The organism is Micromonospora sp. NPDC001898, from assembly GCF_042891255.1.
Lineage (GTDB): Bacteria > Actinomycetota > Actinomycetes > Mycobacteriales > Micromonosporaceae > Micromonospora.
This window is the reverse complement of record NZ_JBIATC010000029.1, coordinates 8,117-49,680: the sequence shown is the minus strand read 5'-3', so window position 1 is coordinate 49,680 and position 41,564 is coordinate 8,117. Positions and strand designations below refer to the sequence as shown.

General features: G+C 71.2%; 23 protein-coding genes. 13 read left to right on the top strand and 10 right to left on the bottom strand.

The window, feature by feature from the left end:
• Positions 1–576 precede the first annotated feature (576 nt).
• Positions 577–16,596, bottom strand: a complete 16,020-nt coding sequence (locus tag ACFYZF_RS29070) for a type I polyketide synthase (RefSeq protein ID WP_387026121.1) — start codon at positions 16,594–16,596, stop codon at positions 577–579.
• Between the two features lie 667 nt (positions 16,597–17,263).
• On the opposite strand from ACFYZF_RS29070, the gene ACFYZF_RS29065 reads away from it, so the two are divergent.
• The 7 genes from ACFYZF_RS29065 to ACFYZF_RS29035 all read left to right on the top strand — a co-directional run bounded on the left by ACFYZF_RS29065 (position 17,264) and on the right by ACFYZF_RS29035 (position 25,966).
• Positions 17,264–17,893 (top strand): GNAT family N-acetyltransferase, encoded by a 630-nt coding sequence (locus ACFYZF_RS29065; RefSeq protein ID WP_387026119.1) that lies wholly within the window; start codon positions 17,264–17,266, stop codon positions 17,891–17,893.
• Positions 17,881–18,105, top strand: coding sequence for a translation initiation factor IF-1 (gene infA / locus ACFYZF_RS29060; protein WP_387026116.1), 225 nt, complete (start codon positions 17,881–17,883; stop codon positions 18,103–18,105). Before ACFYZF_RS29065 ends, infA begins: the two co-directional genes overlap by 13 nt.
• Positions 18,106–18,541: 436 nt before the next feature.
• Positions 18,542–19,537, top strand: coding sequence for an acetamidase/formamidase family protein (locus ACFYZF_RS29055; protein ID WP_387026127.1), 996 nt, complete (start codon positions 18,542–18,544; stop codon positions 19,535–19,537).
• Between the two features lie 164 nt (positions 19,538–19,701).
• Positions 19,702–21,270, top strand: coding sequence for a class I adenylate-forming enzyme family protein (locus tag ACFYZF_RS29050; protein WP_387026114.1), 1,569 nt, complete (start codon positions 19,702–19,704; stop codon positions 21,268–21,270).
• Between the two features lie 165 nt (positions 21,271–21,435).
• The gene (locus tag ACFYZF_RS29045; RefSeq protein WP_387026112.1) at positions 21,436–23,034 is read left to right on the top strand and encodes a class I adenylate-forming enzyme family protein; all 1,599 of its coding nucleotides are present in this window, start codon (positions 21,436–21,438) and stop codon (positions 23,032–23,034) included.
• Positions 23,035–23,077: 43 nt separating this feature from the next.
• Complete coding sequence (locus ACFYZF_RS29040) at positions 23,078–24,715, top strand: class I adenylate-forming enzyme family protein (RefSeq protein WP_387026110.1); 1,638 nt, start codon at positions 23,078–23,080, stop codon at positions 24,713–24,715.
• A gap of 30 nt (positions 24,716–24,745) precedes the next feature.
• Positions 24,746–25,966 carry a cytochrome P450 gene (locus ACFYZF_RS29035; RefSeq protein ID WP_387026108.1) on the top strand — a complete coding sequence of 407 codons (1,221 nt, stop codon included), beginning with the start codon at positions 24,746–24,748 and terminating at the stop codon, positions 25,964–25,966.
• 49 nt (positions 25,967–26,015) lie between these two features.
• Here ACFYZF_RS29035 and ACFYZF_RS29030 read toward each other — a convergent pair whose 3' ends face one another.
• The 5 genes from ACFYZF_RS29030 to ACFYZF_RS29010 form a co-directional block, all read right to left on the bottom strand.
• Positions 26,016–27,302, bottom strand: a complete 1,287-nt coding sequence (locus ACFYZF_RS29030) for a condensation domain-containing protein (RefSeq protein WP_387026106.1) — start codon at positions 27,300–27,302, stop codon at positions 26,016–26,018.
• A 22-nt stretch (positions 27,303–27,324) separates the two neighbouring features.
• Entirely contained in the window at positions 27,325–28,140 is an 816-nt protein-coding gene (locus tag ACFYZF_RS29025) for an arylamine N-acetyltransferase (protein ID WP_387026104.1), read from the bottom strand.
• 62 nt (positions 28,141–28,202) lie between these two features.
• The gene (locus ACFYZF_RS29020; RefSeq protein WP_387026102.1) at positions 28,203–29,147 is read right to left on the bottom strand and encodes a phytanoyl-CoA dioxygenase family protein; all 945 of its coding nucleotides are present in this window, start codon (positions 29,145–29,147) and stop codon (positions 28,203–28,205) included.
• Between the two features lie 366 nt (positions 29,148–29,513).
• Complete coding sequence (locus ACFYZF_RS29015; protein ID WP_387026129.1) at positions 29,514–29,828, bottom strand: hypothetical protein; 315 nt, start codon at positions 29,826–29,828, stop codon at positions 29,514–29,516.
• An 823-nt stretch (positions 29,829–30,651) separates the two neighbouring features.
• A complete protein-coding gene (locus tag ACFYZF_RS29010) occupies positions 30,652–31,008 on the bottom strand; it encodes an asparagine synthase-related protein (protein ID WP_387026125.1) in 357 nt (118 codons plus the stop codon).
• Between the two features lie 75 nt (positions 31,009–31,083).
• On the opposite strand from ACFYZF_RS29010, the gene ACFYZF_RS29005 reads away from it, so the two are divergent.
• The 5 genes from ACFYZF_RS29005 to ACFYZF_RS28985 all read left to right on the top strand — a co-directional run bounded on the left by ACFYZF_RS29005 (position 31,084) and on the right by ACFYZF_RS28985 (position 36,712).
• Positions 31,084–31,509 carry a PPOX class F420-dependent oxidoreductase gene (locus tag ACFYZF_RS29005; RefSeq protein ID WP_387026100.1) on the top strand — a complete coding sequence of 142 codons (426 nt, stop codon included), beginning with the start codon at positions 31,084–31,086 and terminating at the stop codon, positions 31,507–31,509.
• Positions 31,506–32,627, top strand: coding sequence for a DegT/DnrJ/EryC1/StrS family aminotransferase (locus ACFYZF_RS29000; RefSeq protein ID WP_387026098.1), 1,122 nt, complete (start codon positions 31,506–31,508; stop codon positions 32,625–32,627). The genes ACFYZF_RS29005 and ACFYZF_RS29000 overlap by 4 nt, the downstream gene beginning before the upstream one ends.
• A 29-nt stretch (positions 32,628–32,656) precedes the next feature.
• The gene (locus tag ACFYZF_RS28995; protein ID WP_387026096.1) at positions 32,657–33,892 is read left to right on the top strand and encodes a methyltransferase domain-containing protein; all 1,236 of its coding nucleotides are present in this window, start codon (positions 32,657–32,659) and stop codon (positions 33,890–33,892) included.
• A 15-nt stretch (positions 33,893–33,907) separates the two neighbouring features.
• Positions 33,908–35,230: an acyl-CoA dehydrogenase family protein gene (locus ACFYZF_RS28990; RefSeq protein WP_387026094.1), complete on the top strand. Its 1,323-nt coding sequence runs from the start codon at positions 33,908–33,910 to the stop codon at positions 35,228–35,230.
• A 105-nt stretch (positions 35,231–35,335) separates the two neighbouring features.
• Positions 35,336–36,712 carry an NDP-hexose 2,3-dehydratase family protein gene (locus tag ACFYZF_RS28985; protein WP_387026092.1) on the top strand — a complete coding sequence of 459 codons (1,377 nt, stop codon included), beginning with the start codon at positions 35,336–35,338 and terminating at the stop codon, positions 36,710–36,712.
• Here ACFYZF_RS28985 and ACFYZF_RS28980 read toward each other — a convergent pair.
• The 4 genes from ACFYZF_RS28980 to ACFYZF_RS28965 form a co-directional block, all read right to left on the bottom strand.
• A complete protein-coding gene (locus ACFYZF_RS28980; RefSeq protein WP_387026090.1) occupies positions 36,704–37,699 on the bottom strand; it encodes an NAD-dependent epimerase/dehydratase family protein in 996 nt (331 codons plus the stop codon). The two genes, ACFYZF_RS28985 and ACFYZF_RS28980, sit on opposite strands and share 9 nt — an antisense overlap.
• The gene (locus tag ACFYZF_RS28975; RefSeq protein ID WP_387026088.1) at positions 37,696–38,631 is read right to left on the bottom strand and encodes a putative sugar O-methyltransferase; all 936 of its coding nucleotides are present in this window, start codon (positions 38,629–38,631) and stop codon (positions 37,696–37,698) included. The genes ACFYZF_RS28980 and ACFYZF_RS28975 overlap by 4 nt, the downstream gene beginning before the upstream one ends.
• Positions 38,632–38,716: 85 nt before the next feature.
• On the bottom strand, positions 38,717–39,445 hold the full coding sequence (locus ACFYZF_RS28970; RefSeq protein ID WP_387026086.1) for a BTAD domain-containing putative transcriptional regulator: 729 nt from the start codon (positions 39,443–39,445) through the stop codon (positions 38,717–38,719).
• Between the two features lie 54 nt (positions 39,446–39,499).
• Entirely contained in the window at positions 39,500–39,637 is a 138-nt protein-coding gene (locus tag ACFYZF_RS28965) for a hypothetical protein (RefSeq protein WP_387026084.1), read from the bottom strand.
• Between the two features lie 230 nt (positions 39,638–39,867).
• Here ACFYZF_RS28965 and ACFYZF_RS28960 point away from each other — a divergent pair, with 230 nt between their 5' ends.
• Positions 39,868–41,418, top strand: a complete 1,551-nt coding sequence (locus ACFYZF_RS28960) for an FAD-dependent oxidoreductase (protein ID WP_387026082.1) — start codon at positions 39,868–39,870, stop codon at positions 41,416–41,418.
• Positions 41,419–41,564: the final 146 nt, after the last annotated feature.

The following is a 41,564-nucleotide window of genomic DNA, read 5'->3' as shown; positions in this document are numbered from 1 at the left end:
AACGGAAAGATCCACTCCGGGCGAGCCGCTGAGATCACCTGCACCACCACATGATCCACCATGGACCAGGCGCCAAGTTACGAGACATCTCTTAGCCACTCCCAGGCACAGACACCGAGAAGCAGCGCTGCCGGATGACTGTCGGCCACATGCATCGAGGGTCACGACGGCGACGCCGACACCGGTGCCGCGCCAGATAGGTCACCAGATACAGATCCGCCCTGACCGTCCTCGCCACTCACGACCCCGCGCCCGGAATCCGAACACAACCCACCGACGCGAACTCCCACCTCAGGACACTGGTCCGCAGGCCGGACTACGCGGCCGAGGGATGCCCGCCGACGGTCGCCCCTTCAGCCTGGGGTGAACCACGGCTTTCGACGAAGGAGATCCTCACGGCCAACCCGTTCCAGGTGGGGTCCGGCGACTTTCTCGTGCTCCGCAACGACGAGGGCTGACACGACGAGGGCCGCAACGACGAGGGCCGCAACGACGAGGGCCGCAACGACGAGGGGGGCTTCGTCGAGCAGACCCCGGGACCGGTTTCTGACCGGCCGTCCGACTCGGTTCCGGCGATCAGCTGCTGGAGCCGAGTGCCCGCTCGATCAGACTGTCGACGTCCATGGCGTCGATGAGCTCGTCGTCGGCCGCCTGCGCCGACTCGGGGCCCTCGTCGGAGGCGGCGGCCCCGCCCGCTTCGGCGTCGGCCAGGCCGAGCAACGCTTCGAGGACACCGGCCTCCTTGAACCGTTCGAACGGCACTGAGGCCAGGATCCGCCGTACGTCCTCCTCACGGGTGTCCACGTCGTCCTCGGCCCCGAGTAGTTCCGAGCGCAGGTACTCGACCACCGCCTGCGGGGTCGGATAGTCGAAGATCAGTGTGGCCGGCAGCCTCAGCCCGGTGGCGGTGATCAGGCTGTTGCGGAAGTTGACGGCCGCCAGGGAGTCGAAACCGGCCTCCTGGAACGCCTGGGCCGGGCCGACCCCGTCGGCGCCACTGTGACCGAGGACCGTGGATGCCTGGCTCCGCACCAGCCGGAGCAGGATCCGATCCTGTTCGGCCTCCCCGGCGGCGCGCAGCGAGGTCGTCAGCGACGACGCGCTCTCCGTGGAGTCGTCGGAGGGCTGTGCCGCCTCGATCGCCGCCGCGGCCTCCGGCAGGTCGTCGAAGAGCGGGCTGGTGCGGACCGACGTGAACGGCACGATGAAGGCGCGCCAGTCCATGTCGGCGACGACCACCGATTCCGTGGCGGCCTGGATCGCCTGGTCCAGTGCGGCCATCGCCGTGTCGGGTGTCATCGGGATGACGCCGCGCCGCCGGAGCTGCGCCAGCGTCTCCTCGTCCATCCCCGCGCCGGCTGCGGTCAGCGCACCCCAGGCGATCGCCTGCGCCGGGACGCCGTCCGCTCGAAGGCGCCGCACGAGCGCGTCGAGGACCGCGTTCGCCGCGCCGGCGGCGGCCTGACCGCCACCGCCCCAGATGCCGGCGATCGAGGAGAAGACGACGAACGCGTCGAGCGGAAGTTCCGCCGTCAGCTCGCTCAGCCGGACCGCAGTGTCCACCTTGGTCCGGAAGACCTCGGTGACCTCCACCTCACCGGTTTCATCGATCGGCAGGGTCAGGGACAGGTCGGCGGCGTGGACGACCGCGGTCACCGGGCGGCCCGGAGCGCGAACGAGACCGGCGAGCGCATCCCGGTCGGCGTCCGCGCACGACTCGACGACGGTGCCGCTGGCCAGCTTCGCCAGCTCGTCGCGCAGTGACTCGACGCTCTCGCCGGGCTCGCCCTCGCTGGTCGTGACCACCAATCGCTCCGCGCCGGCCTGCGCCAGCCACAACGAGACGTACCGGCCGAGGCCCTCCGCGCCGCCGGTGACCAGGACCGTCCCCCGTGGCCGCCAACGCCGCTCGCTCCCGGTCCCGGCCGGACCGGTGGCCCGCCGCAGGCGCCGGACGTGGACGCCGGATCGCCGGATCGCCACCTGGTCCTCACCGGACGCCCCGCTCAGCACGCCGAGCAGGTGCCGGACGGCCCGGCCGTCCGGTTCGGCGGGCAGATCGATCAAGCCGCCCCAGCGGTCCAGGCGCTCGAGGGCGGCCGCCCGGCCCAGGCCCCACACCGCCGCCTGGGCCACGTGGGCCGCCCCGGCGACGGCGTCGCGGACATCGACGCTGACCGCGCCCTGGGTCAGGCACCACAGGGGCGCGGTGGCGCCTGCTGCGGCGAGCGCCTGGATCAGGGTCAGGGTGGCGGTGGTGAGCGCGACCGGATCCTGCCGGTCGCCCTCGGTCCGGTCAGGGAGTGCCAGCAGGGACAGGATCCCGGTCACCCCGTCGTCGGCCAGGACCCCGCCGAGCCGGCGGGTGAGCTCGCCGGTGGACAGGTTGGGTTCCACCGCGCAGGGCACCACGTCGAGGCCGTTGGCCCGCAACTGGTCGAGCAGACCCTCGCGCGAGACGTCCGTGGACTCCGGCGTGATGACGAGCCAGCGACCGGCGGGCACCCCCAGGGCCTCGCGCTGGGGCGGCACCCAGCCGATCGCGTACCGGAGTTTCGCCGAGACCGACCAGGTCTCGCGTGCCCTCCGCCAGCCGGCGATGGCCGGCAGCACCGCGTCCAAGGCCTCGCTCTGGTCGGCGGACAGCTCGAGCATGGCGGCCAGAGCCGCCGGATCGGCGTCCTCGATCGCGTCCCAGAAGCCGGCGTCCGTCGCCTGGCCGCCCGGTCCGTCATCGTCCGGAGCGGCCTCGGTCAGCCAGAAGTGCTGACGGTCGAAGGCATAGGTGGGCAACTCGGCCGGGTGCCGGGGCCGGTGCGCCGGCAGTGCCGAGCCCCAGTCGACCGGCACACCGCCGACGAAGAGCCGCGCGGCCGCGGCGAGGAAGGATGCCGGACCATCGGCGTCCCGGCGCAGCGTGCCGGAGACGATCGGTCGCCCGGCGCCACGGGGCCGGGCGACCGAGTCCGCGTCGTCGATGACGTCGGTCATCGGCTGCACCAGGACCGGATGCGCGCTGACCTCCAGGAAAACTCCGAAACTCTGGGTCAGCAGGCTCGCCACGGCCGGGCCGAAGCCGACCGGCTGCCGCAGGTTCTGATACCAGTAGTCCGCGCCGAGCAGGTCGTCACCGTCGATCCAGCCACCGGTCACCGTGGAGTAGAACGGAATGCGCGGAGGCTGGGTGTCGATCCCGCTCAAGGCCGTCGCGAGGACGTCCTCGATGCGCTCGACGTGGCGGGTGTGCGAGGCGTAGTCCACCGGCACCTTGCGGGTCCGTACGCCCTCCCGCGTCAGGGACTCCAGAGCCTCGGCCAGCGACTCCTCGTCGCCGGCGATGACCACCGAGGACGGGCCGTTCACCACGGCCACCTCGAGCCGGCCGGGCCAGGCGGCCAGCCGGTCGTTCGCCTCGCCCGCGCCGAGCATCACCGACGCCATGCCGCCCTGGCCGGACAGCGTGGTCGCGATCGCCTGGCTGCGCACCGCGACGACGCGGGCCGCGTCGGCCAGCGACAGGGCGCCGGCGACGCACGCCGCCGCGATCTCCCCCTGGGAGTGGCCCACCACCGCGTCGGGCCGCACGCCCACCGACTCCCAGAGCGCGGCCAGGCCGACCATCATCGCGAAGCTCGCCGGCTGGACGACGTCCACCCGATCGAGGGTCTGTTCGTCCACCTCGCCGCGCAGGACATCGGTCAGCGACCAGTCCACCCAAGGTTCGAGCGCCCGCGCGCACTCGTCGATCCGCGCCCGGAAGACCGCGGAACTGTCCAGCAGCGCGCGCCCCATGCCGGACCATTGCGATCCCTGGCCGGGGAAGACGAGAACCAGCCGGCCGGGTGCTCCGGAGCCGAGCACGCTGCCCGTGGTCAGGTGGGGTGCCACCTCGCCGCGGGCGAGCGCGGCGAGGCCGGTCAGCGCCTCGTCTCGCGACCCGGCCAGCACGACCGCCCGCTCCGGCAACGTCGCCCGGCCGTGCACCAGGGCGTCGGCCATCGCCGGCAGCGCCGGTTCGCCGGTCTGAGCGGGGCTGTCCAAAGACGTCCGCAGCCGGGTGGCCTGCGCGGCGAGTGACCGGACGCTCTTGGCGGACACCACCAGCGGCACGACGTTCGTCGCGAGCCCCTGCAACGGGTCCGAATCCTCGGACGGGGCGGTCGCGGCCTCCTCGGACGGGGCCTGCTCGAGGATCAGGTGCGCGTTGGTTCCGCTGGCGCCGAACGCGGAGACGCCGACCCGTCGGGGCCGACCGGTCTGCGGCCACTCCCGCGGCTCGGTCAGCAGGGCAAGGGTGCCGGCCGACCAGTCCACCTGTCCGGTCGGTTCCTCGACGTTGATGGTCGGCGGCAGCACTCTGTGCCGCAGCGCCTCGACCATTTTGATCACGCCGGCCACGCCGGCGGCCGCCTGGGTGTGCCCGATGTTGGATTTCAAGGACCCGAGCCACAGCGGCTGCTGCGCATCCCGGGCTTTCCCGTACGTGGCGAGCAACGCCCCCGCCTCGATCGGGTCGCCGAGTACCGTGCCGGTCCCGTGGGCTTCCACCGCGTCGACGTCGGCCGGACCCAGCCCGGCCGAGGCGAGTGCCCGCCGGATCACCCGTTGCTGCGCCATCCCGTTCGGTGCGGTCAGCCCGTTCGAGACACCGTCGGAGTTGACCGCCGACCCGCGGACCGTGGCCAGCACACGATGGCCACGCTGCCGGGCCACCGAGAGCCGCTCCAGGAGCACGACGCCGGCACCCTCCGACCAGCCGGTGCCGTCCGCGGAGGACGAGAACGCCTTGCACCGGCCGTCGGCGGAGAGCCCGCGCTGGCTGGAGAACTCGACGAACGCCTCTGGGCTGGCCATCACCGTGGCCCCGCCGGCCAGCGCCATCGTGCATTCGCCCAGCCGGAGCGCCTGCGCGGCCTGGTGGATCGCGACCAGCGAGGACGAGCACGCGGTGTCCAGGGTCACCGCAGGCCCCTCGAAGCCGAAGACGTACGCGATCCGGCCCGAGGCGACGCTCGGCGACGTGCCGGTCATGACGTATCCCCGGACCTCCTCGGGAATCCGGTTCAGCCGGGTCGCGTAGTCGTGGTGCACGATCCCGGTGAACACACCGACCTCTTCGCCCCGGGCGGACAGCGGGTCGATGCCGGCCCGCTCCATGGCCTCCCAGGAGGCCTCCAGGAGCAGCCGTTGCTGCGGGTCCATGGCCAGCGCCTCGCGCGGGGAGATCCCGAACAGCCCGGGGTCGAACTGGGCGGCGTCGTAGAGGAAGCCACCCGACCGGGTGTAGGTGGTCCCCGGGTGCGCGGGATCCGGATGGTAGAGCCCGTCGGTGTCCCAACCCCGGTCGGCGGGGAAGCCGGAGACCGCGTCGCGTCGCTCGATGACCAGCCGCCACAGGTCGTCCGGGCTCTCCACGCCGCCGGGCAGCCGTACGGCCATGCCGATGATCGCGATGGGCTCGTCGGGGTCGGACACGGGCGCCGGAGCCCGGTCGGTCACCTCGGCGACCTCGCCGGACAGCTCGCCTGCCAGGTGCGCCGCCAGGACCCGCGGCGTCGGATGGTCGAAGACGGCCGTCACCGGCAGATCGACGCCCGTGAGGTCACGCAGCCGGTTGCGCAGCCGGACGCCGCCCAGCGAATCGAAGCCCAGGCTCTTGAACGACTGGTCGTCGTCCATCGCGTCGAGATCGGCCCGCTGGTAGCCCACCACGACCGCCACCGACTCCCGGATCACCTCGAGCGCGATCCGTTCGCGTTCGTCCCGGGATCGGTCCGCCAACCGGGCGGCGATGCTCTTCTGAGCGTCCTCCTGGCCGCCGGCGGGCCCGGCCGTGACCGCGGGGACCGCATCGCCGAGCGGTGCCTGGTCGAGCCAGTACCGCCGGCTCTGGAACGGGTAGGTCGGCAGCTCGGTGGCCAGGGCCGAGGCGGATCCGGCCGGACGGCCGACGACTGCGGGCCAGTCCAGGGCCACGCCGCGGACGTGCAGTTCGCCCAGGGCCGCCACCGCATCGGCGACTTCCGCGCCGTCCGGACGCAGCGTCGCGACGCAGGACACCGCCGACGAGTCCAGGCTCTCCGACGCCATCGTGGTCAGCACGCCCCCCGGCCCGAGCTCCAGGAAGGTCGTCACGCCCTGATCGCGCAGCGAGGTGACCGCGTCCCCGAACCGGACCGTGGCCCGCACCTGCTCGACCCAGTAGTCGGCGGTGGCGAACCGCTGTCCGGCGTCCGGCCGGCCGGTGACCGTGGACACGACGGGCACCCGGCCCGGCCGGTAGGTCAGCGACTCGGCGACCTCCCGGAACCCGGCGAGCATCGGCCGCATCAGCGGCGAGTGGAAGGCATGGCTCACCGGCAGTCGGCGGGTCTTGTGGCCGAGCTGGGCGAGATCGCTCGCCACCCACAGCACGGCCACCTCGTCTCCGGACAGCACCAGCGACCGGGCGCTGTTGACCGCCGCGACGCCGACGACGCCGGGTGCCTCCACCAGCGACGGGGTCACCTCGGCCTCGCTCGCCTGGACGGCGACCATGGCTCCGCCGGTAGGCAGCGCCTGCATCAGCCGGGCCCGCGCGGCGACCAGCTTCCCCGCGTCGGCCAGGTCGAGCACTCCGCCGACGTGCGCGGCGGTGATCTCCCCGATGGAGTGGCCAGCGATCAGGTCCGGGCGCAGTCCCCACGACTCGTAGAGCCGGTACAGGGCGGTTTCCAGGGCGAACAGGCCGGCCTGGGTGTAGATCGTCTGATCGATCAGCCGGCCGTCCTCCGCGCCTGCGGCGGCGAAGACGACATCGGACAGCGGCGCCGTGGCGTGACCGGCCCAGTGCTTCTCGACAGCCCGGCAGGCGTCGGCGAACGCCTCGGCGAAGACCGGGAAGGCGACCGCGAGGTCCCGGCCCATGCCGGGCCACTGACTGCCCTGCCCGGTGAACAGGACGGCCAGCTTGCCGTCGACCGGGGCTCCACCGATGGCCGGCGCGGAACCCTCGGCCAGACCGCGCAGATCGCCGACCAGCTCGTCGCGATGCCGGACCACCAGCACCGCCCGCCGGTCGAGCTGTGCCCGGCCGGTGGCCAGCGCGAGGGCGATGTCGGCGGGCTCCAGCTCCGGCCGCGACGCCACGAAGTCCGCCAGCCGGCCGGCTTGGGCCCGCAGCGCGGCGGGGGTGCGACCGGAGACCGGAACCGGCACGCAGAGGTCGGTCGAGGGCCGTTCCAGGGCCGGGTCCTCGGTCCACTCGCCGGCGTCGTGCCTGGCGGTCTCCTCGCCGGCCTCCTCCAGGATGACGTGAGCGTTGGTCCCGCCGATGCCGAACGACGACACACCGGCCCGGCGCGGCCGTCCGGCAAGGGGCCAGTCGCGGCGTTCGGTGAGCAGCCGGACCGCGCCCGCCGACCAGTCCACGTGCGTCGACGGCCGGTCGACGTGCAGCGTCCTCGGCAGGACGCCGTGCCGCATCGCCAGCACCATCTTGATCACGCCCGCGACGCCGGCTGCGGCCTGGGTGTGGCCGATGTTCGACTTCACCGACCCGAGCCAGAGCGGGCGGTCGTCCGGCCGGTCCCGGCCGTAGGCCTCCAGCAGCGCCTGCGCCTCGATCGGGTCGCCGAGCGTGGTCCCGGTGCCGTGCCCCTCGACGGCGTCGACCTCGTCGCCCCGCAGTCCGGCCGCGGCGAGCGCCTTGCGGATCACGCGCTGCTGCGACGGGCCGTTCGGCGCGGTGAGGCCGTTGGAGGCGCCGTCGGAGTTCACCGCCGTCCCGCGGACCAGGGCCAGCACCCGGTGGCCCCGCGCACGGGCCTGGGACAGCGGCTCGACCAGAAGCAGCCCGACCCCCTCCGACCAGCCGGTACCGTCGGCCGCGTCGGCGAACGCCTTGCAGCGGCCGTCGGGGGCGAGCCCCCGCTGCCGCGAGAACTCGACGAAGGTCTCCACGGTGCCCATCACCATCACGCCGCCCGCCAGCGCCATCGAGCACTCGCCGTTCCGGATGGCCTGCACGGCCAGGTGCAGGGTCACCAGCGAGGACGAGCAGGCGGTGTCCACGGTGATCGCCGGGCCCTCCAGGCCCAGGTGGTAGGCCACCCGTCCGGAGACGACGCTGCCCGAGCCGCCGGTCAGGCGGAAGCCCTCCACGCCGGACGCGTGGTGCGTGCGCACGGTCCAGTCGTGGCTGTTGACCCCGACGAACACGCCGACGTCCTGGGCGGCCAGGCTGTGCGGGTCGATGCCGGCCCGTTCGAGCAGCTCCCACGAGGTCTCCATGACCAGTCTCTGCTGCGGGTCCATCGCCAGTGCCTCCTGCGGCGAGATGCCGAAGAAGGCGGCGTCGAACGCGCCGGGGTCGTCGAGGAAGGCGCCGTGGCGGACGTAGGTGGTGCCGGGGTGGTCCGGGTCGGGATCGAACAGCCGGTCGGTGTCCCAGCCGCGGTCGGTGGGGAACTCGGTGACCACGTCGGTCTCCGCGGCGAGGATCCGCCACAGGTCCTCGGGGCTGCGTACGCCGCCGGGGAACCGGCAGGCCATCGCGACGATGGCGATCGGCTCCTTCGTCGTCGCCCTCGGCTCCGCGGTGGCCGGCCGGGTCTGGGCCTGCGCGTCGTCGAGAAGCTTGGCCTGCAGGTGGGCCGCCAGCGACCGGGGCCTCGGGTAGTCGAAGATCATCGCGGGGGACAGGGTCAGCCCGGTCGCGGCAGCGAGCCGGTTACGCAGTTCGAGCGCGGTGAGCGAGTCGAAGCCCGAGTCCTTGAACGTCCGGTCGAGCCGGATCGCGTCGGTGCTCGCATGGCCGAGGACGAGGGAGCACTGCCGGCGGATCAGGTCGACCAGGGCGTCGAGCTGCTCCGCCGGGGGCAGCGCGCTGATCCCGGCGGACGAGGAGGCCGACGCCGCCGGAGCCGGCCGCACGGTCGCACCGGCCGGGGTGACCGGCCGCCCGGCCGGTACCAGACCGCGCAGCACGGACGGCACCCGCGAGCCGTCGGCCGCCTGGAGCGCGGCCGGGTCGAACCCGGCCGCGACCACGGCCGCGCCGGCGTCGTCGCCGGCCCGCAGGGCCTGGTCGAACAACGCCATCCCGTCGCCGTCGGACAGGCCGATCATGCCGACGTCCCGGTTCCGCCGGTGGTCGGCGTGGCTGAGGTGGCGGGTCAGGCCGCTGGCCCGATCCCAGTAACCCCAGGCGATCGAGACCGCCGCCAGGCCGGCGTGCCGCCGTTCCCGCGCCACGGCGTCCAGCGCCGCGTTGGCCGCGGCGTAGTTGCCCTGCCCCGGGTTGCCGAGCACACCAGCGGCCGAGGAGTAGAGGACGAAGGCGGCGAGGTCGAGGTCGCGGGTGAGGTCGTCCAGGTGACGGGCCGCGTCGACCTTCGCCCCGAACACGGCGTCGACGCGGTGCGGGTCGAGCTCGGTGATCACCGCGTCGTCCAGCACCCCGGCGGTGTGCACGACCGCGGTCAGCGGGTGTTCCGCTCCGACCGTGGCCAGCAGCGCCGCCACCTGCTCGCGGTCCGCCACATCGGCGGCCACGAGCCGGACGGTCGCGCCGAGCCCGGTCAGTTCGTCGTGCAGCGCCGCGGCGCCGGCGGCCTCGGGGCCGCGACGGCCGGCCAGGATCAGCCGGCGGACACCGTGCTCGGCGACGAGGTGCCGCGCGGTCACCGCCGCGAGCGTTCCGGTACCACCGGTGATCAGCACAGTGCCGCCCGGGTCGAGCGGCCGGGACGCGGGTGAAGGCGCGACCGGCCGCAGCCGCGCCAACCGGGGCACGAGCACCCGGCTGTCCCGGAGCCTCAGCTGTGGTTCACCGCTCTGCACGGCCGCGATGACGGAGGCGGTCGCCCGGGCCGCCCGGTCGGCGGCGACCAGCACGAGCCGGCCCGGGTGCTCCGACTGGGCGGACCGGACCAGCCCCCAGACGGCGCTGGTGGCGATCCCGTCGTCGTCCTGCGTGACGATCACGAGCCGGGCGCCGTCCTCGCCCGGCCGGGCGAGGAACGCCTGGATCAGCTCGAGCACCTCGACGACCGCCGCGCGCGGGTCGCCGTCCGAGCCGTCGGCCTCGTGGATCAGCAGGGTCGCCGGCGCGGCGGCGACCGCGGCGGCATCGGTCACGTAGTGGGCGGCGAGGCCGGGCGCCGAGGTGTCCCGGGGCATCGGATGGTCGACCCAGTCCAGGCGGAAGAGGTCCGCGGTGGACGCGCGCTGCCCGGCGACCAGCTCGGCCACCGCCAGCACCGGCTGCCCGGCCGGATCGGCCAGCTCGACGCGGAAGGCCAGTCCGTCCCCGGCGGACGTGGACCGGACGCCGACAGTGTCGGCCCCGGACGCCAGGAGCCGGACGCCGCGCCAGGTCTTCGGCCGCTGGTCGGGGGAGAGGACGGTCCGGACCGCCGCGTCGAGCAGTGCCGGGTGGATGCCGTAGCGCTGCGCGTCCGGCCGCTCGGCGTCGTCGAGAGCGACCTCGGCGCCGGGGACACCGGCGACCTCGACGGTGGAACGGGCCGCCGGTGCCACGGTGCCGGTGGCGTGCGGCGTCCACTCCTCGGCGGCGCCCGCGCCGGACGGACCCGAGTAGACCGTCAGCGAGCGCCGGTGGGCGGCGTCCGGCTGCCCCACGAGGATCCGTACGTCGAGGCTGCCGTGGCGGGGCAGCACGACGGCCCAGTCGATGGTCAGCTCCTCGACGACCGGGGCGCCGGACAGGTCACCCGCCCACAGCGCCAGCTCGACGAGGGCTGCCTCGGGTACCTCGACCGCGCTCTCGTCGCCGTCCGACCAGGGCAGGAGCGACGCGGACCACCGCCCGGTCGCGATCAGGCCACCGGAATCGGGCAGCCGGACGAGCGCGCCGAGCAGCGGGTGCCCGGCGTCGTCCAGGCCCAGGCCGGACGCACCGGCGGCCGCCACCGGACGTCGCCAGAACCGCCGCCGCTCGAAGGGGTAGGTCGGCAGGTCGATCCACGCGGCCAGGCCGGCCGCCGGGAGCAGGCCGCGCCAGTCCACCGCGACGCCGCGGACGAACAGCTCGGCCATCGAGCGCACCAGGCGGCCGATCCCGCCGTCGTCCCGGCGCAGCGAACCGGCGACGACCGCTTCCGAGCCCGCCTCGTGGACGGCCTCGGCGACCGGTTGGACGAGCACCGGGTGGGGGCTGACCTCGACGAACGCGCCGAAGCCCTGCTTCAGGAGGCGGTCGACCGTCGGACCGAACCGGACCTGGTGCCGCAGGTTGCGGTACCAGTAGTCGCCGTCCAGCGCACCGTCGGCCCGGCCCCCGGTCACGGTCGAGTGGAAGGGCACCGCGGGCTCGGCGGGCGACAGGCCGGCCAGCGCCACCGCCAGGCGTTCCCGGACGGCCTCGACCTGGTCGCTGTGCGACGCGTAGTCGACTGCCACCCGCCGTACGTCGACACCGGACTCGGCCAGTTCGCGCAATGCCTCGGTCAGGGCCTGCGGGTCACCGGAGAGCACCACCGAGGACGGGCCGTTGACCGCGGCGACCTGCACCCGGCCGTCCCACTTCGCCAGCCGCGCCGCCGCGTCGGAGGCGTCGAGGCGTACCGAGGCCATGCCGCCCCGGCCGGACAGGGTCTCGGCGATCATCTGGCTCCGGACCACGACGACCCGCATGGCGTCAGGTAGCGACAGCGCCCCGGCGACGTAGGCCGCGGCGATCTCGCCTTGCGAGTGGCCCACCACCGCGTCGGGCCGCACCCCGGCCGACGCCCACAGCGCGGCCAGTCCGACCATCATCGCGAAGCTCGCCACCTGGATGACGTCGACGCGTTCCAGCAGTTCCTGGTCGGCCTCGCCGCGCAGCACGTCGATCAGCGACCAGTCTGCCCACTCGGTCAGCAGCCGAGCGCACTCCTGGACGACCTCGGCGAACGCGGGGGAGGTGTCGAGCAGCTCACGGCCCATCCCGGCCCACTGCGCGCCCTGCCCAGGGAAGATCAGCACGACGCCGGAGGACGCGTCGGAGGTGGCGCTGTCGCGCACGACGAGGGGACTGACCTCGTCACGGGCCAGTGCGCGCAGGCCCGCCAGCGCCTCGTCCCGGGAGCCGGCCAGCACGACCGCACGCTCGTCCATGGTCGTCCGCCGGGAGGCCAGCGCCACGGCGACGTCGACCCACGACGACTCGTCGGCGGTCTGGATCAGCGAGACCAGCCGGTCCGCCAGCCGGTTGAGCGCCCGCGCTCCGCGGGCGGACAGGATCAGGGGCACGATCCGGGGCGCCGGCGGCACCGGCTGCCGGACGGCCGGCTGCCGGGGTGCTTCCTCCAGGATCACGTGGGCGTTCGTTCCGCTCAGCCCGAAGCTGGAGATTCCCGCGCGACGAGGACGACCACGGTGCGGCCAGGGCCGGCTTTCCGTCAGCAGCGCGACCGCGCCGGACGACCAGTCGACGCGCGATGTCGGCTCGTCCACGTTGAGCGTCGCCGGCAGCACACCGTACCGAAGCGCCTGGACCATTTTGATCATGCCGGCGACGCCGGCTGCGGCCTGGGTGTGGCCGATGTTCGACTTGAGTGAGCCGAGCCACAGGGGCTGGTCGGCGTCCCGGTCCCGGCCGTAGGTGGCCAGCAACGCCTCGGCCTCGATCGGGTCGCCCAGAACGGTCCCGGTCCCGTGTCCCTCCACCGCGTCCACGTCCGCAGGACCCAGACCGGCCGATGTCAGTGCCTGCCGGATGACCCGTTGCTGCGCCTCACCACTCGGTGCGGTGAGGCCGTTCGACGCGCCGTCGGAGTTCACCGAGGAGCCGCGCAGCACGGCCAGGATCCGGTGCCCGTTGCGGCGAGCATCGCCGAGGCGTTCCAGGACCAGCACCCCGGCGCCCTCCGCCCACGCGGTGCCGTCGGCGGCCGAGGCGTAGGACTTGCATCGGCCGTCAGCGGCCAGCGCCCGCTGCCGCGAGAACTCAACGAACGACTGAGGGGTGGCCATCACCGTGGCCCCACCCGCCAAGGCCAGCGAGCACTCGCCCCGGCGCAGCGCGTGGGCAGCCAGGTGCAGCGCGACCAGCGACGACGAGCAGGCCGTGTCCACGGTGATTGCCGGTCCCTGCAAGCCGAGCAGGTAGGAGATCCGGCCCGACGCGACGCTGCCCGAGGTTCCGGTCGTCTGGAAGGCTTCGAGCTCTTCGGGCACCGGACCGCTGGTGCCGTAGCCCTGTTCCATCAGGCCGGCGAAGACCCCGGCGTCGGTGCCCCGCAACGACGAGACGTCGATGCCCGCATGCTCCAGCGCCTCCCACGAGGTCTCCAGCAGCACCCGCTGCTGCGGGTCCATGGCGATCGCCTCGCGCGGGGAGATGCCGAAGAAGTCGGCGTCGAACTCCGCCGCGCCGTCGAGGAACCCGCCGCGGTCGACATACGAGGTCCGGGCGCGGCCCGGGTCGGCGTCGAACAGCCGCTCGAGGTCCCAGCCACGGTCGGCCGGGAAGGGACCGGACGCCCCCCGACCCTCGCTGACCAGATCCCACACGTCGTCGGGTCCGTTGATTCCACCCGGCAGTCGGCAGGCCATCCCGATGATCGCGATCGGTTCGTCAGTCCCGGACGCCGTGCCGGCGGCGGTGTCGGTGGCCGTGTCGGTGTCGGTGGCGGTGCCGGCGGCGGTGGCCGGGTCGTCGACCAGTGCGGTGTGCAGGAACGCGGCCAGCGCACGCGGCGTCGGATGGTCGAACGCCGCTCCGGTCGGCAGCTTCAGACCGGTCCTGGCCATCAGTCGCGTACGCAGTTCGACGATCGCGGCCGAGGTGCATCCGAGATCCCGGAAGGTCTGGTCGGCCGGGACGCCGGCGGTGCCGGGCCGGTTGAGCGTCGCCGCCGTCTCGTCGCGGACCAGGGCCTGAAGCAGCGCGCGTTGCGCGTGCCGGTCCAGGCGGCTCAGTTCTGCCCGGAGGGCGGTCGTCGTGTCGTCGAGTCCGTCATGGACGAGCGGCTCCGGGAAGATGTCACGCAGCAGGGCGGGCACGCCCGCCCCCGACTCCGGCCGGCGCGGACGCAGGGCGAACAGCGGCGCCGGATCCGAGGTGGTGAGGAGCGTGTCGACCGCGAACAGCCCGTCCCGCACCGATGGCGAACCCGGAGTGTCCCCGGCCGGTTCGCACCAGGTCAGCACCGCGCCGGCCAGCCCGCGCCGGCGGCGGTCGTGGACGACGGCGTCCACCATGGCCACCGACACCGCCCGGCCGGGGTCCGCCGTCCTGGTGACCTCGTACGGGTCGGTGATCGCGATGAACGAGGTCCGATCGGAGTCCGCGGCGGTGCTCAGCTTCCGGGCCAGCTCCGAGTCGCCGTCGGCGAGGATCACCGCGGCGGCGGGGCCCGGTGCGATCGTGGACTCCCACTCGGTAGCGGCGGCGTCTCCGCTGGCGATCAGCAGCAGTCGCTCGTTCGGGTGGACGGAGGCCAGGTGGCGTGCCACCGCGGCGCCGCGTACGGTGTCCGCGCCCGTCAGCACTACGACACCGTCGGCGCCTGACCACGAATCTCGCATCGCGCGGTCCGGGACCGCCTGGCGGGTCAGCCGGGCCACCAGGAGCGCGCCGGACCGCAGCACCCAGCGCGGTTCGTCACGCAGGATCGCGTACGGCACGGCGTCGATCGGCGATTCGTCGTCCAGGTCGACCAGGATTGCTCGGCTCCCCAGGACCCGGCCCGTCGCGGCCGCCAACATGGCCTGAGCCGGATCGGCCGGCTCGTCCTCGGCCGACACCGACACCGCCTGTCGGGTCAGGAGGACCAGCTGGCCCGATCCGACCCGAGCGGCCCACGCCGCCACCTCTTCGACCAGCTGCCGGGTCTCGGCGCATCGCTCCGCCCAGGTGTCCGACGTCTCGGGCGCGAGCAGCACGGTCATCTCGGCCGCGTCGGCCGTGGCCAGATCGGCGTAACAGGAGGACGATCCCTCCGCAGTGAGGCCTGCCGCGGCCGAGCCCACGAACGCCCAGGTCGTCGGCGCAGGGCTGGCGGTGCCGGGCGACGGCGCGGGCACCCATTCCAGGCGCAGGACTCCGTCGTGCAACCCGCTTGCCGTGTACCGCAGCACGGCGGGCTGATCGGCCAGCCGGCGGCGCTGGATCTTGCCCGACGCGGTCCGCGGAACGCTGACCACCTCATAGACCTCTTCGGGAACCTTGAACGTGGACAGCTCCCGGCGGCACCGTTCGATCACGGCACTCATTTCGACGCCCGACGGATCCGTGACCACGTAGGCGACGGGCACCTCGCCCAGCACCTCGTGCGGCCGGCCGGCCACGCCGACGTCGGCAATTCCCGGAGCGGCGCGAAGGACCGCCTCGATCTCCTCCGGGTGGACGTTCTCGCCGCCCCTGATGATCAGATCGCTGATCCGGCCGCAGATGGTGAAATAGCCGGCGGTGTCCCGGCGGGCGAGGTCACCCGTGCGATACCAGCCGTCCCGGAACGCCGCTGCGGTCGCCTCCGGTTTGTTGTGGTAGCCGGACGTCACGTTCGGCCCGCGCACCCATACCTCACCCTCGACGCCGACCGGCACGTCGTGGCCGGTCTCCGGGTCGACGATCCGGACGTCCACACCGGGCACCGGAAGCCCGCACGACCCGTCGACGCGGACGCCTCCCGGCGGGTTCATGGTGATCGCGCCGCACGTCTCGGTGCTGCCGTACGCGTCGACCAGCGGCACCCCGAATTCCTCGCGGAACGACCGGCATAGCTCGGGACCGGCGACCGCGCCCCCGACCAGCCCGATCCGTAGCTCCGGCAGGGCGATCCGGCGCTGCCGCCGCGCCTCAAGAATGTAGTGATAGGTGGCCGGCACACCCGCCACAAAGGTGGCCCGGGTTTCCCGGGCGGCTTCCAGGAACTCGTCCCCGGACGGGCTGTCCATGATCCGGGCGGTCGCGCCGACCACGGTCACCGCCAGCACGCACGCGATATGGGAGAGGCTGTGGAACAAAGGCAGCGGCCACAGCACGCGATCGTCCGCCGACAGCCCCGGGATCGGAACGTAGCTCGCCGCGACCGAGTACAAGCAGTTGCGCTGGCTGGAGAGCACCCCCTTCGGCTCTTTGGTGGTACCGGAGGTGTAGAAGATCCACGCCGTCTCACCCAGGCCCAGGTCGTCTGGGGCGGCTACCGCCGGTTCGCTCGCGGCGAGCTTCTGGTAGGCGTGGACCGACGTGTGCGCGGGTGCGTCGCCGGTCACCAACAGGAGCGCGTCGGGGGCCAGGGCCGGCGAACGCAGGAAGCCAGCCACGTGCACGGGGTCGGTGATGACGACGGCCGCCGCGCTGTCGGCCAGGAAATAGTCCAGTTCGGAGTCGGTGGACGCGGGGTTGACCGGTACTCCGACCGCGCCCGCACGAAGGGTGGCGAGGTAGCTCTCGAGCGTCTCCACGCTGTTGCGTAGGCAGATCATCACCCGGTCGCCACGTCGCACACCGAGGCCCACCAGATGTCCGGCCAGCCGGCGGGTCCGCGCCTCCAGATCGCCGTACGTGACCGCCCGCTTGTCGTCCTGGAAGGCCACCTTCTCGCCGAAGCTGTCCGCGTGCTCCCGCAACACCTGGGGGAGGGCTCTGATCAGTTCGGCGCGCACGGATCACACGTCCTCTCGTAGAGCGGACCCGGTCGGGCGCCGGATGGGCGAAACCGTCGGCCCGCATTCGGAGGCTAGAAGCGGCCGTGCTGACCGGGCATCCCTCAGCCTGGTAAACGCCTCACCGGAGAAGCCATGGGCGGTGAGGCGACAGTTCCGGCTGTCACCTCACCGTCCACGTCCTGCCAGCGCTGCGGCCGTCAGGAGGTGAAGAAGGCCTGGAGCGGAGCCGTGGCATGCGCGCCGGCGCCGGCTCGCACCGCGCGGTGGGCAGCGCCTTCAGTTGAACTGTGGCGGGGTGCAGGGCGAGCGGGTCGGCACGTGTGCGTGGCAGTCGTGCCGCACCCGGCTGAGGTCGCTCGGCTGATGAACGACTCCTTACGAAGGGCCCGGAGCGCTATTCAAAAGCCCTTTCGTGAAGGGTGTGGCTTCCCTGAGGGGCTCTACACCCAGGCGGTTACGCGCGACGACGCCTGGTCTGGTAACGTTCTGCCTCGGCCGTGACAGACCCTTGAGGAGGTGAGACCCGTGAATGCTGGTTCGATGATGTGGGTGCTCCCCCTACCGGTCACGGCAGGCGATTGACGGAGACGTCGCAGGAGCGCCCCAAAGGCACTCCTGAAAGGCGACAGCTATTTACGTCACTACGCATCCCATCCCAGACCCCGTGATCACGAGGGTCGCGGCAGATCAGTGGCACGCCATCGAAGACGACGTGGTGGTCGGCTGCGGCGACACTATGCGCAGGCCCGACGGGCGAATGTTCATCAGCATCGACGCGTGGCACGACGCGGTCTTCAACCGGCTGGCCACCGCCATGCTGGCGGAACTGCCAGCGCCGCTGTACACGATGGTCGACGCCGAAGACCCGGATACGACCTCGAACTGGCGGCGGGCCGGCTTCGCCGACCAGCGACGTGAGCGGCAGTACCTGGTGGTCGGCGGAGCGCAGACCACCGCGCGGCCCCCGACCGGGGTGACTTTCACTGGCAGCGAGGGTGTGTTCCAGGCCGAAGTCGAGGGCGTCGAGGTTGGTGCGGTCCGGATCCTGCCGCTGACGCGGGAGGACGGGACGCCGCGGATAGCGCGGATCGTCTCCATCGAGGTCCGCGCCGACCAGCGGCGCCGTGGCATCGGCCGGGCGCTGCTGGTCCACGCGCTGGGCGCTCTGCACGCTCGCGGGTTCGATATTGCGTCGGCCGACGTCGACGAAACCGACATTGCAACGATTTTGCTGTTGGAAGGCGTCGGCGCCCGCCGCGCGAGCAACAGCCTGGAGTTGATATGGCAAAAGTGAACCGAGGCATCGAAGTCAACGGCATCGTCGTTGAGTGCCTGAAAGACGCCCGTTTCAGGGTGCAGCTCGACAACGGGCACAAGGTGCTTGTGCACATCAGCGGGAAGCTCCGCAAGAACTTCATCAAGATCATGCTGGAGGACAGGGTGCTGGTGGAGCTGAGCCCCTATGACCTGACCCGCGGCCGGATCACCTACCGGTACCGGATGTAGCAGCCGGCAGAACATGCCGGGACGGGAGCGGTGCGGATCCTCCCAGGGGATCCGCACCCTTCGAGGAGCAGCTACGTCAGCCAGTTCACGGTGTCGCGTCGCTGGGACCTCGTCGGCGGCGCCGTGCTGGCCGCATTCCGAGGTCCGTGCCTGGTGCACCGCCAACCAGGTCGATCTGGTGTTTGTGCCGACGTATGCGTCCTGGCTGAACTGGATCGAAGCCGAGTTCGTCGCCGTCCGCAGAGTCCCTTACCGCCGTGGTCGGACTACATTCGCATTTATGGCCGCGACAATCTGATGATTCTGTTGTCGCACTCTATGCGCCCTGGCCGGAAGTCTGCGGTGCGCCTCATCAGTCAGGTTGACAGTATTTCCGGCGACGCCCGGACTTCCTTGCCTGGCCTATCTTCGGCTGCCTAGCGTAGCAGCCGTGACGATGCATACGGTTCAGTCCACACTGGCCACGGTCCGGCCGGGAATCCTCGATTCCGGCGCTGCGCCGGCCGCCAAGATCGAACCCGGCGACGAGGTTCTCTATCCGGACACCTGGTCGAACTGGCAGAACCAGCTGCGGTACGGCATGTCGTCGGCCGACCGTGCGCGGCTGCGCAAGGAGTACCCGGGCTGCCCGTTCCAGATCATCGGCCCGGTCGAGGTGACCGGTGCCGAGCCGGGCGACGTCGTCGAGTGCCGGCTGACGGAGTTGCGGCTGAGCGACTGGGGCGGGAACGCCTTCCCGACCCGGGCCGGCGCGTTGCCGTACGACTTCGACGAGCCGTACTTCCACGACTTCCGGTTCGACCAGACCCGGACCCGAGCCGACTACGTCCACGGGATCTCGCTGCCGCTCGACCCGTTCGCCGGCATCATCGCGGTCGAACCGCCAGGCGAGGGGCAGGTGAGCGCGCTGGTCGGCGGCGCACACGGCGGCAACCTGGCACTTCCCGAGCTCACCGTGGGTTCGTCGCTGTTTCTTCCCGTGGCCAAGCCGGGGGCCCGGATCTGGGTCGGTGACGTGCACGCCTTGCAGGGCGACGGGCTGGTCGACCAGACCGGCCTGAAGTCGACGGCCGAGCGTCTGAGGATGCGGTACGACCTCCACAAGAACGTCGGCTTGACCCGGCCCCTGGCCGAGACCGACACGCACTGGGTCGGCATCGGACTGGCCGACAGCCTGGAGGCCGCGCTGGTCGACTGCCTGCGCGCAATGATCAGCTGGTTCAGCGCGGCATCCGGCGTCACCCGCGCCGAGGCCCACGCACTGTGCAGCATGGCGGCGAGCTTCCGGATCACCCAGTACGCGGACCAGAGCGAGATCCACCACGTGGATGTCCCCCTGCCGCCCAAGGGCGTGCACGCCCTGCTGCGCAAAGACGTCTTTCCGGCCGCCCTGCGTACCCGCGTCGACCGTTGGCTGCGCCCTGCGGCCTGATGCGACTCCACCTTCCGGGAAATGTCCGGCCGCCCCATTCGCGGTGACCACGTGCAGTCAGTGTGAGGGATGGTTGCGGCGGCACTCGCCGGTTAGTCTGCGATTTATCTCGCTCGGCCACTGATCATCGCATTTTTCCCCGGACAGGAAGGCGAAACCGGGTGATGAGTACGACGCATGTGCATTATGTTCAGCAGTTGCTGACCCGTTTCGATGCCGAGCCGGATCGCGTTGCGTTGGTCAGCAGGGGTGTCCTCCTCACCGCAGGGGAACTGGCCGATGCCACCCGGCGGGCTGCGGCCGTGATGGGCCACCACGGCATCACCCGCGGCGACGTCGTCTGCATTCTGACCGAGCCGAACACCGCCGCCACGCTGATCCTGCGGTGGGCGGCGAACGTGGTGGGGGCGACCGCCGCGCACGTGCGCGGGATGAACGCGGTGGTGCCCGATGACGAGTTGCGGGTGGAGTTGCAGCGCGCGGTCGTCGCGGATCTCGGCGCACGGATGCTGGCGGTCGATCCGGCCAACGAGGAACGGGCCCGGGATCTGGTGGTGAACGCGGCCGATCGGCCGGTTCTCGCCGTGCTGGGCGCCGGGCAGCCGGACATTGTGGACCTTACCGCCGGTTCCGGAGACGGTGTGGGTCCGCGTGCGGACATCGTGGACGGTGACCTCGCGTTGATCACGCAGACCAGTGGGTCGAGCGGCCTGCCGAAGGGTGTCTGCTGGACCTTCGGGGTCAAGAACGAGATGGCCACGTCGGCCGTCGGCCGCAGCGTCCGGACGAACCTCCTGATCACCGCACCGCTCACCCATTCCAGCGGATTCGGCGCGGACGACACGCTCGTCACCGGTGGCATGGTCGTGCTGCACAACGGCTTCGACGCGGGGGCCGTGCTGCGCGCGGTCGCCGAGTACCGCATCGGCCGGCTCATTCTCGGCACTCCGCAGGTGTACGCGCTCGCCGAGCATCCGGACCGGGCGGGCACCGACCTGTCCAGCTTGACCGAGCTGATCTACACCGGCAGCCACGGGGCGCCGCTCCGGCTGCGCGAGGCCCGGGAGATCTTCGGTCCGGTGCTGATCCAGGTGTACGGCACGACCGAGACCGGCGTGCTCACCATGCTCTTCCCGGACGATCACGGCGACCTGCGCGCGTGCGGCACCGTCGGCCGGCCGTTGTCCCCCGAAGCGCTGAGCATCCGGGACCCGGCGACCGGCGCGGCGCTGCCCGCCGGCGAGGTCGGCGAGGTCTGCGCGATTCCGCGCTGGCCGATAGCCGGCTACTGGCACGAGCCGAAGCTGACCGCGGCGCTCGTCCGGGACGGCTGGGCGCGCACCGGCGACCTCGGGCACCTCGACGCCGACGGTTACCTGCACCTGAGCGGCCGGATCGCGGACATGATGAAGGTCAAGGGTCTCCGCATCCACCCCGAGGCCGTCGAGAGGGTGCTCAGCCAGGCGCCCGGCGTTTCCCAGGTCGCGGTGTGTGGCGTGGAGGACCCCGACCGCGTGGAGCGGATTTACGCCGCTGTCGTGCCGAAGCCCGGTGCGGACCTGGACCTTCAGGAGTTGCGCCGTCATGTCGCCGAGGCCCTGTCCGACAACCACGTCCCCAGCTTGATCGAAATCCGCCAGGAACTGCCGGTGACCGGCCCGGGCAAACCCGATCGGGTCCAACTGCGGACCGATGCCCGCGCGGCACTGACCCGGCCCGGCTCCCGGGTCTAGGGGCGATTCGGCCTTCCCAGGAAACGTCGGGCCGCCTCATTCGCGGTGACCACGTGCAGTCAATGTGAGGGATGGTTACCGCTGCACTCGCCGGTTAGTCTGCGATTTATCTCGCTCGGCCACCGGTCATCGCATTTTTCCCGGACAGGAAGGCAAAACCGGGTGATGAGTACGACGCATGTGCATTATGTTCAGCAGTTGCTGACCCGTTTCGATGCCGAGCCGGATCGCGTTGCGTTGGTCAGTGATGGTGTCCTCCTCACTGCGGGGGAACTGGCCGATGCCACCCGCCGGGCCGCAGCAGTGATGGGCCGTCACGGCATCACCCGCGGCGACGTCGTCTGCATTCTGACCGAGCCGAACACGGCCGCCACGCTGATTCTGCAGTGGGCGGCCAACCTGGTGGGGGCAACCGCCGCGCATATGCGGTGGGTGAACCCGGGCGGGCCCGACGACGAGTTGCGGTTGGAGTTGCGGCGCGCCCTCGGCGCGGATGTCGGTGTGCGGATGCTGGCGGTCGATCCGGCCAACGCGGAACGGGCGCGGGACCTGGTGGTGAACGCGGCCGGTCGGCTGATTCTCGGGGTGCTGGGCGCCGGGCAGCCGGACACCGTGGACTTGACCTCGGGTTCCGGTGACGGTGTGGATCCGTGTGCGGACATCGTCGACGGCGACATCGCGGTGATCACCCAGATCAGGCTGTCGAGCGGCCGGAACGGCGTCTGTTGGACCTTCGGGGTCAGGAACGCCATGGTCTCGGCGGCACTGGGCCCGCCACCCGTGGCCGGCGCGAGCGCCGCCGACCGCAGCGGCCGGACAAATCTCCTGATCACCACACCGCTCATCCATTCCGACGTGTTCGCCGCGGACGACACGCTCGTCAGCGGTGGCATGGTCGTGCTGCACAACGGCTTCGACGCGGGGGCCGTGCTGCGTGCGATCGCCCAGTACCGGATCAGCCGGCTCGCGGTCGGCACTCCTCAGGTGTACGCCCTTGCCGAGCACCCGGACCGGGCGGCCACCGATCTGTCCAGCCTGACCGAGCTGTTCCACACGGGAAGTCCGGCGGCGCCGCAGCGGCTGCGTGCGGCCCGGGAGACTCTCGGTCCGGTGCTGATCCAGGTGTACGGCACGACCGAGACCGGGGTGCTCACCAGGCTCACCCCCGACGATCTCGGCGACCTGGACGCCTGTGGGTCGGTCGGTCGGCCGGTGAATCCCGAGGGGCTGAGCATCCGGGATCCGGAGACCGGCGCGGCGCTGCCCGTCGGCGAGGTCGGCGAGGTCTGCGCGAAGCCGCGCTGGCCGATAGCCGGCTACTGGCATGAGCCGAAGCTGACTGCGGCGCTCGTCCGTGATGGCTGGGTGCGTACCGGCGACCTCGGGCACCTCGACGCCGACGGTTACCTGCACGTGGGTGGCCGGAGCGCGGACGTGATGAAGGTCAAGGGTCTCCGCATCTACCCCGAGGCGGTGGAGACGGTGCTCATCCGGGCCCGGGGCGTGTCCCAGGCCGCGGTGTGTGGGGTCGAAGACGCCAATCGGGTGGAGCACATCTACGCCGCCGTCGTGCCGGAGCCCGGCGTCGTCGTGGACCTTCAGGAGTTGCGTCGTCATGTCGCCGAGGCCCTGTCCGACGACCACGTCCCCAGCTTGATCGAGATTCGCCGGGGACTCTCGAAGACCGGCTGGGGCAAAACCGATCGGGTCCAGCTGCAGGCCGCTGCCCGCGCGGCCCTGACCCGCCCCGTCTCCCCGGTCTAGGGGACCGGATGGATCTCCGTCAGGCACAGAAGGGGAGGGTCTCGTGAACCGCACCTCTACCCGGTACACCGACCACGTGTCCGCCGACCAGCGCCGGGCCTGGGCCGCCGCGGGCCACTACCCGGGCCAGGACTTGTACTCCCTGTTCCGTGGCCACGTCCAGCGCACGCCTCAGGCGCCGGCCGTGCTGGACGCCGAGGGGACGGTCAGCTACGGCGAACTGGACCGGACAGCCCGACGCCTGGCCTCGGGGCTGGCACAGCTCGGCATCGGCCCCGGCGACGTCGTGGCGGTCCAGTTGCCCAACGCCCGTCTCGCGTGTGCCGTCGACCTCGCCGTCGCGGCGGTGGGCGCCATCGTGCTGCCGTTTCCGCTCGGCCGGGGCGACCGCGACGCGGTGAGCCTGTTGCGCCGCTCCGAGGCGGTCGCGGTGATCACCGTCGCCGATCATCACGGCTATCCCTGCGCCGAGCGCATCCGGAAACACGCCGACGCCCTGCCGATGCTGCGTGCCGTCATCGTCGCCGGGGACGGCGCCGCCGAGACGCCGGGCTGCGTGCCGATCGAGTCCCTGTTCGCCGCCACCGCGGACGAGTTCGTGCCGCGGGAATTCGACCCCGACGGGCCGGCGCGGATCCTGGTCACCTCCGGGTCCGAGGCGGAACCGAAGATGGTCCTGTACTCGCACAACGCGCTGACCGGTGGGCGGGGTGCCATGATGGCCGGCCTGCACCGAGGGTCTCCGGCCACGATGCGCAACTTGTTCCTCGTCCCGTTGGCGTCGGCCTTCGGCTCCAGCGGGACGCCGGTCACCCTCGCGACCCTGGGCGGGACCCTCGTGCTGAGGCCGACCTTCGACGCTGCCGCGACGCTGCGGACCATCGCCGACACCCGGCCCACCCACCTGCTGGGCGTGCCGACGATGCTGCGCATGCTGCTGGACTGCCCGGAGATCCAGGACACCGACCTCAGCCCTCTGCAAGCCGCCGTACTCGGTGGGTCCGCGCTCGACCCGGACACCGCGCGGCGCGCCGAGGAGCTCCTGGGCTGCACGGTCGTCTCGCTGTACGGCTCGGCCGACGGGGTCTCGTGCAACAGCGGTCTCGGCCGTTACGACGGTACGGTCGGCCGTCCCGACCCCGCCGTCGCGGACATTCGCATCGTCGGCCCGGACGGGCTCGAGCCGCCGGCCGGAGCGACCGGCGAGGTCGTCGCGCGCGGCCCGATGTCGCCGATGTGCTACATCAATTCCCCCGAGCTGGACCGCACGCTGCGCACCCCGGACGGGTGGACCCGTACCGGAGACCTCGGGTCGATCGACGACCAGGGCCGCCTCCGGATCGTCGGACGCCGCAAGGACGTGGTCATCCGCGGCGGCCTCAACATCAGCCCGGCGGAGGTCGAGTCGGTGCTGATCACGCATCCCGCGATCCGCGACGTCGCCTGCGTGGCGGTGCCGGACCCGCTGTACGGCGAACGCGTCTGCGCCTGCGTCGCCACCTCGGCCGACCTGAGTCTGGCCGAGGTCACCGCCCACCTCGCCACGGCCGGGATGGAGCCACGGAAGTTCCCGGAACGTCTGTTGCTCCTGGCCGCCCTGCCGCTGAGCCCCGCGGGAAAGGTGGACCGGCAAGCGCTACGGGTGCAGGCCGCAAACCAGGGATCCGACGCGACCCGGTGAAACCCGGTCCAGAACAGAGGATGTCACCGCATGACTGAGGGAATCTCGGAACCGATCTCGTACCTCCAGCACTGGGATCGCACCGAACCGTTCGATCCGCCAGCGGTGCTCGGTGAGCTGGTCCGGACGCGGCCACTGACCCGGATGGTGTATCCCGACGGTCACATCGGCTGGCTGGCCACCAGCCACGACCTCGCCCGTGAGGTGCTCAGCAACCAGGCGTTCAGTCACCGGTTCCACACCACCCACGCCCCCGTGACGAAGAAGGGCGAGATCTTCCCGTCCGTGCCCATCGTGCCGGGCGGGTTCATCCACATGGATCCACCGGAGCACACCCGCTACCGGAACCTGCTCAGCAGCGAGTTCAGTGCCCGCGCCACGAGCGCGTACGCCCCGCGGGTGGCCGAGCTGGCCACCGCGCAGCTCGCACAGGTGCGGGAGCACGGCTCGCCGGTCGACCTCCTGCCGACCTACGTCCGGCCGCTCTCGCTTCGGGTGTTGTGTGAGGTGCTGGGGGTCCCGTTCGCCGGCAGCCCGGTCCTGTCCGCCCTGAGCGACAGCGCCACCGATGACGGGGTCAGCCTCGAGGCGGAACGGGAGGCCGGGACACGGGCGTACCACCACCTTCTCGACCTCGTGGGCAAGGCACGGGTCGAGCCGGGCGCGAACGTCATCGGGCGGCTGGCCGCCGAGCCCGGGCTGACCGACCGCGAGATCACCAACATGCTGCTGATCGTCTTCGCGGCGGGCCTCGCCAGCTGCGAGGGCGCGCTCGCCTCGTCGCTGCTGGCGCTGCTGCATCATGGCGACCAACTCGACACGCTGCGTTCGGCCGCCCGGGTCGGCGGCGCGAGCGGCATCGAGGGAATGGTCGAGGAGCTACTGCGGTACACGTCGGTCAACCAGTTCCAGATCTTCCGGACCGCGCTGTCCGATGTGAAGCTCGGCGGGGAGCTGATCCGCGAGGGGGAGACGGTGACGGTCGCCTTGCCGGCGGCCAACCGTGATCCGGCCAAGTTCGGTTGTCCCGACCGGTTCGACCTGGGCCAGGACGCGTCCGCTCACCTGGCCTTCGGGTACGGCGTGCACGCCTGCGTCGGGCAGCGGCTGGCCCGGCTCGTCCTGGCCGAGGCGCTGACCTCGCTGGTGCTCGGCCTGCCCGGACTCGCCTTGGACGTGCCGCTGGAGCAGGTTCCGGTGCGTCTGAAGACCCCGGTGCTGGGCGTGCTGCGCCTGCCCGTTCGCTTTTGATCTCGACCTGTTCGCGGGCGGCCGGACGCCATCCGGCCGCCCGCATGCTTCATCGCCGCGAACGCGGCGCCCGGTCGGCGCACGCCAGCAGCGAGTCGCGGATGTGGTCGTGGATCGAGTCCATCTGTTCGGTCGTGAAGCACTGCGTGCTGTACGGCATTTCGATGCTGAACCGGCCGTAGATCGTCGCCGGCGACGCGAGCAACGGGCCCGCACCGCGCGCTGGGTCCCACCGGCTGGACAGCGGAAACTTGGTCATGTCGACGATCTCCAGTCCCTTCGGGGATGGCGGCCCGTCGATCCGTCCGACGTTGGTGAGCACCAGGCTGGTCGGCCAGAGCTGAGGGTGGGGGAGCAGCCGGTCCAGTGCCTGCATCTCCAGCGCCGCGTCACCCCGCTCGATGCCGGCGCGCAACTCGGTGGTGAAACGGTGGCCGAGCTTGACCAGATCAACGCCGGCGGGCACCTCGAGCAGATCGCGGTACCAGGAGACCATCGGCACCATCGCCTCGTGGCTGAGGCCCGGCGCAAACTGGTCACGCAGGTCGACCGTGCAGAAACTGGACAGCCGATGACCGTCCAGCTCCGCGGGCAGGCCGGCGCGTACGGCCGCCAGCAATGCCGCGGCGACCAGCCCGTTCACCGACACCCCGGCGTCCTTGGCGAAGGCCAGCAGACCGGTGGTCTCCGATTCGGTCAGCCGGAGCCGGCGCGAGGTCATCAGACTCTCCGCCGGCACCGCCGGGGCGGACCCGGCCGCCCGGAACGGCAGAGACGCCACCGGCGCGCCCTCGGCCCGCTTGAGCCGCTCCTGGACGTAGGCGTCCAGCTCGGCCTCGCTGCGCGAGGGCAGCCAGTCGTCGAGCGGCGCCGGCCACTCCTGCGGCTGCGGCTCCAGCGCCGAGTAGCTGCCGGATTGGATGTCGATGTAGCGCTGCCAGATCCGGCGGCAGAACGCGGTCGCGCTGCGGCCGTCGCAGATCGCATGGTCGACGCCGAACATCACGACGTCCTCGTCGGCGCCGGTCAGCAGGACGGCACGCGCGAGCGGGCCACCGAGGTACAACGGCTTGTTGTACTCCTGAAGCTGCGCACCGGGCTCGTTGCGCCGGACGTGCAGGCGCGGCAGCTCGCCCGGCTCGAGCAGGCGGAGGTAGTAGTCGTCGCCGTCCTTCTCCAGACGGCTGCGCAGACCCGGCGCCTCCGCGAGGACAGCGGTGAACGCCGCGTCCAGGAGCTGCGCGTCGACGCCGCCGCGCACCACGCAGATCTGTAGCGCCTGCGTCCTGATCTCGCTGACGTACATCCGTTCCGACCGGGCAATTCGTCGGCGCATGCCTTCCTCCTCGTTGTCGGGGTCAGCCGACGTCGCCGGCCAGGATCGCGCTGCGGTGCGCATGCCAGTCACCGTCGTCGGTGACGGTGCGGGTCTTCTCGATGCCGGCCCGGACGGTCAGATAACGACGGCCCTTCAACACCACCTGGCCGTCGGAGACCGCTCGGCTGTAGAGCTCGGCCCCGTCGCCGCCGGTCGCGAGCGCGGCGTTGATCGCCTCTTCCGCCGGCGCCCAGTCCGACCGGTCGCGGACCGTCGCGGTGAACACGTAGACCGTGCTCCACTGGCCGAGCCGGGGGCGGCGCTGCAGCGACACACCGTCTCCGCCATGGGTGAGCCGGTACCGGCAGCCGTACTGCCGCTGGTCGCCGGCGGCGTCGAGGCGCAGGGGCTCGACGAACGACGGTCCGGCGTACCCGATGTCGACCAGCCAGGACCCGCCGTCCACGCGGGCCAGGATGAGCATGTGCTCGACCTCGACGCCGTAGGACCGGCGGCCCTCCGCCGTCGTGCCGGCGATCAGGTCGGCATCGAACCCGAGGTCGCGCAGCAGCCGCAGGAACAGCCGGGTCATCTGGACGCAGCCGCCGCCGTGGCCCGCCGCGACCACCGAGTCGAACGTCGCGTCCTCGTCGAAGTCGACCAGATCGACCAGCCGTCCGCTCGACGCCGGCACGGCCAGCGAGCCCGCACTGTTGAACGGGATGCTCTCCATGTGCCGCTTGTGCAGTGCGACGAGGGTCGCCAGATCCGCGGCCGGCTGGCTGGTGGCGGAGTCGTACCCCAACCGCCGCAGGTACGTGTCGATGTCGTACATCGTCTGTCTCTCTCCGGGCATCCCTCACGCCGACAGCCGGCAGGCCGGAAAGGCTGCCGGCTGTCGAATCCGACCGTGGACCGCTATTTGTCGTTGTCGTCGAACGAGGACACCAGCGGTCGCAGCGGAGTGAAGTCGTGCCAGGGGTTCTGGAGGATCTGACGCCACGTCGCGTCGTGCCCGCGGACCTTGAGCCGGAAGTAGACCGTGCGCCGGACGGAGTCGGACGTGTTGCTGCCGACGTTGTGGCCGACCATGTAGTGCTTCAGCAGCATGTCTCCCGCACGGGCGCGCACCTGCTCCCGTTCGGGCAGCTTGATGTCCGGGTAGGAGGTGAAGGCGTCGGGCCCGTGCTCACGGAAGTACCGTGCGTGGGTGCGGTGCGTTCCCGGCCAGACGTAGAGGTTCCCGGTATCGTCGCCGTCCTGGTCGGTGAGGAAGAAGCCGGCGAGCATGGTGAAGGTCCGCGGGGGCTCATCGGCCTTCCGGCGCATGCCGCCGTCGATGTGCGGCATTCCCCGGTCGTCGACGTAGGGCGGGAAGGTCATCGCGATCTGCGTCTGCCACGGATATTCCATGGCGCCGTCGCCGGTGAGTTCCTCGGCGAGCTCGAAGGCCTGGGTGTCACGCAGAAGCGCCGCGAGGTCCGGCTCCTCCTCCCACTTCGGGAACATGAAGTGCGGTCCGGCGTGCCCTTCCTCGGGCGAATGCGCGCGCAGCTGCTTGTCCACCGCCGCGTTGGCCGCGGCCAGGATGTCCGGAGGCACGACGTCCGGGATCACGATGAAGCCGCGTTCGGCGAACTCCAGCAGCTGTTCAGGAGTCAGATTCCGCCGCACACTCAACGTCCGCGAGTCGATGCTGCTCGGCATGGCCTCGGTGGGTGCGGCGGGGGCGGCGCGCCTGGCTGCTTCCAGGATCGCCCGTTCGATCGCCGTCGTGGCGGACGCGCCACCGCGGGTCAGGGCGGCAAGTGCCTGCTCGATCCGGTCGTCAACCCGAATGGTGATCGTGTCGTCTTCAGCCACGAACTCTCCACCCTTCCTGTCGCATTCGATGTTCAGGACGTGCTGCCGATGCTAGGTCGGATGTGGAGGGATCCCTATCCCTCGGTCTGACAGCACCTGGCCGGGGGACTCCCGTCAGCCGGAAATCACCGCTCCCGCAGATATGACACGGCGTCGTTCTTTTCGGAGCCGGGGGCGTGGAAGTGGGAGAAGGAGTAGTCGAAGGGGTGAAGGCGCTCATTGTCTCGGCCTGCGGGGCTCAGGTGCGGGTGATCGTGACGAGCCGGGCGGGTACCCGTCGGCATATTTGTCGTCCTCCGGCGTTGCGGGTTCGATCGAGTCGACCCGCCACCCGGTGGCGGAGGTGGCCCGGAATTTCGTCCTGGCTCAATCGTCGTGGTCCGTTGTCGGGTGCTCGCCGGTGCCGGTGCCGCAGCCGAATCCGAGGACCCGGCCGCGGAGGGCGCCTGCCCCGGCGAGGTGGCGCATGGCCGGTTGCGGGCGGCTGGTGTCCCAGGGCGGCGTCTCTGCGGTGTACCAGTCGAAGAGTTCCGGCGATAGTGTCCCGGCCAGCCGGCGTGCCAGTTTCTCCAGCGTCCCGACCAGTTCCCTGGCCTGGTGGGGGTCCTGGATCCCGGCCGCTGCGACGAGCCGCTCGTCGATGCGCGCGGCGGCGTTGTGCTGGAGGATCGGCCGGACCACGGTCCGTTCGGGGGCGTTCGGTCGGCGGCGGTGGTCACGGCGTCGAGGTTGCTCAGGGTGGTGACGGACGACTCCACGTGGCATGCCGGGAAGCCGGTGCGCTTGGCGATCTCGGCGATCGAGGTGTCCGGGTGTTCGAACACGTCGGTCATGACGTGGCGCACGCCGGGGGATAGCCGCTGCAGGCCGGTGGGGTCCGGGATGGCGTCCTCGCCGATCTGCATCAGCTTGCGCGCGAGGTCGTACAGCTCGAAGCCGTCCATGCCGGAAGCGTGATCGACGCGGGGCGAGGCACGCCATCCCACAGGTTGACAGTGCGTTCGGCGGTTCACCCGCGCCGACTGGGACGGCCGGTGTCGCGTGTCTGAGGTCTTTTGCCGGGTGGCTCTGGTCAGGATCTGATCGGCGGTCTGGGACCAGCCGAACGACTCGTAGCGTTCGTTGTCGGCGTCGATGAACGTGCGGAGCGCGTGGACGAGTCCGGGACGCCGGTCGCCGACGCACCCGACGACGGCGTTGGCGGGCGGGTCGAGATACAGGCCGACGACGTCGCGGATCTTCGCCTCGAGCCGCGGGTCGGGGGAGAACGTTGCGCCTGCCCCGCCGGAGCCGACGACGACCTCGTCAGCTCCCGAAGTCGAGCACCATCCCCGGACGAAGAACCAACGCGGCAGCAACAGACACGAGAAGCGGTCTCCCGCACCGTCAAATCAATTTCAGACAGGCAAGCACTAGCAGCGTGAGGGATGCCAGGGCCCTGCGGTCTGGATCTACCGTGTCCGGTGAGCATCGCGCTAGCGGGCCGTATGAAAGAAGTGAGCTTTCATGGGTGTGACCAGTCCGAACGGACACTGTCCATTTTTTTCGCAAGTCTCGACGGGTTGTGAGCGCGGGTAGAGGCGCATTTTGACGAGAAGATCCAGGCGTGGCACATCTTATCCACGTATTCCGCGCGAGGCATACGCCGTTTATCAGGAATGCAGGGCGCATATTCCGGTCCACCCTGGCGAATGCGGCACGAACTTCCGGCACGGACCGTGGCAACAGGTCGTCCACAGCGGCCTGCGGCAGGATCTTCGGCCGGCCGTCGAAAAGTCTTCATCGACCACGGCACGTTGAACACACACGACACCAACCGGTGGTCGCAGAACGGTACGCGTACCTCGATGCCGACGGCCATGCTCATCCGGTCGATCGATTTCGATCGACGGCCCCAAGGATCGCCAGCATCACAGCTCGCGTAGAAGGGATCGCAATGCCGTTCACGGCAGGGAAAGTCGCCTACCTGCGGTCGCAGTCCCTGGGACGGCCGGCCACCATCGGTGGTGCCGGCTTTCCGCATTGCGCCCCGGTGAAGTTCACCTACAACGCCGGCCTGGGCACGATCGACATCACCGGTCGCGAGCCGACCGGCAGCAGCAAGTATCGCGACACTCAAGCGAACGGCCGGGTGACACTCATCGTCGACGACATCCCGCCCTGCTCCCCGTTCGCGTTGCGGGGGCTGGAGATCCGGGCCGAGGCCGACGCGCTGTCGCCTGCCGACGGCCCCGGCGGCGCCGAGCTGATCCGGATCCACCCGGTCAGGATCGTCGCCCGGGGCATCGACGCGGGATGGGGAGCGAGGGCGGTTGGCCGCACAGTCGGCGCAACGCTCGCCCACGAGGGAGGGCAACGGTGACGATCCGGGTTTGGGACTACCTGTCGGAGTACCACGACGAACGCGAGGAGGTGCTCGCCGCGGTGGCGAAGGTGTTCGAGTCCGGCCAGCTGATCCTGGGTCCGAGCGTGGCCGGGTTCGAGGCGGAGTTCGCGGCGTACCACGGCGTCGCCCACTGCGCCGGCGTGGACAACGGCACCAACGCGATCAAGCTGGGGTTGCAGGCGCTCGGCGTGGGCCCGGGCGACGAGGTGATCACGGTCGCCAACACCGCCGCGCCGACCGTGGTGGCCATCGACGGGACGGGCGCCAAGCCGGTCTTCGTGGATGTGCGCGAGGACGACTTCCTCATGGACACCGACCAGGTTGCGGCCGCGATCGGCCCGCGTACCCGGGCGCTGGTCCCCGTGCACCTCTACGGCCAGTGCGTCGACATGGCCCCGCTACGCCGGTTGGCCGCCCGGCACGGCCTGGCCGTCCTGGAAGACTGCGCCCAAGCGCACGGCGCGCGCCACCACGGCCAGCTGGCCGGTGCGATGGGCGACGCCGCCGCCTTCTCGTTCTATCCCACGAAGGTTCTCGGCGCATACGGCGACGGCGGCGCCGTGATCACCGGCGACGAGCACACCGACGAGAGCATCCGGCGCCTGCGCTACTACGGCATGGAGGACCGCTACTACGTGGAGCGGACCCCCGGGCACAACAGCCGCCTCGACGAGGTGCAGGCCGAGATCCTGCGGGGCAAGCTGCGCCGGCTCGACGCGTACATCGCGGGGCGCCGCGCAGTCGCGCGGCGCTACGCCGAGGCGCTGGGCGACCTCGCCGAGCCGGGCGGGCTCGTGCTGCCGACGGTGTCGCCCGGGAATGAGCACGTGTACTACCTGTACGCGGTTCGGCACCCCAGGCGGGACGACATCATCGAGCGGCTGCGCGCGTACGACATCACGCTGAACATCAGCTACCCCTGGCCGGTGCACACGATGGCCGGATTCGCGCACCTCGGATACGCCAAGGGCTCGTTGCCGGTCACCGAGAAACTGGCCGGCGAGGTGTTCTCGCTGCCGATGTACCCGTCGCTGCCGCTCGACCGGCAGCAGGCGGTGATCCGGGCCCTTCGCGAGGTGCTGGCCGGTTTCTGAGACAACCCATCTGGTACGGAGGGAACACCATGCCGGGAGAACTGGCGACCGCCACCTGCAGAGTGTGCGACGGGAATGTCCATGAGTTCCTCGACCTCGGCCGTCAGCCGCTGTCCGACGCGTTCCGGGAGCCGGACAGCGACGCCGCGGAATTCTTCTTCCGGCTCGCCGTCGGGCAATGCGAGTCGTGCACGATGGTGCAGCTCACCGAGTCGGTACCGCGGGAGAAGATGTTCCACGAGGATTACCCGTACCACTCGTCCGGGTCGACGGTGATGCGTGAGCACTTCGCGAGCGTCGCACGACGCTTCCTCGCCACCGAGCTGGCCGTGCCGGACCCGTTCATCGTCGAGATGGGCTGCAACGACGGCGTCATGCTGAGCACGATCCAACAGGCCGGCGTACGCCATCTGGGCTTCGAACCCTCCGGGCGGGTGGCCGAGGTGGCCCGCGCCGCGGGCGTCCGGGTACGCACCGCGTTCTTCGAGGACTCGACGGCGGCGCAGGTCCGTGCGGCGGAAGGGCCGGCCCAGGTCATCTTCGCTGCGAACACCATGTGTCACATCCCGTACCCGGACTCGATCTTCCGGGGCGTCGACGCGCTGCTGGCGCCGGACGGCGTGTTCGTGTTCGAGGACCCGTACCTCGGTGACCTGGTGGCGAAGACGTCCTTCGACCAGATCTACGACGAGCATTTCTTCCTGTTCAGCGCGCACTCGGTGCGGGCCATGGCCGAGCACTACGGATTCGAGTTGGTCGACGTGGAACGGCTGCCGGTGCACGGCGGCGAGATCCGGTACACGCTCGCCCGGGCCGGGAGGCGCACGCCCAGCGCCGCCGTCGCCGGCCTGCTCGCCGAGGAGGACGCCCGCGGGCTGTCCGGCATGGAGACCCTGCGTGGCTTCGCCGCCGACGTGATGCGCGTGCGCGACGACCTGGTGGAACTGCTGCGGCGGCTGCGCAAGGACGGATCCCGCGTGGTCGCCTACGGCGCCACGGCGAAAAGCGCCACAGTCACCAACTTCTGCGACATCGGGCCCGAGCTCGTCTCCTACGTGTGTGACAGTACGCCCGCCAAGCAGCACCGGCTGACGCCCGGCAAGCACATCCCGGTACGCCCGCCGAGCGCCTTCCGCGATCCGTACCCGGACTACGCGCTGTTGTTCGCGTGGAACCACGCCGACGAAATCATGGCGAACGAGCAGGAATTCCGGCGCTCCGGCGGGCGATGGATCAGCTATGTGCCGAACGTCCGGGTGCTCTGAGGGATCGAGGGGGCTATGCAGGAACAGGACACCGCGTCACCGTCCCACGTCGGTGCCGCGTTGATGGAGACGGAACGGGACACGCCGCAGCCGGCGGTGCCACCCGGCGACCTGGCTACCGCGATCACCGCGCCAGGTCGGGAGTTGCTGACCGTCCTGGCTCGGCACCTGCCCCGGATACGGGCCGCGGCGGGGCCGAACGACCGGGACGGCACGTTCCCCGCCGAGACGTTCCGCAGCTTCGCGCGTGACGGCGTGCTGGGCGCGACCGTGCCCGCCGAGCTGGGCGGGATGGGTGTCAGCCGGCTCCACGACGTGGCGGTCGCGCTTCTGCGGGTCGCCGAGGCGGACGCCTCGACCGCGCTGGCCCTGCACGCCCAGTTCAGCCGGGGGATCACCCTGACGTACGAGTGGCGGTACGGCCCGCCGCCGACGCAGGAACTGGCCGAGCGGCTGCTGCGCGCGATGGCCCGCGGCGAGGCGGTGGTATGCGGCGCGGTGAAGGACCACGGGCGAGAGGTCACCCGGCTGAGCCCCGACGGCGCCGGTGGTTGGCTGCTGTCCGGCCGCAAGACTCTGGTGACGATGGCGCCGATCGCGACGCACTTCGTCGTCTCCGCCCAGGCGCCGGTCGCCGGGGGAACAACGCTGCTGCACGCCCCTATCGTGGCCCGGGACACCCCGGGACTCTCCATCGTCGACGGATGGAGCGGCCTGGGCATGCGCGCGTCCGGCACCCTCGACGTGGCGTTCGACAACTGCCCGGTGCCCGCGGGCGACGTGCTGGCGCGGGGCAGCGTCGGCGCGCACAGCGACGCGGTCCTCGCCGGGCAGACGGTCAGCTCCGTCGCCATGCTCGGCATCTACGTCGGCGTCGCCCAGGCCGCCCGCGACCTCGCGGTGGACACGGTCGCCCGGCGGTCGGCCACACCGCCCGCGGCGTCGCGCACCCTGGTCGCCGAGATCGAGGCGCGGCTGTACGCGCTGCGGGCCACCGCGTCGGCCGCGCTTGTCAACGCCGACGAACTGTCCACACGTCACGACATGGATCCGGATGAGCGCGGCCGGCGGCTGATGACCCCGTTCCAGTGCGCGAAGCTCATGGTCAACCAACTGGCCGCCGCCGTGGTCGACGACTGCCTCACCGTGGTGGGCGGTGCCACGTACGTGGCGGAGCACCCGCTGGCCCGGCTGTATCGGGACGTGCGCGCCGGCCGGTTCATGCAGCCGTACACGTACGCCGACGGGGTCGACTACCTGAGCGCGCAGGTGCTGGGCCTGGAAAGGGACAACAACTACGTGAGCGTACGGGCCACCCGGCCGGTGGACGACCGGTGACGGGCCGACGTATCGACTCGGCCGTGGCCCGGCTCACCGGTTGACGGCCGGCGTCACCGTGCTTTGCCCAGTCGGGTGCCCGACCCCGTCTCGAAGGGATCCAGGATGGTGATCGCGACGCGGCTGGCGGAGCGGGACGACAGCCGGCTGCCCGCACGGCTCGCGCGTTCCCGGCGGGCCGTCGGGACCGGCACGGGCATGCGGACCGAGGACTTCGACGCCTGGCTCGCCGGGCGCCGTCAGGCGCACCGCTTCACCGTCAAGCGGGTGCCGCTCGCGAAGATCAAGGGCTGGTCGTTCGCACCGGACAGCGGCAACCTCGTGCACCGCAGCGGGCGGTTCTTCAGCGTGGAGGGGCTGCACGTCGTGATCGACGGTCGCGAGTGGCAGCAGCCGATCATCGTGCAGCCCGAGGTGGGGATCCTCGGCATCCTGGCCAAGGAGTTCGACGGCGTACTGCACTTCCTGATGCAGGCCAAGATGGAGCCGGGCAATCCTGGCCTGTTGCAGCTCTCACCGACCGTGCAGGCCACGCACAGCAACTACACCGGCGTGCATCGGGGTGCCGACGTCCGGTACGTCGAGTACTTCACCCGGCCCGGCCGGGGCCGGGTGCTCGCCGACGTGCTCCAGTCCGAGCACGGCTCCTGGTTCCTGCGCAAGTCCAACCGCAACATGATCATCGAGACCTTTGACGACGTGCCGCCGGACGACGACTTCTGCTGGCTCACGCTGGGGCAGATCGGCAAGCTGCTGCACCGCGACAACGTCGTGAACATGGACGCACGCAGCGTCCTTGCCTGCGCCCCGACGGCGCCCGCGGAGGCGGGCGCGGTGCGCTCCGACACGGATGTGCTGTCGTGGTTCACCAGCGAGCGGGCCCGGCACGACGTGCGGGCCCGGCGCATCCCGCTCGCCGAGGTGAGCGACTGGGTGCGCACCGACGACAACATCCAGCACGTCGGGAACCGGTACTTCCGGGTCGGCGGGGTGTCCGTCGAGGCCGGGAACCGCGAGGTGACCTCGTGGATGCAGCCGCTGTTCGAGCCGGTCGGTGTGGGTCTCTGCGCGTTCCTGGTCCGCCACTTCGGCGGGGTGCCGCACCTGCTGGTCCATGCCCGGGCCGAGGGTGGTCTCCTCGACACCGTCGAACTCGGGCCGACGGTGCAGTGCACCCCGGAGAACTACGCCCACCTGCCGGAGCGGGAGCGGCCGCCGTTCCTCGACCTGGTGCGCCGTGCCGGAGCGGACCGGATCCGATACGCCGCGGTGCACTCCGACGAGGGTGGCCGTTTCCTCAACGCCGTCAGCCGCTACCTGCTCGTGGAGGCCGGCGAGGCCGAGGCGGGCGCCGAGCCCCCGCCCGGGTTCGCCTGGGTGACCCCCGGCCAGCTGAATTCGCTGGCCCGGCATGGGCACTACCTCAACATACAGGCGCGTACGCTGCTCGCGGCCATCGGCTTGCTGAACGGGCTACTGTAGGTCGGCGTTCTCGGCGAACGCGTCGACGCAACGCCGCAGCGCGGTGTGCAACGGCACCCGGGGGCGCCAGTCGGTAGCCGCTCGGAACCTCGACGAGTCGATCACGACGCTGTGCATGTCGGTGGCCGTGGCGAGATCGGGCGGCGGTACGCAGACGACGGGCACCGGTGACCGCCCCAGGCGGGCGCCGACCAGGTCGGCGATCGTCCGCAGCACGTCGCCCAGGGGCACGCCGCACCCGGTGCCGAGCAGCCAGTGCCGGCCCGCGAGCACGTCCGCGTGGTCGATCCCGGCGAGGAAGGCGTCCGCGGCGTCGTGCACATACAGCAGGTCGCGCTCGACTGTGCCGTCGTTCCACAGGGTGAGTTCCTCGCCGGCGAAGGCCTTGCGCACCATGGTGGTCACCACGCCGTGGCCGTTCAGCCGCCCCCGGGGGCTGTCCCCGTACACGGTGGGCAGCCGCAAGGACACGCCGCGGACCAGCCTGGCGGCGGTGGCCGCCTTGAGTACCTGCTCCGCCGTGTGTTTCTGCTGGTCGTAGGTGGTCGTGGGCCGGTCGGGTTCGCTGCCGTCGAGGGGCATCCGCTCCGGCAGCCCGGCCTGCGAGGTGGAGCCCGCGAACACGACCGTGGGCGGCCGCCGGATCTCCCCGAGCAGCTCGACGAGATCGCGCATCACGCCGACGTTCACCCGTTCGGCGGCCGGGTTGCCGGCGGCCTCACGCCAGCCGGCGGTGTGCATCAGCAGATGGACCACCGTGTCCGCGCCGGCCACCGCGGCTTCGAGCCCCGCGCGAGCCGTGAGGTCGGCGCACAGCACCTCGACCTCGGCCACGGCGCCGGCCGGCACCGGCTGCGGCCGGCGGCCGACTGTGCGTAGCCGGATCGGCCGCCGGGCGAGGGCTTCGACGACCGCGGCGCCGACGAAGCCCGAACCACCCAGCACCGCGATCAGCGGACGGTCTCCGCCGGCGCCGGCGGCGTTCACCGCGGCACCGGGTCGGCGCGGTACAGGGCCTGCCAGTAGTAGCTCCACGACACCGCGCGTTCCCGCGCCACGCACTGCCACCGCTCGCCGGGCCGGTACGCGGACACGAAGGCGGGCACCTTCTCCAGTACCGCCTCGCTGTCGTGGATGTCGATGACGTCGCGCAGCAGCCCGCTGTTCAGCGCCAGCTCCACAACCCCGGTGCCCTGCGAGTGGCCGTCCAGCATCTTGTCGAGGTACTTGCCGACCGGGTTGTTGACGTAGAAGTGCGCGCAGGTCGCGTCGATGAGCGCGAGGTAGTCGCGCACGGTGTCGGGGTCCATCTCGGCGAACGAGTCGACGTTCACGCACAGATCGAAGCGGGCACCGCGCACCTGCTCGTCCACCTCGTCGATGCTCACGAAACGGATCTTCGCGAACTGCTCCGGCTCCAGCACGGTCCGCAGGTACCGGTGCGACAGCGCCAGCGTGTTCGGCAGGTCGACGATCGTGTACCCGGCGACCTCGTGGTTGGACAGCAGGGTGTGGCAGGTCCGGCCGTAGCCGGCGCCGATCTCCACAATCCGGGCGCCGTCGAGGGGCAGGTTCGCCGCCATGAACTCGACCTCGTGCACCGCCTGCAAGTAGTCGAGGCATACCGGCTCGCCGTTGCAACGCACTGAATAGGGGTCGCCGACCTCGCGGTTGCGTGTGCGGCGCAGCCTCTCCCTGTTCGCGGGGCTGAGCTGCATGCCCAGGGCGAAGGTGAGCGCCTTCAGGTACCGCACGCCGTTGGGCTGCGGGTTCCACAGCGCCAGCTTGAAGTTGACCCCGTTCGACTTGAACCCGGCGAGGTCGGCCACGGCCTCCTCGGTGATGTGTGCCTCGTTGATGTGCAACCACTGCGCGCTCGGGCCGTATCGCCGGTGTACCGGCTGCACCTGCTCAGTCATGACTGCGCCTCCTTCAGCATGCCCTTCGGGCCCGCTCCTGCCGTGTCGTTGTCCGGCGCAACCGTGTGCCGCTCGGTGCAGTCGGTCATGCCACTTCCTCCGCCCGCTCCGGGCGGCGCACGGCGCCCACGAGCACGTCGTGCTGGAGTTGCCGGAGCGTATGCGACGGTTCGATGCCCAGGTTCTGGTCCAACGTGCGCTGCAGCTCGCGGTAGGCGTCCAGGGCTTCCGCACGCCGGCCCGCCTCGCTCAGGGCGATCATCAGCTGCTCGTGGAGCCACTCGTCGAACGGATTCTCCAGCGCGGCGAACCGCAGCTCGGGGATGAGCTCGTGGTGCCGGCCGAGTCGCAGGTCGGCCAGGATGCGGGTGCGGATCGTCCGGGTGCGCACCTCCTCGAGCCGCCGGATGCGCGGGGTCAGTACCGGGCCCGTGGTGATGTCGGCGAGCACCGGGCCGCGCCACAGTGCGAGCGCCTGCCTCAGGCGGCGGGCCGCCCGCTCCGCGTCGCCCGCGGCGAAGGCGGCGGTGCCTTCCGCGCTCAGTCGCTCGAAGGCGAACGCGTCGATCTCCGACTCGTCGCACCGCAACAGGTAACCCGGCGGGCGGGTCTCGATGAACTCGCCCTCGGAGAACCGCTGGTATTTCTTGCGCAGATGATAGATGTAGGTCTGCGTCGTGGTGACAGCGCTGCGCGGTGGGTTCTCCCCCCACAGCTCCTGGATGATGCAGCCCCGATCGACCACCTGGTTGGCCCGCAGCAACAGCAGGGCAAGCGTCCAGCGCACCCGGGTCGCGCTGGGTGTGCTCGGCATGCCCTGCATCGAACCCTCGAACGGACCGAGTACTCGGAATTTCATGGCTATTTCCTACACCCGCCGCGGCGGGGCCGGCAGCCGGTCGAGTGAGTAGTTGTACGTCTTCTGTTTGGCGGTCAGGTCCACGCCGGGTGGCTTCTTGTACGAGGTGAGCGGGCCGGTGCCCTGGTAGCCGCCGTCGCCGATCATGCCGGGGCGCGCTGGCCCGCCTCGAAACCCTGCCAGCACCCCATGATGAACGGCTCAAACCCGCCCACCACGAAACGATGCCGGGGCCAGGGCGCCGGCGGTGCTCGCGCGTCGCTGATGTCCGCCTGGGAAGCCGGTCGAGGGCGGTGAGTACGGCACACCGGAAGATGCGCGCCCCGTTGCGATCGATGAGAATCGCAGCAACGTCTTATTCGTACGGGGGAATCGCTGTGACAGGAAACTTCACTCGTCGTGCTGTCCTGGGCCTCACCGCCGCCTCGGCGGTCGGTGCGGTGACGGGCGTTTCCGGGCTGACCGGATCCGCCGCCGGCAGCACCGTCCGGCGCGGCGGCCGCACGATCAACTGGAACTCGCTGAGCTGTCACCTTGACGGTGACCTCATCCTGCCGTCGGATTCGCGCTACGGGCAGGCCCACGAGCAGTCGCTCGGCCAGTTCGACAACATCAATCCGATGGCCGTCGCCTACTGCGAGAGCACGAGGGACGTCCAGACCGTCATAGCGTTCGCCCAGGACAACGCGGTGCACACCGTTCCCCGCAGCGGGGGGCACAGCTTCGGTGGCTATTCGACGACAACCGGCATGATCCTGGACGTCTCCCGGCTGAACCAAGTCACCACCAACGGAACGTACGCCACGATCGGCGCGGGCACCCAGCAGGTCGATGCGCTGGCCGCCCTGACCCCGCACGGGCTGGCCCTGGCCAGTGGCCTCTGCCCCACGGTGGGTGCCGGCGGTTTCATCCAGGGCGGTGGTATCGGTCACCAGACTCGCAAGTACGGCATGGCCTGCGACCGGCTGGTCTCGGCCGAGGTGGTGCTGGCGGACCGGCGCATCGTGCGGGCTTCGGCCCAGGAGAATCCGGATCTGTACTGGGCGCTGCGCGGAAACGGCGGCGGCAACTATGGCGTCGTCACCAGCTACACGCTTGAACCGGTGCGGCGCAACACCCTGGCTGGTTACAGGCTGATGTGGTCGGCGAGTGACGTGGCAGCGCTGATCGAGAACTGGCAGCAGTGGGTGCTAGCGGCACCCAACGATCTTTCCTCGGTCCTGCTGGCCCGCACCACGAATCTGCCCTCACCCGGCACGATGGTGGTCGTCTCGGGCGCCTGGTACGGCACCATGGAGGAGCTCAACCGCCGCGTCGACGAACTGGTCGGATTGACCGGCGTGGCACCGCTCAGCCGGTCCGTCCTGGAGAAGTCGGTTCACGACCTCACGATGCAGATCTATGGCTGCGCGGATCTCACCACCGCGCAGTGCCACCGTGTCGGCACCAATCCCGAGGCGCTGAAACCTCGCTACAACTACTACCGCACCCGGTGCCGGATGTTTGGCTCAGCGGTGCCTCGCGCCGACGTCGAGGACCTCTTGGCGGTCCTGGCCGATCCGGCGCATTTCCGGAACGGGCAGGACCGCATGCTGTACTTCGAGGCCCTCGGGGGCGCCGCGAACGAGCGGGCCCGCACGGACACCGCCTATGTGCACCGGACCACCAAGATGCTGGCCGGCCTCACCGCGCAAATACTCGACCTCACCTACACCGGCGAGGACACGGCGGCGTGTGAGAGTTGGCTCGCGGACGGCTTCGCGGTGCTCGACCGGCATTCCCTGCGCGAGAGCTACCAGAACTACATGGACCCGGCGCTGGAGGACTGGCGGACCGCCTATTACGCCGAGAACTACCCCCGGCTGGTGCGCGTCAAGCGGGCCTACGATCCGCACAGGTTCTTCCGCTTCGCCCGCGGCATCGGCTGACCCCGGGGGCGAGCGGCAGGCCGGCCGGCGGGGGCCCCCCCGCCCGCCCCCCCCCGCCCCCCCCCCGCGCGGGGGGCGGGGGGGGGGGGCCCCGGGGCGCGCCGGGGCGGGGGGGGGGCGCCAGGGTGGGCACCCCATACCCGGGG

Excerpts from the sequence above, each read along its gene's own strand:
- infA (WP_387026116.1), top strand. The coding sequence starts at position 17,881 with ATGGCAAAAGTGAACCGAGGCATCGAAGTCAACGGCATCGTCGTTGAG.
- ACFYZF_RS29055 (WP_387026127.1), top strand. The coding sequence starts at position 18,542 with ATGCATACGGTTCAGTCCACACTGGCCACGGTCCGGCCGGGAATCCTC.
- ACFYZF_RS29050 (WP_387026114.1), top strand. The coding sequence starts at position 19,702 with ATGAGTACGACGCATGTGCATTATGTTCAGCAGTTGCTGACCCGTTTC.
- ACFYZF_RS29045 (WP_387026112.1), top strand. The coding sequence starts at position 21,436 with ATGAGTACGACGCATGTGCATTATGTTCAGCAGTTGCTGACCCGTTTC.
- ACFYZF_RS29035 (WP_387026108.1), top strand. The coding sequence starts at position 24,746 with ATGACTGAGGGAATCTCGGAACCGATCTCGTACCTCCAGCACTGGGAT.
- ACFYZF_RS29030 (WP_387026106.1), bottom strand. The coding sequence starts at position 27,302 with ATGCGCCGACGAATTGCCCGGTCGGAACGGATGTACGTCAGCGAGATC.
- ACFYZF_RS29025 (WP_387026104.1), bottom strand. The coding sequence starts at position 28,140 with ATGCCCGGAGAGAGACAGACGATGTACGACATCGACACGTACCTGCGG.
- ACFYZF_RS29010 (WP_387026125.1), bottom strand. The coding sequence starts at position 31,008 with ATGGCCGTCGGCATCGAGGTACGCGTACCGTTCTGCGACCACCGGTTG.
- ACFYZF_RS29005 (WP_387026100.1), top strand. The coding sequence starts at position 31,084 with ATGCCGTTCACGGCAGGGAAAGTCGCCTACCTGCGGTCGCAGTCCCTG.
- ACFYZF_RS28995 (WP_387026096.1), top strand. The coding sequence starts at position 32,657 with ATGCCGGGAGAACTGGCGACCGCCACCTGCAGAGTGTGCGACGGGAAT.
- ACFYZF_RS28990 (WP_387026094.1), top strand. The coding sequence starts at position 33,908 with ATGCAGGAACAGGACACCGCGTCACCGTCCCACGTCGGTGCCGCGTTG.
- ACFYZF_RS28985 (WP_387026092.1), top strand. The coding sequence starts at position 35,336 with ATGGTGATCGCGACGCGGCTGGCGGAGCGGGACGACAGCCGGCTGCCC.
- ACFYZF_RS28975 (WP_387026088.1), bottom strand. The coding sequence starts at position 38,631 with ATGACTGAGCAGGTGCAGCCGGTACACCGGCGATACGGCCCGAGCGCG.
- ACFYZF_RS28970 (WP_387026086.1), bottom strand. The coding sequence starts at position 39,445 with ATGCCGAGCACACCCAGCGCGACCCGGGTGCGCTGGACGCTTGCCCTG.
- ACFYZF_RS28965 (WP_387026084.1), bottom strand. The coding sequence starts at position 39,637 with ATGATCGGCGACGGCGGCTACCAGGGCACCGGCCCGCTCACCTCGTAC.